General features: G+C 70.5%; 53 protein-coding genes and 1 pseudogene (1 of these 54 running past the window's edge). 28 read left to right on the top strand and 26 right to left on the bottom strand.

From position 1 onward, the window contains the following. Positions 1 to 790 precede the first annotated feature (790 nt). Positions 791 to 1,537, bottom strand: coding sequence for a class I SAM-dependent methyltransferase (locus tag HDA39_RS05040; RefSeq protein ID WP_184794067.1), 747 nt, complete (start codon positions 1,535 to 1,537; stop codon positions 791 to 793). 506 nt (positions 1,538 to 2,043) lie between these two features. On the opposite strand from HDA39_RS05040, the gene HDA39_RS05035 reads away from it, so the two are divergent. Next, positions 2,044 to 7,836, top strand: a complete 5,793-nt coding sequence (locus HDA39_RS05035) for a hypothetical protein (RefSeq protein ID WP_184794066.1) — start codon at positions 2,044 to 2,046, stop codon at positions 7,834 to 7,836. Positions 7,837 to 8,260: 424 nt separating this feature from the next. Here HDA39_RS05035 and HDA39_RS05030 read toward each other — a convergent pair whose 3' ends face one another. Both HDA39_RS05030 and HDA39_RS05025 read right to left on the bottom strand, forming a co-directional pair. Further along, a complete protein-coding gene (locus HDA39_RS05030; RefSeq protein ID WP_184794065.1) occupies positions 8,261 to 8,734 on the bottom strand; it encodes an SAV_6107 family HEPN domain-containing protein in 474 nt (157 codons plus the stop codon). Between the two features lie 119 nt (positions 8,735 to 8,853). Then, positions 8,854 to 9,213: a DUF6504 family protein gene (locus HDA39_RS05025; RefSeq protein ID WP_184794064.1), complete on the bottom strand. Its 360-nt coding sequence runs from the start codon at positions 9,211 to 9,213 to the stop codon at positions 8,854 to 8,856. Between the two features lie 358 nt (positions 9,214 to 9,571). Here HDA39_RS05025 and HDA39_RS05020 point away from each other — a divergent pair, with 358 nt between their 5' ends. The 3 genes from HDA39_RS05020 to HDA39_RS05010 are packed head-to-tail and all read left to right on the top strand — an operon-like array spanning position 9,572 to position 11,701. Beyond that, entirely contained in the window at positions 9,572 to 10,159 is a 588-nt protein-coding gene (locus HDA39_RS05020) for a DM13 domain-containing protein (RefSeq protein WP_184794063.1), read from the top strand. 36 nt (positions 10,160 to 10,195) lie between these two features. Beyond that, a complete protein-coding gene (locus HDA39_RS05015; protein WP_184794062.1) occupies positions 10,196 to 11,221 on the top strand; it encodes a DUF4037 domain-containing protein in 1,026 nt (341 codons plus the stop codon). Between the two features lie 9 nt (positions 11,222 to 11,230). Beyond that, positions 11,231 to 11,701 carry a YbaK/EbsC family protein gene (locus HDA39_RS05010; RefSeq protein ID WP_184794061.1) on the top strand — a complete coding sequence of 157 codons (471 nt, stop codon included), beginning with the start codon at positions 11,231 to 11,233 and terminating at the stop codon, positions 11,699 to 11,701. A gap of 35 nt (positions 11,702 to 11,736) precedes the next feature. Here HDA39_RS05010 and HDA39_RS05005 read toward each other — a convergent pair whose 3' ends face one another. Both HDA39_RS05005 and HDA39_RS05000 read right to left on the bottom strand, forming a co-directional pair. Beyond that, positions 11,737 to 12,474 (bottom strand): nucleotidyltransferase domain-containing protein, encoded by a 738-nt coding sequence (locus HDA39_RS05005; protein WP_202892877.1) that lies wholly within the window; start codon positions 12,472 to 12,474, stop codon positions 11,737 to 11,739. 26 nt (positions 12,475 to 12,500) lie between these two features. After that, complete coding sequence (locus HDA39_RS05000; protein ID WP_184794060.1) at positions 12,501 to 14,414, bottom strand: N-acetylmuramoyl-L-alanine amidase; 1,914 nt, start codon at positions 14,412 to 14,414, stop codon at positions 12,501 to 12,503. Between the two features lie 147 nt (positions 14,415 to 14,561). Here HDA39_RS05000 and HDA39_RS04995 point away from each other — a divergent pair, with 147 nt between their 5' ends. From HDA39_RS04995 to HDA39_RS04985, 3 genes are all read left to right on the top strand, one after another. Next, positions 14,562 to 15,173: a DUF4126 domain-containing protein gene (locus tag HDA39_RS04995; RefSeq protein ID WP_184794059.1), complete on the top strand. Its 612-nt coding sequence runs from the start codon at positions 14,562 to 14,564 to the stop codon at positions 15,171 to 15,173. Beyond that, complete coding sequence (locus HDA39_RS04990) at positions 15,173 to 16,480, top strand: phytoene desaturase family protein (RefSeq protein WP_184794058.1); 1,308 nt, start codon at positions 15,173 to 15,175, stop codon at positions 16,478 to 16,480. The genes HDA39_RS04995 and HDA39_RS04990 overlap by 1 nt, the downstream gene beginning before the upstream one ends. A gap of 108 nt (positions 16,481 to 16,588) precedes the next feature. Then, positions 16,589 to 18,808, top strand: a complete 2,220-nt coding sequence (locus tag HDA39_RS04985; protein WP_184794057.1) for a UvrD-helicase domain-containing protein — start codon at positions 16,589 to 16,591, stop codon at positions 18,806 to 18,808. Between the two features lie 120 nt (positions 18,809 to 18,928). Here HDA39_RS04985 and HDA39_RS04980 read toward each other — a convergent pair whose 3' ends face one another. Together HDA39_RS04980 and metF are read right to left on the bottom strand one after the other, a co-directional pair. After that, entirely contained in the window at positions 18,929 to 19,459 is a 531-nt protein-coding gene (locus HDA39_RS04980; RefSeq protein WP_184794056.1) for a SixA phosphatase family protein, read from the bottom strand. A 32-nt stretch (positions 19,460 to 19,491) separates the two neighbouring features. Continuing rightward, positions 19,492 to 20,406 carry a methylenetetrahydrofolate reductase [NAD(P)H] gene (gene metF, locus HDA39_RS04975; RefSeq protein ID WP_184794055.1) on the bottom strand — a complete coding sequence of 305 codons (915 nt, stop codon included), beginning with the start codon at positions 20,404 to 20,406 and terminating at the stop codon, positions 19,492 to 19,494. Between the two features lie 56 nt (positions 20,407 to 20,462). Between metF and HDA39_RS04970 the strand changes: the two genes are divergently transcribed. After that, positions 20,463 to 21,533 (top strand): polyprenyl synthetase family protein, encoded by a 1,071-nt coding sequence (locus tag HDA39_RS04970; RefSeq protein WP_184794054.1) that lies wholly within the window; start codon positions 20,463 to 20,465, stop codon positions 21,531 to 21,533. Here the strand turns inward: HDA39_RS04970 and HDA39_RS04965 are convergent. Further along, positions 21,528 to 21,947: a helix-turn-helix domain-containing protein gene (locus HDA39_RS04965; protein ID WP_184794053.1), complete on the bottom strand. Its 420-nt coding sequence runs from the start codon at positions 21,945 to 21,947 to the stop codon at positions 21,528 to 21,530. The two genes, HDA39_RS04970 and HDA39_RS04965, sit on opposite strands and share 6 nt — an antisense overlap. Positions 21,948 to 22,008: 61 nt before the next feature. On the opposite strand from HDA39_RS04965, the gene HDA39_RS04960 reads away from it, so the two are divergent. Genes HDA39_RS04960 through HDA39_RS04950 form a run of 3 tightly spaced genes read left to right on the top strand, consistent with a single transcriptional unit; the run spans position 22,009 to position 23,879 of the window. Beyond that, complete coding sequence (locus HDA39_RS04960; RefSeq protein WP_184794052.1) at positions 22,009 to 22,821, top strand: alpha/beta fold hydrolase; 813 nt, start codon at positions 22,009 to 22,011, stop codon at positions 22,819 to 22,821. Further along, positions 22,818 to 23,156: a DUF4180 domain-containing protein gene (locus HDA39_RS04955; protein ID WP_184794051.1), complete on the top strand. Its 339-nt coding sequence runs from the start codon at positions 22,818 to 22,820 to the stop codon at positions 23,154 to 23,156. Before HDA39_RS04960 ends, HDA39_RS04955 begins: the two co-directional genes overlap by 4 nt. Before the next feature lie 9 nt (positions 23,157 to 23,165). Beyond that, on the top strand, positions 23,166 to 23,879 hold the full coding sequence (locus tag HDA39_RS04950; protein WP_184794050.1) for a YqjF family protein: 714 nt from the start codon (positions 23,166 to 23,168) through the stop codon (positions 23,877 to 23,879). Here the strand turns inward: HDA39_RS04950 and HDA39_RS04945 are convergent. Genes HDA39_RS04945 through thiE form a run of 3 tightly spaced genes read right to left on the bottom strand, consistent with a single transcriptional unit; the run spans position 23,857 to position 25,375 of the window. After that, a complete protein-coding gene (locus HDA39_RS04945; protein ID WP_184794049.1) occupies positions 23,857 to 24,285 on the bottom strand; it encodes a barstar family protein in 429 nt (142 codons plus the stop codon). The genes HDA39_RS04950 and HDA39_RS04945 overlap by 23 nt on opposite strands. Then, entirely contained in the window at positions 24,282 to 24,719 is a 438-nt protein-coding gene (locus tag HDA39_RS04940; protein WP_184794048.1) for a guanyl-specific ribonuclease, read from the bottom strand. The genes HDA39_RS04945 and HDA39_RS04940 overlap by 4 nt, the downstream gene beginning before the upstream one ends. Beyond that, the gene (thiE, locus tag HDA39_RS04935; protein WP_184794047.1) at positions 24,719 to 25,375 is read right to left on the bottom strand and encodes a thiamine phosphate synthase; all 657 of its coding nucleotides are present in this window, start codon (positions 25,373 to 25,375) and stop codon (positions 24,719 to 24,721) included. The genes HDA39_RS04940 and thiE overlap by 1 nt, the downstream gene beginning before the upstream one ends. 42 nt (positions 25,376 to 25,417) lie before the next feature. Here thiE and thiO point away from each other — a divergent pair, with 42 nt between their 5' ends. The 5 genes from thiO to pknB all read left to right on the top strand — a co-directional run bounded on the left by thiO (position 25,418) and on the right by pknB (position 31,122). Further along, positions 25,418 to 26,605 (top strand): glycine oxidase ThiO, encoded by a 1,188-nt coding sequence (gene thiO / locus HDA39_RS04930; RefSeq protein ID WP_184794046.1) that lies wholly within the window; start codon positions 25,418 to 25,420, stop codon positions 26,603 to 26,605. Then, positions 26,602 to 26,814, top strand: a complete 213-nt coding sequence (thiS, locus tag HDA39_RS04925; RefSeq protein WP_337925633.1) for a sulfur carrier protein ThiS — start codon at positions 26,602 to 26,604, stop codon at positions 26,812 to 26,814. Before thiO ends, thiS begins: the two co-directional genes overlap by 4 nt. 9 nt (positions 26,815 to 26,823) lie before the next feature. Next, positions 26,824 to 27,600 (top strand): thiazole synthase, encoded by a 777-nt coding sequence (locus HDA39_RS04920; protein ID WP_184794045.1) that lies wholly within the window; start codon positions 26,824 to 26,826, stop codon positions 27,598 to 27,600. A 217-nt stretch (positions 27,601 to 27,817) separates the two neighbouring features. Continuing rightward, complete coding sequence (locus tag HDA39_RS04915) at positions 27,818 to 28,831, top strand: LysM peptidoglycan-binding domain-containing protein (protein ID WP_238355978.1); 1,014 nt, start codon at positions 27,818 to 27,820, stop codon at positions 28,829 to 28,831. A gap of 290 nt (positions 28,832 to 29,121) precedes the next feature. Further along, positions 29,122 to 31,122 carry a Stk1 family PASTA domain-containing Ser/Thr kinase gene (pknB, locus tag HDA39_RS04910; protein ID WP_184794043.1) on the top strand — a complete coding sequence of 667 codons (2,001 nt, stop codon included), beginning with the start codon at positions 29,122 to 29,124 and terminating at the stop codon, positions 31,120 to 31,122. Between the two features lie 173 nt (positions 31,123 to 31,295). Here pknB and HDA39_RS04905 read toward each other — a convergent pair whose 3' ends face one another. From HDA39_RS04905 to HDA39_RS04880, 6 genes are all read right to left on the bottom strand, one after another. Further along, positions 31,296 to 32,180: an RNA polymerase sigma-70 factor gene (locus HDA39_RS04905; protein ID WP_184794042.1), complete on the bottom strand. Its 885-nt coding sequence runs from the start codon at positions 32,178 to 32,180 to the stop codon at positions 31,296 to 31,298. Between the two features lie 13 nt (positions 32,181 to 32,193). Then, on the bottom strand, positions 32,194 to 33,615 hold the full coding sequence (locus HDA39_RS04900; protein WP_184794041.1) for an NAD(P)/FAD-dependent oxidoreductase: 1,422 nt from the start codon (positions 33,613 to 33,615) through the stop codon (positions 32,194 to 32,196). A 678-nt stretch (positions 33,616 to 34,293) separates the two neighbouring features. Continuing rightward, positions 34,294 to 34,491 carry an alpha/beta hydrolase gene (locus HDA39_RS04895; protein WP_184794040.1) on the bottom strand — a complete coding sequence of 66 codons (198 nt, stop codon included), beginning with the start codon at positions 34,489 to 34,491 and terminating at the stop codon, positions 34,294 to 34,296. A gap of 41 nt (positions 34,492 to 34,532) precedes the next feature. After that, positions 34,533 to 35,276: an alpha/beta fold hydrolase gene (locus tag HDA39_RS04890; RefSeq protein WP_202892874.1), complete on the bottom strand. Its 744-nt coding sequence runs from the start codon at positions 35,274 to 35,276 to the stop codon at positions 34,533 to 34,535. After that, positions 35,276 to 36,094, bottom strand: coding sequence for a VOC family protein (locus HDA39_RS04885; protein ID WP_184794039.1), 819 nt, complete (start codon positions 36,092 to 36,094; stop codon positions 35,276 to 35,278). The genes HDA39_RS04890 and HDA39_RS04885 overlap by 1 nt, the downstream gene beginning before the upstream one ends. Next, positions 36,091 to 36,426: an ArsR/SmtB family transcription factor gene (locus tag HDA39_RS04880; protein WP_184794038.1), complete on the bottom strand. Its 336-nt coding sequence runs from the start codon at positions 36,424 to 36,426 to the stop codon at positions 36,091 to 36,093. The genes HDA39_RS04885 and HDA39_RS04880 overlap by 4 nt, the downstream gene beginning before the upstream one ends. Positions 36,427 to 36,918: 492 nt before the next feature. Between HDA39_RS04880 and HDA39_RS04875 the strand changes: the two genes are divergently transcribed. Together HDA39_RS04875 and HDA39_RS04870 are read left to right on the top strand one after the other, a co-directional pair. Then, positions 36,919 to 37,800, top strand: coding sequence for an EamA family transporter (locus HDA39_RS04875; RefSeq protein ID WP_184794037.1), 882 nt, complete (start codon positions 36,919 to 36,921; stop codon positions 37,798 to 37,800). A gap of 27 nt (positions 37,801 to 37,827) precedes the next feature. After that, positions 37,828 to 39,030 (top strand): glycoside hydrolase family 15 protein, encoded by a 1,203-nt coding sequence (locus HDA39_RS04870; protein WP_184794036.1) that lies wholly within the window; start codon positions 37,828 to 37,830, stop codon positions 39,028 to 39,030. Positions 39,031 to 39,097: 67 nt separating this feature from the next. On the opposite strand, the gene HDA39_RS04865 is transcribed toward HDA39_RS04870, so the two are convergent. Beyond that, complete coding sequence (locus tag HDA39_RS04865; protein ID WP_184794035.1) at positions 39,098 to 40,168, bottom strand: glycoside hydrolase family 172 protein; 1,071 nt, start codon at positions 40,166 to 40,168, stop codon at positions 39,098 to 39,100. Positions 40,169 to 40,318: 150 nt separating this feature from the next. Here HDA39_RS04865 and HDA39_RS04860 point away from each other — a divergent pair, with 150 nt between their 5' ends. Further along, a complete protein-coding gene (locus HDA39_RS04860) occupies positions 40,319 to 40,813 on the top strand; it encodes an SRPBCC domain-containing protein (RefSeq protein WP_184794034.1) in 495 nt (164 codons plus the stop codon). A 114-nt stretch (positions 40,814 to 40,927) separates the two neighbouring features. Here HDA39_RS04860 and HDA39_RS42115 read toward each other — a convergent pair whose 3' ends face one another. Next, positions 40,928 to 41,902: a hypothetical protein gene (locus HDA39_RS42115; protein ID WP_238357367.1), complete on the bottom strand. Its 975-nt coding sequence runs from the start codon at positions 41,900 to 41,902 to the stop codon at positions 40,928 to 40,930. Positions 41,903 to 42,040: 138 nt separating this feature from the next. On the opposite strand from HDA39_RS42115, the gene HDA39_RS04850 reads away from it, so the two are divergent. Next, positions 42,041 to 45,181, top strand: a complete 3,141-nt coding sequence (locus HDA39_RS04850) for a DPP IV N-terminal domain-containing protein (RefSeq protein WP_184794033.1) — start codon at positions 42,041 to 42,043, stop codon at positions 45,179 to 45,181. Between the two features lie 159 nt (positions 45,182 to 45,340). Here HDA39_RS04850 and HDA39_RS04845 read toward each other — a convergent pair whose 3' ends face one another. Next, positions 45,341 to 46,318, bottom strand: coding sequence for a ribose-phosphate diphosphokinase (locus HDA39_RS04845; protein ID WP_184794032.1), 978 nt, complete (start codon positions 46,316 to 46,318; stop codon positions 45,341 to 45,343). Between the two features lie 158 nt (positions 46,319 to 46,476). Between HDA39_RS04845 and HDA39_RS04840 the strand changes: the two genes are divergently transcribed. Both HDA39_RS04840 and HDA39_RS04835 read left to right on the top strand, forming a co-directional pair. Continuing rightward, complete coding sequence (locus HDA39_RS04840; protein ID WP_184794031.1) at positions 46,477 to 47,055, top strand: sigma-70 family RNA polymerase sigma factor; 579 nt, start codon at positions 46,477 to 46,479, stop codon at positions 47,053 to 47,055. Then, complete coding sequence (locus tag HDA39_RS04835) at positions 47,052 to 47,708, top strand: hypothetical protein (RefSeq protein WP_184794030.1); 657 nt, start codon at positions 47,052 to 47,054, stop codon at positions 47,706 to 47,708. The genes HDA39_RS04840 and HDA39_RS04835 overlap by 4 nt, the downstream gene beginning before the upstream one ends. Before the next feature lie 4 nt (positions 47,709 to 47,712). Here HDA39_RS04835 and HDA39_RS04830 read toward each other — a convergent pair whose 3' ends face one another. The 5 genes and pseudogenes from HDA39_RS04830 to HDA39_RS04815 form a co-directional block, all read right to left on the bottom strand. After that, positions 47,713 to 48,735, bottom strand: coding sequence for a threonine aldolase family protein (locus HDA39_RS04830; RefSeq protein ID WP_184794029.1), 1,023 nt, complete (start codon positions 48,733 to 48,735; stop codon positions 47,713 to 47,715). Beyond that, a complete protein-coding gene (locus tag HDA39_RS04825) occupies positions 48,732 to 50,105 on the bottom strand; it encodes a class II 3-deoxy-7-phosphoheptulonate synthase (protein WP_184794028.1) in 1,374 nt (457 codons plus the stop codon). The genes HDA39_RS04830 and HDA39_RS04825 overlap by 4 nt, the downstream gene beginning before the upstream one ends. Before the next feature lie 43 nt (positions 50,106 to 50,148). Further along, positions 50,149 to 50,304, bottom strand: a complete 156-nt coding sequence (locus HDA39_RS43045) for a DUF2237 family protein (RefSeq protein ID WP_337925632.1) — start codon at positions 50,302 to 50,304, stop codon at positions 50,149 to 50,151. Between the two features lie 79 nt (positions 50,305 to 50,383). Further along, positions 50,384 to 50,551, bottom strand: a pseudogene (locus tag HDA39_RS43040) (DUF2237 family protein); the annotation flags it as partial. Positions 50,552 to 50,578: 27 nt separating this feature from the next. Continuing rightward, positions 50,579 to 51,340 (bottom strand): lysophospholipid acyltransferase family protein, encoded by a 762-nt coding sequence (locus HDA39_RS04815; protein ID WP_202893429.1) that lies wholly within the window; start codon positions 51,338 to 51,340, stop codon positions 50,579 to 50,581. A 277-nt stretch (positions 51,341 to 51,617) separates the two neighbouring features. Between HDA39_RS04815 and HDA39_RS43035 the strand changes: the two genes are divergently transcribed. The 6 genes from HDA39_RS43035 (at position 51,618) to HDA39_RS04785 (ending at position 56,246) form a co-directional block, all read left to right on the top strand. Continuing rightward, a complete protein-coding gene (locus tag HDA39_RS43035; RefSeq protein ID WP_337925631.1) occupies positions 51,618 to 52,382 on the top strand; it encodes an alpha/beta hydrolase in 765 nt (254 codons plus the stop codon). Further along, positions 52,375 to 53,139 carry a hypothetical protein gene (locus HDA39_RS04805; protein ID WP_184794026.1) on the top strand — a complete coding sequence of 255 codons (765 nt, stop codon included), beginning with the start codon at positions 52,375 to 52,377 and terminating at the stop codon, positions 53,137 to 53,139. The genes HDA39_RS43035 and HDA39_RS04805 overlap by 8 nt, the downstream gene beginning before the upstream one ends. A 52-nt stretch (positions 53,140 to 53,191) precedes the next feature. Further along, positions 53,192 to 54,433, top strand: a complete 1,242-nt coding sequence (locus HDA39_RS04800) for an ornithine cyclodeaminase, nickel-pincer nucleotide-dependent (RefSeq protein WP_184794025.1) — start codon at positions 53,192 to 53,194, stop codon at positions 54,431 to 54,433. 70 nt (positions 54,434 to 54,503) lie between these two features. Next, positions 54,504 to 54,908, top strand: coding sequence for a YybH family protein (locus tag HDA39_RS04795; protein ID WP_184794024.1), 405 nt, complete (start codon positions 54,504 to 54,506; stop codon positions 54,906 to 54,908). 33 nt (positions 54,909 to 54,941) lie between these two features. Continuing rightward, positions 54,942 to 55,322, top strand: coding sequence for a VOC family protein (locus HDA39_RS04790; protein ID WP_184794023.1), 381 nt, complete (start codon positions 54,942 to 54,944; stop codon positions 55,320 to 55,322). Between the two features lie 174 nt (positions 55,323 to 55,496). After that, positions 55,497 to 56,246 (top strand): enoyl-CoA hydratase-related protein, encoded by a 750-nt coding sequence (locus tag HDA39_RS04785; RefSeq protein ID WP_337925630.1) that lies wholly within the window; start codon positions 55,497 to 55,499, stop codon positions 56,244 to 56,246. Here the strand turns inward: HDA39_RS04785 and HDA39_RS04780 are convergent, their stop codons facing one another. Beyond that, a protein-coding gene (locus HDA39_RS04780) for an SDR family oxidoreductase (protein ID WP_184794021.1) crosses the window boundary here: on the bottom strand, positions 56,247 to 56,268 show its end. It continues 737 nt past the right edge of the window; only the last 22 of its 759 coding nucleotides appear in the window; its start codon lies beyond the right edge, outside the window; its stop codon occupies positions 56,247 to 56,249. It lies immediately after the preceding gene.

The raw sequence follows: 56,268 nt of genomic DNA, 5'->3' as shown, positions 1-56,268 counted from the left end.
CGACCGGGGATCCACTGCAGGCGCGGGCGTAGACAGCGCGAGGCGGCGGGGGCGAGTTGACTGGGGGTGCATCACCCGTGGTCGCGGCCGGCCGCTTGGCGCGTGCCACCGGAGCGGACCGCGCCGAGCCTTAAACGAGCGCGGACCCGGTTCCTGCTTCGTCGCCGGGGGATCCATCGCAGGCGCGGGTGTAGCCAGCGCGGGGCGGCGGAAGCGAGGTGGATGGGGTGCTTCGCCCTTGGTTGCGCCGGGCCGCAAGCGGACGCCTGCTGCGGACGCCGCGAGATCCGGCATCGGCCGCCGTCTCGGGGTGGATTGGCTGCTCGCCAGCGATCCGGCACGGGGGCCGCAGCGGCCGTGGCTGGCGCGGGGTGGCCACGACGGCAGGGTGGCTGGCGCGGGGTGATCACGGCGGCACGTGGCTGGCGCGGGGTGATCACGGCGGCACGTGGCTGGCGCGGGGTGGCCGCGGCCGCACGTGGCGCTGGCGCACTCAGCTCCGCTGACCCCCGAGCGGAGGGCGTAGCAGCACGTGGCTGGCGCGCTCAGCTCCGCTGACCCCCGAGCGGAGGGCGTGGCAGCACGTGGCTGGCGCGCTCAGCTCCGCTGACCCCCGAGGGGCGACCGCGGCGGCACGTGGTTGGCGCTCAGCTTCGCTGAGCCTCGAGGGGAGGGCCCGCAGCTGGACGCCGACATCCCCTCACCCGATGGGCTCGCAATCACCGCCAGCCGACCCAGACCCCGGGCGGAACACCTTGCTGCCCGCAGCCGGGACCTGCGGCAGCAGCGGTCAGCGGGTGGCGAGGATGTGGAGCTGGGGCGAGAGCGCCCGGAAAGCCGGGTGCTGGCTGGCGGCTCGGTCCAAATCGGCGAGGGCTTCGGCGGCGCCGGCTTCGGAGTCGACGATGGCGGCGGGGACCAGGTCGGTGAAGGTGCGGACGCCGTGGACGGTGTGGACCATGAAACCCGCCTCGGCGAGTTGGGCGACGATGGCTGCTTCGTCGAAGCGGCGGGGCATCGGGTCGGCGGGGCCCCAGCGGCCGTCGGGGTCCTGGAGGGCGGTGCGGGCTTCGGTGAGGTGTCCGGCGAGGGCTCGTGCCAGGACGACGGCGTTGCGCTGGGCAACCAACAGGCTGAGGACGCCGCCGTCTCGCAGTACGGAGGCCATGGCCTGCAGCGCCTGGACCGGGTCGTCGACGACCTCGAGTACGCCGTGGCAGAGCACCGCGTCGGCCGTTGCCTTGCCCGCGATCTGCGGCAAGTCGGTTGCGTCGCCCTGGACGCCGTGGACGAGCTTGCTCACGCCCTCGTCGGAAGCGCGGCGCTCGAGCGAGGCCAGCGCGTCCGGACTCGGGTCGACCACGGTCACCCGGTGCCCCTCGACCGCCAGCGGCACCGCGAACCCGCCGGTGCCACCGCCCAGATCCACGATGTCGAGCCCAGCGGTCGGGTCGGTCCGGGTCCGCCCGGCCAACGCAACCCGCAGCGCCTCGGCCACCAGCGCCGTCCGCAACGAACGCCGACGTCGGTCGACCATCAAGGCTCCTCCTCGCACACCCCGGCAGACACCCGTCCACCCTGCGCTCCCTACCCTACTTCCCGTTCCCTCCTACCCCACGCACCGGCTTTCTCGCTGTCGGCCGAGGCCCGGAACATACTGCAGTTTGTCAGTTGAGACAGCCGACTTTCGACCTCCAGTCCTTGCTACCGTCAGCGACCAGCGCCTCGCGACGACAACCGTCGAACCAGGCTTGACGGAAGGGAACCGGGCGTGACCACTGCGGCGATCTCCTGCGGGCCGTTCACCGGCGTGACCTCGAGGGCCGCCCACCGGGACACGGGATCGGTCTGAGGCCGCGGACCGTGTCTGCGTCACGGCGCTCCCCCGGACGTCACCGCCGGCTGGTCGGTGAGCGGCACCGCTCGGCCGACGGCAGTGAACGCTCGTCGGGCGGAGCACACCGCTGGGCGGGCGGTGGCCGGCATCGCCTGCCCAGCCACGAGCGCGCTCAGTCGGCCGGCTTTCTCGGACGGATCCTGTCAGTGCTGGGCCGTCGGGGCACTCGGCGTCACCGACTGGCCAAGGCCCAGTACGACGAATTCCGCCACCTGAGCCGGGAGTGGCACGAGACTCTGGCGGGCCGCGGCACTCGCACGCTGCAGTCTGTCGAGAACGAACTGGCGGATCTCGCGACAGCCATCCGCCGCGGCGGTCAACCCCCACCACCCCTCCCTTGGGGCGAAGCAGGCGAGTGGGCAAGCCGCCAGGTCGGCGACCTAGAAGCGGCCGCCGTACGGCAGGAGCACCGAGCCGAGAACCGGACCGCGAGCGCGGCCGCAGCCGCGGAAGCGGCCGCCGACCTACTCAGGACGGCTGACGAGCAGGAAGCGGGTCAGGACGATGCCGCGGGTGAGCGGGCACGGAAGCTGCGTCTGAAGGCGGCGAGCAAGCTCGCGTCGGCCGAACGGTACAGCCTGATCGCGGCCGCTTGTGCGGCAGCCGCGCAGCAGGCGAGAGAAACCGCCCGCCTTCATCAAGTAGTGGCCGACAGCAACCAATCCGGCGCCGAAGTCGACGCGATGGCTCGGGCAGCCCGTGAGCAGATTGAGGTTTACAAAGCCGCGGCGGCCGCCACGCTGCCGTCCAGAACCGTCCAGCACAACGCGCTTCCGTCGGGCCGGCTGCCGCACCTGACAGTCCTGTGCAGGGACCTGAACGAGGCGCTGGCCGAACGCAAGGCACCGTTCCGCTTCACGCCGGATGACCTGCACGGTTCGCTGCGTGCGGAGACCCGGCGGCTACTGTCCCCGGACGGCGTTGTCCTGACCGTCGGCAACGACCCGCGCGCTGACGTCGACGACCTGATCCAGATCGAGCTCACCCTCGATCCCGGTGAACTGCAGGAGGTCCTCGACAGCCCCGTCGACTTCGACGAGGCCTGGGTCGGGCAGATGACTCAGGCCGCGGCCGGCCTCACGACGACCGCGACCGACGCGACCGGGGTGACCGCGGGGATGAGTCTCAAGGACCTCGCGGCCGCGCTCCCGGACAGCAGCAGGCTCAGGGCGCTGTCGGCGCTGGCGTCCCCCGGCGCAGAGATCGCCACCAACTGCACCCGCAGTACCAGCGGTGGTGCGACGGAGTTCATGTTCACGGGTGCGGTCGAGGTCCTCCGCGGCCAGATCCTGCACTACCGCTCGACCGAGCCGCGCTGGGCGTGGCGTATTCGTTCGTCCGCGCGCGGCCCATGGTCCCCGAAGCACCTCGTCGACGCCGGCGATCCGACCTCGCTCGATCTCGGGTACGGCGAAACCCTCACGGTCGGTCCGCCCGCGGAGACCGTCTCGCTGCAGTCACTGGGTCTGTCGGCCGAACGTCGTACGTCGTTGCCCGAGAACGTCGCCACCCGGGCCGACGGACTGCTCGAGCTGTGCGACCAGGCCGTCGACGGCCTTCGTGAACGGCTCGGCGGGCTCGACCGCGTCGGCTACGACAGGCTGCGGGGCCTGCTGGTCGAGGACGCGATGACCAGGCTGGACGAGACCACCGAGCCGGGCGGACTCTGGCGACTCATCACCAGCGGCGGCCGGCCGGTGGCCTACGCCCAGTTGGAGACGTTCGCGGAGCGGGAGTCCGCGGACCTGCTGAGCGACAGCTCACCCGACCACAAGATCGACTTCTGGCGCGTCGGCACCTCCGGCGCCGTGGGCGGCCGGACGGCCGGCAGGTCCAGGACGGTCAGCGGTACGTTGGCCGTCGCCGGAGGCCCGCTGTCCGACGTCGGTACGACGGCAGCCGACCTGGCACCGGGACTGCGGGCTGGTCGCGCCACGAGCACCGACGACGGCATGAGCACCACCGACCAAGGCACTCGCTGGAGCGGTCATCGCCTCGGGCCCACGCTCGCCATGAAACTCCGGATGCGGCACAAGGTCACGATCCATCGACTGGACCGCGCGGAGGCGTTCACCGTCGACGGCGAAGGCGACGTCTGCTTGCGGATGGTCGAGCGGGAAGCGTTCCGCTACGGCCTGCCGGTGCCGTCGGATGCGGTGGTACGCGATGCCGAGGGCATCCCACGGCGAGGAACCGACGGCCGGTTGCTGCTCCGCGGCGATCCGCAGGAGACCGACGAGGAGCTTCGGCTTCCGGCCTGGCTCGGCAACGAGCCAGGGCAACTGCGGGGCGCGGGCCCGGCGATCATCGGTGAGTTCGAGGGCGCCGACATCGCGCTGCGCGAGTTCCTCGCCGCCCACTCCGACGGCTCCCTGGTCCCACCACTCGATGTCGACGGCCAACCGCTGCCGGGCGAGCTGACCGGCCGGGACCCCGCTCTGCTCCTCAGCCTGTCGGAGAACCTGGAACGAACCCGTCGGCAACTCGCGAAGCCGCGGCTCGAGATCGGCTACGACCAGCTCACGCAGGAAGGCGCACTGTTCCACCTGAGCAAGCACCGCGCCGGGCTGCCGCCGAGTCTGCACAACTACCGGATCACGGTCGAGCAGCACTTCGACCGGGCCAAACTGATCGGGCTCACCGACAGCGACACTGTCGTCAACCTCGACATGGGCGTGAACTCGGTCGCCCGGTCCGGCAGCGACGCGAAAAGCCTGCCGTGGTCGGCCAAGCTCGGTCTGAGTAACGGGCCGGCACTGCCAACGGTCGGCGTCAACCACGGGCGGGCCTCGCTCGGCCGGTTCTCCAGCTGGACCCTGGCCAACTCCGCCTACCGGATGTCGATGTCCGAGTCCGGCGCGCGGGTCGCGGTGTTCGACGTACCGCACACGCTCAAGATCGTCGAGGTCACCTCGACCGGCGACTCCGAGCCACTGGCCGTGGCCGAAGGACGCGCCGCCGTTCGCCTGGACAGTGAGTTCTGCGACCGCGGTGTCCGGCCGACCCCATCGATCACCGGCCTGGTCGATCCCACTCTGTTGCAGACGGCAACGATCCAGCAGGTCGACGCCCGGGATCCGGTCGGCCGGCTGATCGAGGCCGTCCCGGAGCTGGCTCGCGCCGACAGCGCTGCCCTGCACCACGTCAGCGGGTTCCTGGCCACCCGGAACCTGGTCGCCCGGCCGGAGCTGCTCGCCACCACGTTCCGTACCGGGCTGATCGTCAACCCGGCGCCTTCCGATCTGCTCGGGGCCGTCGTACACCGCGGTCTCGCTCCGCGCCCTTCGAGCCTGAGCATCAGCAACCGGATCCAGAACCTCCGGTACGTCGGCAGCGGCCACCCCGTCATCGCCGACCTCAACACCACGATGGACAGCGTGACGAGTACGGCGGGCGTCAGCACCGGCCGGACGAGCGGAGTCAGCGGCGGCGCTGCCCAGGTCGACGAGGACGGCTCATCGATCGGTGGCACGCTCGCCGCGACGAAGACCGTCAGCCGATCCTCGGCGAGCACCGAGTCCGGCACGGCCGGGGTCGAGCGGACCCTGTTCCGGGCCGGGCAGCACTACCAGTTCTGGGGTGACCTGGTCCTTCAGGCCGAGCTTCGGGCCGGCGGCGCCGACGTCCGTGAGGTGGAGCTGGACAGCGGCGCGATCGTGCTCACCCTTCCGGAGGCCGACGCCCTGCGCTCCTACGGGCAGGGGGACCTGGATCTGCCGCTGGCGAAGGCGTCCGACGCGGTCGAGCGACTGCTGGACGGGAACCTCGCACTCCCCCGGCGTACGGCGACCGCGCTGATCCGGCGCTACCTGAAGGAGAAGGCCGGGGTGACCGACGGTCTCGCGGTCACCCACACCGCCGAGCGATTGGCGGACAAGCTGCGGTCCGCAGCCGGTCTGCGGCCGGCCCCGGACGACACCCTCGCCGCCGTACTCGTCAAGGCTGAGGACCTCACCCGGCAACGCGTCGAGGTCGCATTGCCGCGGCATTACCGGACCACGATGGGCGCTGCGGCAGTGGACCGGATTTCGGTGCAGGACCTGGAGGGCAACGACACCGATCTGCTGCGCGAGGTGTACGCCACGATCGAGCGGCACGATCCGGCCGCGCTGGAGAATCCGGTGCTCACCAGCGGCCTCAACGGCGACTTCGCCGACCGGCGCGGCCGCGGGCACCTGGAGAGCATGCTCGACCCGGGCGGCCTGGTCCGCGAGTACCCGATCGAGAGGTCCGGAGTACGGCAGAATCTCCGCGTGCGTGTCCGGTTCGCCTTCGACGGACCGGTCACCGTCGAGGGTGGTGCCCCGGCGGATCAGCACGAGAACGTGTGGAACCTCGTCCAGCTGTGGGCGTTCCGCGAACGCAGCCGCAACGCCTCCGCGACCACGTCGTACGGCGGTACGGCGGGCGGCGCGGGGTCCGACGGGATCAGCGCCTCGGCCGGTGTCGGCACTGGCGTCGGCGCGACCACGACCGCGGCCGGGTCCGACGTAAAAGCACGCATCAGCGAGGGGTTCTGGCTGGACACCACGCGGGTCGAGCGGGATTTCCGGCTGATCGTCGAGGTGGAGGACTCGCTGCTGCCCGGCGGAGATCTCGTCGGCACCGTGCCGCCTCCGACCCGGCGGGAGTCGACTGGACGCCTGGGGCTGTTCGTTCCCTCGTCGGTGGTCGGTCCGGTCCAGGCCGAGGAACCCGCCGAGGTGTTCGACCACCGGCCGGTGACGCTGCCGCCCAACTACCTGACGGAGGGTACCCAGCCGTACCGGACCGGCGACGCGCCGGTGAACACGCTGTTCGAGGCGGTCTACCGTCGGCTCGGTCAGCCGGATCTGCTCTCCAGCGCCGGCGTCCGCAGGCACAGGACCACGCTCGAAACCGTGCTCGGGGCTTCCGGCCGGAGCGTCGCGTTCCGGCAGATGGCCGACGCGGCGGGCCACGAGCTCGTCCCGCTGCCGGTGCCAGGACATCCGCGGCGTACCGTCGTGGTCCGCGTCCGGGCGGAGGTCTCCGGGCTGGAACTCGTCTCGGATCCCGACGACAGGAGCAGGATCCAGCTCGGCGAGAACACCCGCGAGATCCACACCAGTCAGCTGGCCGCTCAGAGCAACAGATTGCTGCCCACCACCAAGACCGTCGGCGGAACGACCGCGGACGGCGGGGTGACCGCATCCGTGAGCTGGGGTGAGCAGGTTGCCGAAAAGGACAGTAGTACGACCGGTGCTCGGCACGAGGTCGGCGTGTACGAGTCCGGTGAGGCGGTCACGGTCAAGGTGATGGTCGATTACCACCTGGAGTTCGAACGGCGCAGGGTCGATCGCCACGGCAGATCCAAGGTGACTCGCTCCGACTCGCACCATCGCGCTGCCGCCGGTGAGGCGTACCTGACGATGTTCCGGCGCGACTACGACGCGATGCTCGCCCGGATGGAGGCCGGAGAACCCGCGTTGGCCGGCTGGGATCCTTCGCAGGCGCCCCGGTCACCGAAGGCGCCCACTGTCCGGGTCAGCGTCGTCGCCGACGAGCAGCATCCGTACCGGCCGTTGGTCGATGCGCTAGAGCAGGCGCGTCTCACGGGCGCCGTGGTGCGGCTCACTGTGCGCGCGCAGGACGGGACGCAGCAGGTGTACAGGGCCAATCCGGACGGGACCATGAGCAGCCGTGGTGACCAGAAGTTCGCTGCCGCGTTCGCGAAGTTGCATCCCCGGTTGGCCCTGCTGGCCGAGGGGCGGGTGAACCTGCGCGACGTCCACGCGACGAGCAACCGCCCGGATCGCTTCACCGGCGCGGTCGTCGAAGCCCTCCACCACAAGGGCATCCCGGCCGCCGCGCTGACCGAGGTGGACCCGGCCGCCGGCCGCGCGCCGGGCGTGGGGGCGATGGCGCAGGACACTCGGCAGCGCAAGACCACCGGCAACCCAGGCCTGGGCATCGGATAAGCCGGACGCCGCACGGCGTCGCCCGAACGCGGGACGAGGTCCAGCTGTAGCTCGGCTGCCCCTGCCCTGACCGCGGCGACGCAGGGGCGCGGTCGGCGACACAAGGGACGGGTCGGCGACGCGAGGCGGGCAGCGGCACTGTGGTCGGACGCCCCGATGACTGCGCCTTGGCAACGGCGCGGACGCCGGACCGCGACGCAGCTCGGGCAGCGGCACCAGGGCGAGGACATCTCGGCAGCGAGGCGGATGCGCGGGTGGCGACGCGGATAGGCGGTCGGCGGCGGGGCGGCCGGCGGCGGGCGCACTGAAGGACCCCGGTGGATTGGCGGGCCGGGGTCCTTCAGGTGGGTGGGCGGGTGATGAGGCCGCCCGGTTGGCCGGCTTGCGGTGAGAACGGGGGACTCGCCGCAAGCCAGGTGTGGGGTCAGCTGGCCTGCATCCAGGGCTGGGCCAGGACCGATTGGGGGTCGGAGTACTCGGGCAGGGTCTGCTGGGTGGTCAGGTGCAGGCTTTCTTCCACCAGGCCGTAGAAGGTCTCGACCTCGCGGATCAGGTCGTCGGCCTCGCGGATGCTGACGGCTCGCTCCAGGCCGGCCTCGGCGGCGGCGCGCTGGGAGGCGCCGGCGGCGAAGAAGCTGGCCCATTCGGAGAACTCGGGCGCTACCTCGGCGAGCAGGACCCAGGCGTTGCGCTGCACGCGGCGGCGCGGGCCCGAGCGGACCGGGCGGGCCCGGACGGCGAGGACCGCGGCGGCCAGGCGCAGGGCGGCCACGTGGGCGGTCGAGTACCGGATCAGGTGGTCGCTCGTCTCGCGGGCCTCGGCCAGGGCGGCGCGGGCGCGGGACAGGTCGCGGGTCGCCGATCCGGCGGCGGCCGGGGAAACCGGTGAAACGGTCATCGGTTACTCACCCTTTCCACAGATCAGTGGCTGGAGCCCGGACTCCTCCACGGAGTCCGTGAGCGGCTGGTCTTCTCGCGGGGACTGCAGGCTGGTCGTACGCAGCAGACGGGACAGGGTCACTGGTCGGTCACCCGCTCCAGCTGCCAGCGGCCCGAGTCCGGGTCGTGGGCCAGGTCGAACATCTCGCGGCGGGCGTGCCGGCCGCAGCCGGCTTCCACCCGGTAGACCGCACGGCGCGGGCCCCAGTCGGCGTCCAGGACACCGACGGCGGCGGACGATCCGGCCGCGACGGCGGTCGCCGTGGCGCCGACCCCGGAGCCGATCACCCCGCGCTCCCACCAGGCGGCGGTCTCGGTCCAGTGCGCCTGGACCGCGCACACCATCCAGAGGCGGCCGCGCCACAGGAACTGCTCCGGAGACTCGATGCCGTCCACGACGCCGGTCCGCACCTCGACGGCTTCGTCGAACTCCCACATGCTCCATCGCCTCCTGTACGCCAACTTCCCCTGGGTAGCGGCCCGGTGGGTGGGCGCCGGGTGGGGGTCGAGGTCCACCTCGGCGCCCGGCCCACCGGGTCCGCCGGTCACCGATGCGGCCGCAACTCCGCACCGGAGCCGAGCAGTTGTGCCGATCGCCCCGCTCCGGACTCCCGACGAACCCGGGTCCGAGGCAATCGAACATCTGTTCGAACACTCACAGCGTAGCCTCGCCCGCCGACAGACGTCAACGGGCCGTAAGCCCCGGCGCGCCCCGGACCGCGCCGCGTCCGGCCAGACTGGTGCCACCCCTCCGGAGACACCACCCCGGACCGATCGAACGAGAGCGAGCGACCCGATGGCCTCCCACCGCAAACTGATCGGCGTGGTCGCGGGCGCGGCTGTCGTCGCGGTCGCCGCCGTGGCGCTACCGCTCTTCCAGCCGTGGCGGCTCGTCACCGACACGGTCGTCGACGAGGCCCTCCCAGGCGCCGTACCGACCGTTGCTCCGTCTCTCATGACCACATCCTCCAAGGCGCCACCGACAATTTCCGGTGAGCCGTCGAGCACGCTCGTTCCGAGCAAGGACGCGGGCCCGGCGGTGCTCAGCAAGGGCACGTTCGTCACGCACGAGCACGACACCTCCGGAGCGGTGTCGATCGTGCGGCTGGCTGACGGCTCACGGATCCTTCGGCTGCAGGACCTGGACACCTCCGACGGTCCCGATCTCGAGGTCTGGCTGAGCGACGCGAAGGTTGTCGAGGGCAAGGCCGGCTGGCACGTGTTCGACGACGGCAAGGCCAGGAGCCTCGGGCAACTGAAGGGCAACAAGGGCAGCCAGAACTACGTGATCCCCAGCGAGGTCGACCTCGGGGACTTCAGCAGCGTCTCGATCTGGTGCAACCGGTTCAACGTCTCGTTCGGTGCGGCCGAGCTGAAAACCTGATGCAGGCAAGGCGTTTCGGCCCTAGGGTCGGGACGCATGACGACCTTCCGTTCGGCGCGTGACCTGAGCCAGGACTTTCACGCCGACGTCATCCGTCCACTGCTCGGCAGTACGCCGTACGCCGCCGGCCTGCTCGGCTGGGGCTCCGACGTCCTCGGCTACGACACCGAGCGGTCGACCGACCACGGCTGGGGGCCGCGGCTCCAGGTGTTCGTGGAGGAAGGCGACGTCCAGCAGGTCAAGGAGCTGGTCGAGCAGGGCCTGCCGGACGAGTACGGCGGGCACCCGGTGCGCTTCGGGTGGGACACCCAGCAGCCGATCCACCACATCACCGTGACGACGCTGTCCGACTGGCTCCAGGACCTGCTCGGCTTCGACGCCACTACCGACCTCAGTACGGCGAACTGGCTGATCACCCCGCAGCAGAAGTTCCTCGGCGTCGTCGCCGGGCCCGTGTACGCCGACGACGGCCGGCTGCAGCGGATCCGCGCCGACCTGCAGTGGTACCCGGACGACGTCTGGCTGTGGATGCTGGCCTGCCAGTGGTCCCGGATCGCGCAGGAGGAGCCGTTCGTGCAGCGCACCTACGAGGTGGGCGACGAGCTCGGCTCCCGGGTGCTCACTGCCCGCCTGGCTCGCGACGTGATGCGGCTGGCGCTACTGATGGAGCGCACCTACGCGCCGTACTCGAAGTGGTTCGGTACGGCGTTCAACCGGCTCGGGCCCGCGGACGGGCTCGACGAGCTGCTGATGGAGGCCACCCGGGCCGAGGCGCAGAAGCACCGCGAGCAGGCGCTCGTCTCGGCGTACGAGCTGGTGGCGGCCCGGCACAACAAGCTCGGGATCACCGACGAGGTCGACCCGACGGCCCGGCAGTTCCACGAGCGGCCGGCGATGGTGCTCGGGGCGGAGCGGTTCGTCGACGCCTGTCTGGCGCAGGTGCACGACGCAGGCCTCAAGGACCTGCCGTTGATCGGTTCGATCGACCAGATCTCCGACAGCACCGATCTGCTGAGCAACCCGGCCGCGTACCGGCGATTGTCGACGATCTACGAGAAGTAAGGTCGACGCGTGAGCACTCATCCCAACGTCCAGCGGGTCGCGGACGCCCTGGCGGCGGCCGGCGCGACCGGCGAGATCCGGATCCTCGACGAGGCCGTGCCGACGGCGGCGGCTGCCGCTGAGGAACTCGGCTGCGAGGTCGGCGCGATCGCCAACAGTCTGATCTTCGACGGCGACGGTACGCCGGTCCTCATCCTCACGTCGGGCGCGCACCGCGTCGACACCGCGAAGCTGGCCGCCGAGCTCGGCCTGACCAAGCTCAAGCGGGCCACGCCGGAGTTCGTGAAGCAGCACACCGGCCAGGCCATCGGCGGCGTCGCGCCCGTCGGACACCCGGCTCCCGTCCGCACCCTCGTCGACACCGCGCTCGACCAGTACGCCGAGGTCTGGGCCGCCGGCGGCATCCCGCACTCGATCTTCCCCACCACGTACGCCGAACTCCTCCACCTCACCAACGGCACCCCGGTCGTCGTCAACTAGCGGTGCCCGACTCACCAACCGGTGTCGGGGCGGAGCTAGCCGGCGACGGCGGGGATCTTGGCGCGCAGGTAGGTGCGGGTCAGCTCGGCCCGGTGCCTGCGCCAGCTGAGGGATCGGTCCACGGCGCCGCCGTAGCGGCGTTGGTGGATGTCGTGAACGACCGCGGCCGGTGCGCCGAGCGTGGGCAGGTGGGCGAGAGCGGCCTGCTTGGTGATCAGGGCACCGGTGCGGAGAGTGGTCTCGGCGCGGGCGAGCGTGACCATCGCGAGGTCGATCCAGATGTCGCGGAGCCACGGGGTGCGCTTGGCGGTGACCGGGTACCAGAAGGTCAGCAGGTCGGCGCGGACGAAGTCCGCCAGCTCGGCGTCGGTGGTTGCTGGGAGCAACGACGAGGGTGGTGGGCCGAACAGCGAGAGGTCGCTGAGGGCGAGCTCGCGGCGGGTCACCGGCGTGACCGGGCGGGTGAGGTAGTGCTCCTGGGCGAAGGTCGGGTGGCGGACCGCGGGATCGGCCAACCCGTCGACGGGTACGTACGTGCAGTGGAGCCGGCGGCCCAGAGGTGAGGTGAGCGGGCGGTGGATCGCCTTGATGGCGGCGGGATCGACCAGGCCCGGCAGGACGCAGACCAGGTCGAGGTCGCTGCGCGACGGGACGAAGTCGCCGAGCGCGAGCGAGCCGTGGATCCAGATCGCCTGCGCCGGCAACGCCGCCGTGGACGCGACGAAGCCGTCCAGCAGTTGCTGAACGGCTTCGTCGCTCACGTGGTCGGTCACACCGCCAGTCTCACAGAGTCAGGCGGTCAGAACGCCGGACGCAGATCCACGTCGGCGGCCCGGACGTACGCCATCCGGTGCCCGAACCAGATCTGGTAGTAGCGGTCCTTGCCGAGCACCTGCACGTGGTCCGTCGGCGGCTGCCCGTCGAAGGTGGTCGCCCGGTAGTAGTCGGTCTCGATGGTCGCGTCGCCGACCGGGTACGCCTGGCCCGCGCCGATCGAGTACTGCAGCGGCGTCACCGCCTGGTACGGAATACCCGCCGGGTACGCCGCCTGCTCCGGGTACGCCCGCCCGTAGACCGGGACAGTCACCTTGCCGGCCTTCGGCTTGACGACCAGCCCAGGCTTGGCGAACGCGTCCGGCGCGGACGCCGGGCTCTTGAACCAGGCCAGCGCGCCCAGGTACCAGACGGCCACCCAGTCCCCCGACCGCTGCGCCACGACGTACTGCGAGCCGGCCGCCGCCCGCGCACCGATGTCGGAGACCTGCGTCGTCGACGCCGACGAGCCCGGCCGCAGCCCGAGGTCCTTGACCAGCGGCGCCGCGTCGTCCGGTGCCTGGCGCAGGTAGACGAAGTTCGTCCCCTGCGGCGCGCACGCCGTACCGGCGGTGACGCAGTCGGTCACGACCTGCACGTTCGACGCGAAGCCAGGCTTGATCGTCACGATCGAACCGGTACGAACCGGGAAGATCTTGTGCCCGTAGATCGGCGCGCCGAGCAGGTCGAAGTAGTGCTCCCAGTCCCAATACGGTCCCGGGTCCCAGTGCATCCCCGCGACGGTCGACGGGATCGTGCCGGGCACCTGGTCGTGCCCGATGATGTGCGCCCGGTCGAGCGGGATGTTGTTCTTCTTGGCCAGGTACTTCACCAGCCGCGCCGAGTTCCGGTAGAGCGCCTCGGTGTACCAGGTCGCGCCCTGGGCGGCGAAGCCCTCGTGCTCGATCCCGATGCTGTGCATGTTCACGTACCAGTTGCCGGCGTGCCACGCGACGTCGTCGGCCTTCACGTGCTGCCAGGTATGCCCGTCCGACGAGCGCATCGTGTACTGCCAGCTCACGTACGTCGGGTCCTGCACCAGGTTCAGCGTGCCCTGCCAGCCGCCCTCGGTGTCGTGGATGACGATGTAGTCGACCTTGCCGGTCTTCGGCCGGTTCGCCAGGTCGTGGTTGCCGTAGTCGGTCGCCGCGTCGCCGGTCTTCTGGTACGGCGCCGGCAGCGACTCGCAGGCCAGTCCGGACGGGCACTCGACCCCTGCCGAGTCCTTCGCCCCGGCGGCCAGCTTCAGGCGGGAGAGCTGGTCGCGCTCCGGCGTCGCCGCGACGGCGGGCATGCTGACCTGCTGCCCTGTGTTGGTCGTCCGGGCGGCGCCTCGGGCGAGAATCGTGTAGACGTCGTCAGCGAACGCCGACGCTCCGACCTTGTTGGTCGCCCCGGAGTAGGACGCGACAGCGGCGTACCAAGAGGCCGGCGAGGTAGCGGCACCCACCGGCAGCCCCAGCGACTTCTGGTACGACGCCAGCACCGCAGCACCGCCCGCCACGTTGGCCGCGGCGTCGTTGCGCAGTGCGACCGGGTCCAGCCCGGTCAGGTCGGACGCCTCGTACAGAGTGCGCAGCGAGTCGCCCTTGGCGAGCTTCTGCCCGGCCGAGCGTTCCACCAGCGCACTGGGGTCGCCAGCGGTCAGGTGCATCGGCCCGAAGCCGCCCGACGTGCTCGACTTGCCCTGATGGTCGTCCCAGCGGGTCTCCGCGTAGGACACGGCCAGCAGGACGGACTCCGGTACGCCGTACTGCTGCGCGGCGGACTGGAACGCGGCCGCCAGGCCCGGTGCCGGCGTGGACGCCTCGGCCGGCGGCCCGCTCGACGACACGCCGATCGCGGCTATGGGCAGCGCCAACGCGGCCAGGGCGGCGAGAATCTTCGGACGACGACGCATGTTCGTTCTCCCTGATCTGGAGTGTGTGGCGGTCACGCAGACCGGCAACCTGTTCACTCTGGGTCGAGGCGGAGCGGATGTCAACGGTTAACCAAAACTCGCGGCACGAGGTTCGTTACTGACCGCGATCGAGTTCGGAGCAACAGTATGGAAGCGCTGCCGTTGGCCTTCACGTCGGGCTGGGCGAGCGGGATCAACGCCTACGCCTGCGTGCTCGTCCTCGGGCTGCTCGGCCGCTTCGCCGACGTGGACGACGTACCGACCGCTCTGACCTCCAACGGCGTCCTGATCGCCGCCGGCGCGCTCTTCCTGGTCGAGTTCGTCGCCGACAAGATTCCGTACGTCGACTCCGCCTGGGACACCGTCTCGACGCTGATCCGGCCCACGGTCGGCGCGATCATCGCGGCGCTGATGGCCGGTCAGGCGAGCAACCTGGAGCAGGCGTTCATCGCCACCACGGGCGGCGTCGTCGCGCTGGTCTCGCACCTGGTGAAGTCGAGCCTGCGGCTGGCGATCAACACCTCGCCCGAGCCCGTCACCAACATCGCCGCCTCTTCCGGCGAGGACGTCGCCGTGCTCGGCGTGGTCTCGCTGGCCGCCTTCCACCCGACCGCCGCGCTGATCGTCGCGGCGGTACTGCTGGTGCTCGGCCTGATCGGCGTCTACCTCGCACTGCGCGCAATCCGGCGCGGCCTCGTCAGGTTCCGGGCCTGGCGGGAACGACGAAGCAATCCAGCGACTGGGAGCACGACCCTCTGATGTCCCGCGTGATCGTCATCGGGGCCGGCCTCGCCGGTCTCGCCACTGCCGTCCGTCTGGCCAAGCTCGGCCACCAGGTCACCGTCTGCGAAGCCGAGGACCGTCTCGGCGGCGCACTCGGCCGGGTCGAGGCCGACGGCTTCAGCTGGGACGCAGGAGCAGCTAGTACGACGCTGCCGGCCGCCCTGCGCGACCTGTTCCGCAAGTCCGGCCGCCCGATCGAGAGCCTGGTCCAGCTCGACCCGGTCACCACACCGCGCCGGCACCTGTTCGGCGACGGCTCGGTGCTGGACCTCCCGATCGGCGACCGCGCGGCCCAGCTGGAGACCTGGACCGACCTGGCCGGTGAGAAGACCGCCAAGGCCTGGACCGGTCTGGTCGACTCCTACGGCGAGACCTGGCAGATCCTCCGCAAGACCTCGCTCGAGCCGCCGCTGCTGGACCGGCTGCCGCTGCCTGCCCTCCGCGGGCTGAAGCCGTGGCAGTCGCTGGACCGCGTCGCCGAGCGCCACCTGGACGACGACCGGGCGCGCGCCGTACTGCGGTACTTCGCGACGCAGCACGGGTCGGAGGCCCGGTCCACTCCCGGGTACGTCGGGGTCTGGTCGTACCTGGAGCGCACGTTCGGCCGCTGGACCGTGGCCGGTGGCTTCGCCGCCGTGGGCGACGCACTGGCGCAGCGGGCGGTCGAGCGCAAGATCGACGTCCGGACCGGCGCCGAGGTCGCCGCAGTGACCAGCAAGGACGGCGTGGTGACAGGCGTCCGGCTGGCTGACGGGACTGAGCTGCTGGCCGAGGTAGTGGTCAGCGACATCGACCCGCGCGTCCTCTACACCCAGCTGGTCAGCGACCCGGCAGCCAAGAAGGTGCGCAAGCAGGTCGAGAAGACCCACCAGGCGCAGGCGGCGTACGTCGTACACCTCGGTCTGCGCGGCCCGGTGCCGGACCTGCCGTTCGAGACGGTCCTGCACGGTACGCCGACAGTCACGGTCCGCACGGGCGGTACTGCGCCCGCCGGGCACACCGCCTGGTCCGTGCTGGTCCATGGCTACCCCACCGACGACGTGGTCGACCTGCTGGTCGCCCGCGGGCTGCACATCCGCGACAAGGTGATCAGCCGCCAGACGTCGGCCTCCTGGTGGACCGGTGTGGCCTGGGAGGGCTACAGGACAGCGGGCCGCCGGGCGGGCAACATCTCGCCCGTCAAGGGCCTGTACTGCGTGGGCGCGGGCGCCCATCCGGGCGGTGGCGTACCGGCCACGACGCTCGGTGCCGCGATCGTCGCGGACGCCGTCGGCAAGGCGTAAGCCGTCAACCTGAGACCTCCTCTGGGGTCGCCGTCATCGGCGCACTACGATTGAGCGTTCATGTGTTCCGTGTCGGGGGAAACTGCCCCGGCAGTAGAGAGGACCCCGGTGGACCAAACCCCCACGTCACCCGATCCCGAGTCGGTCGAGAGGGCAGAACTGGAGTTCGAGCAACAGCACGTCGACCGGGTCTACGACCGGGTCGAGGCCGCGTCGGCGTCCGCGTCCCGGATCGCGGTCGAGGGTCATCAACGCGCCCAGGCGCAGAACGTCGGTCGCGTCCGCGAGGAGGAGCAGACCGGGCTGTACGAGCGGGACGTCCTGGTGTTCGCCGCGGCCCGGCGGATCGCCGAGCTGGACGCGGAGCACGAGGGCCTGGTGTTCGGCCGGCTCGACTCCGACGGTGGCGACGAGCAGCCGCCGGCCGAGCACGCGGCCGACCTGGAGAGCCTGTACGTCGGCCGGATCGGCGTCCGCGACGCCGAGTACGAGCCGCTCGTGATCGACTGGCGGGCCCCCGCGGCCGAGCCGTTCTACCGCGCGACCTCGACCGACCGCCTCGGCGTCGTCCGGCGTCGCGTCCTGCGCAACAAGGGCGCCAGGATCATCGGCATCGAGGACGACCTGCTCGGCCCCGAGCGGGCGCCCGAGGATCTGCCGGTGATGGGTGAGGGCGCGCTGATGGCGTCGCTGTCGCGGGCCCGTGGGCACACGATGCGCGACATCGTGGCGACCATCCAGGCCGAGCAGGACCAGGCGATCCGGGCTCCGGCCCGCGGCGTCACCGTCATCGGCGGCGGTCCGGGGACGGGCAAGACGGTCGTCGCGCTGCACCGCGCGGCGTACCTGCTGTACTCCGACCGGCGCCGCTTCGAGCGTGGCGGCGTTCTGGTGGTCGGGCCGTCGGCCGCCTTCATGGCCTACATCGAGCGCGTGCTGCCGAGCCTCGGCGAGAACACGGTCTCCCTGCGCGCGGTCGGCGAGCTCGTCGACGGCGTCCGGGCGACGGCGATCGACGACGCCGAGGTGGCCGCGATCAAGGGATCGCTGCGGATGCAGGGCCTGCTGTCGCGCGCCGCGCGCGACCGCGTCCCGAACGCACCAACCACGCTGCGCGTCTTCATCGGCGGTGGCACGGTCGAGCTGGACGCGAACCAGTTGGACAACGTCCGCCGCAACGCCTTGCGCCGTACGCCGCGCAACCGCGCCGCGGCCGAGGCTCGCAAGGGACTCGTGGCCGCGTTGTGGACCCGCTTCCCCGAGGACCTGCGCAACGGCGTGTACGCCGATCGCGAGTCGTTCGGCGACCAGGTCACCGACCTTCCGGCGTACCGGACCTTCTTCGCGGCCTGGTGGCCGGTGCTGACGCCGCAGACCGTGCTGCGCTGGCTCGGTGACCCGCGACGCCTCACCCGCTGGGCGCGGCACGACCTGACCCCGGTCGAGATCGAGACGCTCGCGGCCGGGATCCGCGGCACGGACGACATCACCGTCGCTGACGTCGCGCTGCTCGACGAGCTGACCCACCTGCTCGGCCGGGCGCCGATCCCCGAGGCGGGCAAGGACGAGGAGTTCGACTGGCTCGAAGGCCTGTCGGACGGCGTCAACGAGGTGCTCACCACGTCGGAGCGCCGGGCCCGCGCTGCTGCCGCGGCCGAGGCTGACGAGCCCGAGGAGTACGCGCACGTCCTCGTCGACGAGGCCCAGGACCTGTCCCCGATGCAGTGGCGGATGGTGACGCGGCGCGGTCCGCAGGCGAGCTGGACGATCGTCGGCGACCCGGCGCAGAGTTCCTGGCCGGACCCGGACGAGGCCCGGACCGCGATGGAGACGATGCTGTCGCACCTGCGGCGGCACACGTTCCGGCTGTCCACCAACTACCGGAACTCGGCCGAGATCTACGCGTTCGCCGGTGAGGTGATCCGGCAACAGATCCCGGACGCCGACCTGCCGGACGCCGTACGGCGTACTGGTGTCGAGCCGGAGCACCGGATCTTCGACGCCGGCAAGGTCGCCGAAGCCTCGGCCGACGCGGCCGCCGAACTGCTCGACCTGGTCGAGGGCACGGTCGGCGTCATCGTCCCACCGAAGCTCCGCGCGGCCGTCGACGCGGTCCTTGCCGAACTCAACGATCCCCGGATCGCCACGCTCACCCCGCTCGAGTCCAAGGGCCTCGAGTACGACGCGGTCGTCGTCGTCGAGCCGGACCGAATCGTCAGCGACACCCTGGGCGGCGTCCGTGCGCTGTACGTCGTCCTGACCCGCGCCACCCAACGGATGATCACCGTCAACAGCACCACCCACTGGCTGCCGACCCGCGCCTCCTGACCGGAAGGTCGAAGCGTCCGAAGAAGTCGCATGCGTCCGAAGAAGCGAGCCCTATAGCCTCGGGTCCTTCGGACGCATGCGACTTCTTCGGACGCAACACACCATACTTCGGTTCTTCTGTTAGCCCCGTGGGATGACGTAGGAGACCAGGTCGCAGTCGTCGGCGGTGAGGTCGGACCAGCGGGACGTGTGGTGGAGGACGGTGAGTCCGCTGGTCGGGTACTTCTTGGTCAGCTCCACCCGGTCCGGGCTGGTGCCGTCGAGGGCCAGTTGGTCGGCCAGCCACGGGATGCCGGGCGCGTGCCCGATCAGGATCACCGTGCGCGCGTCGGGCGAGGCTTCCTGTACGACGTCCAGCAGGCCGTCGGTGTCGGCGTTGTAGATCCGCCGGTCGAACCACAGCTCCGTGGTCGTCGCGCCGGCCTGGGCGGCGTACTCCCAGGTCTCCGTCGTCCGGATCGACGGCGAGCACAGGACCAGGTCGGCTTCGATGCCCTGGGCAACCAAATAGCGTCCGGCCGCGGCGGCGTCGGCGCGGCCGCGCTCGGCCAGCGGCCGGTCGAGGTCGGCCATCGACTCCGGCGGCACCGCCTTCGCGTGCCGCAGCAGCACCAGCGTGCGATCGATCAGCAGGTCACTCGGGTCAGCCATCTGCAAACCCTAGCTGCCGCGAAGCCCCTGGGTCAGACCGTGGTGCCTTGGAGATTCAGGTAGACCTGGCGGGTCGCCGTCGAGCGGTTGAGGGTGATGAAGTGGATGCCCGGCGCACCACCGGTCAGCAGTTCGTCGCACAGCTCGCTGGCGATCTCGATGCCGACAGCTCGTACGGCGGCCGGGTCGCCCTCGACGGCGTGCAGGCGGTCCGTGACGGTGGCCGGGAGCGCCATGCCGGTGAGCTCGGCCATCCGGTGGATCTGCTTGATGTTCGTGACCGGCATGATGCCGGGCAGGATCGGGATGTCGCAGCCCAGCGCCGAAGCACGCTCGACCAGCTGGAAGTAGTCGTCCGCGCCGAAGAACATCTGGGTGATCGCGTAGTCCGCGCCCGCCTTCGCCTTCTCGGCCAGCACGCGGGCGTCGAAGTCGAGGTCGGCGGCCTCGGGGTGCTTGTCGGGGAACGCCGCGACGCCGACACAGAAGTCGCCCAGCGTCCGGACCAGCTCGACCAACTCGATCGCGTGGTTCAGCCCCTCGGGATGCGCCACCCACGGCTGCCGCGGACCACCCGGCGGGTCGCCGCGCAGCGCGAGCACGTTGCGGATCCCGGCGCCGGCGTACGCGCCGATGACCGAGCGCAGCTCGTCGCGCGAGTGCGCGACCGCCGTCAGATGACCCAGCGGCGTCAGCGAGGTGTCCTGCGCGACCCGCTCGGTGACGCGGATCGTGCCGTCGCGCGTCGTACCGCCCGCGCCGTACGTGATCGAGACGAACGACGGGCGCAGCTTCTCGATCTCGCGGATCGAGCGCCAGAGCACCTCTTCGGCCTCCGGCGTCTTCGGCGGGAAGAACTCGAACGAGAAGGACCGGTCGCCCGTCGCGAGCAGTTCGCGGATCGTCGGCGTGCTGCCGGGAAGCGTCGAGGGGAAACCGTTGGCCATCCCGCAAGCCTACCGGGGCGTGGGCCCGCCAGGGGCGACCGGCTAACCTCCGAGACGTGCATGCCGACGCAGACATCCCGACCGAGATCCAGCGCACGCTGACCGAGTTCCTGGACGTCCAGGAACAACGGCTGGCCGAACTCGGCCCCGAGCTGGCCGAGCAGGTCCAGGCCGCGCGGGACGCGACCAGCGGCGGCAAACGGCTGCGGCCGTCGTTCTGCTACTGGGGTTTTCGGGCGGCCGGTGGCGATCCGGAGCGGCCGATCCTGACCGCCGCGGCGAGCCTGGAGATGCTGCACGTCAGCGCCCTGGTGCACGACGACGTGATGGATTCGTCCGACACCCGCCGCGGAGCACCGGCCGCGCACAAGCGGTTCGAGGCGCTGCAGCGGGCCCGGTCGGAGGCGAGCGGTTCCGGTGGCGACCCGGTCAGCTTCGGGATCGGCGCGGCGATCCTGCTCGGCGACCTGTGCTTGATCTGGGCCGACGAGATGCTGCACACCTCGGGCTTCGACGCGGCCGCGCTGGCGCGCGCCTCGAAGTTCTTCGACGCGGTGCGGGTCGAGGTGACGGCGGGTCAGTACCTCGACCTCGTCGCGCAGGCGAGTGGCACTTCGGACCTGGACCTGGCGCTGCGGGTCCTGCGCTACAAGGCGGCGACGTACACAGTCGAGCGGCCGCTGCACATCGGCGCCGCGCTCGGCGGCGCGGACCAGCACCTGATCGACGCGCTGTCGGCGTACGGGCTGCCGCTGGGTGAGGCGTTCCAGCTGCGGGACGACCTGCTGGGCGTGTTCGGCGACCCGGCGGTGACCGGGAAGCCGGCCGGCGACGACCTGCGCGAGGGGAAGCGGACGGTGCTGGTCGCGCACGCGGTCGACCACGCCTCACCGGCGCAGCTGGCGGAGTTCGAGCGGCTGTTCGGGCGGGCCGAGCTGGACGACGACGAGATCCAGCTGCTGCGCGAGATCCTGCAGGACAGCCGGTCGGTGCAGGCCTGCGAGGACCTGATCAGCGAGCGGACGGCGGAGGCGATGGAAGCCCTCGACCGCTCACCGGTCCAGGACGAGACCTCCCGCAAGGCTTTGGCCGATCTGGCGATCGCGGCGACGTCACGGCACCTATGAGGTGACGATGACGTCGATCAGCCGCAGTACGTCGGCAGTGATGTCCAGGTCCCCCAGGATGATGATCTTCAGGACCCCACGCGTCTCGTCGTAGGCGAGCTCGACCCGCAGCCGGCCCATGCCCTCCTGGTTGATGGAGGCGGTCACGTACGTCGTGATCCGGTCGGCGCCGGTCCGGTCGACGCCGTCGATCTGGACGATGCTCGACACCTCGGCGTGCCTGGTCGCGGACACCGCGCCGGGCGCGACCACCGACGTACCGGTGAACGCCTCCAGGTCCTCCCGGGTGATCCGGTACTGCTTCCCGATCCGGGTCGCCTTCAGCCGGCCGTCGCGCACGTAGCTCCGGATCGTCCGGACGTGCAGGCCCAACTGCTCGGCGACCTGCTCGACCGAGTACAACTCCTGGCGCATCTGGCTTCCTTAGAATTCCCTATAGAGACCGCGATAAGGACTTATAGGGTAGTTTAGGTACATGACCTACCGCTCCTCCACCGGCCAGTCCATCGTGCACGCCCAGTATCGCGAGTTGCTCGCGGACTGGCCGGTGCCGAGCGAGCAGCGGCTGATCGACACCCGGCAAGGCCCGACCTTCGTGGTGTCGAGCGGCCCGGCCGGCGCGCCGCCCCTGATCCTCCTGCACGGCTCAGCCGGTACGACGCTCGACTGGTCGAACGACGTCCCGGCCTGGAGCAAGACCTTCCGCGTGCACGCGATCGACACGATCAGCGAGCCCGGGCTGAGTGCATCGCCGCGCCCCGAGCTGGGCTCACCGGCGTACGCCGAATGGCTGGACGACGTCCTCGACGGGCTCGGCGTCGAGCGGTTCTCGGTCGTGGGGTTCTCGCTGGGCGCCTGGTTCGCCCTGGACTACGCGACCCGCCGGCCGGGCCGGGTCCAGCGGTTGGCACTGTTGTCGCCGGCCGGGCTCAGCCGGATGAAGGTGCTCCCGATCCTGCCGGCCCTCCTGCTGCGGCCGTTCGGCGAGTGGGGTCACCGGCGGTCGGTCGCGACGATCATCGGCCCGCTTCCCGAGGGACTCGACTGGGACAACCTGGGCTTCGCGCTGCTGGTGCAGAAGCACTTCGCGGCGCGCACCGGCGCGATGCCGACCTTCACCGACGAGCAGCTGGAGAACCTGGACCTGCTGGCGATCGTCGGCAGCAAGGACCGGATGTTCGACGCGGCCGGTACGGCGCGACGGCTGCCCGGGCGGTCCGTGACGATCGAGGGCGCCGGGCATCTGCTGCCGCCGCAGACCGAGCGGGTGCTGGAGTTCCTGCGATGAGCGTGTTCGTGAACTCGCAGGCGTTGCGGTCGGTGCAGGACGCGATCGACCTGATCGGCGACGCGTCGTACTGGCACCAGGCGTCGTGGGTGGCCGTGCGGGTCGAGGATCTGCCGGCGGAGTTCTTCGTGCTGAGCAGCGGGGTGGCCGGGGAGATCGTGCAGAAGTTCGCGCAGTACGGGATGGGGCTGGCGGTGGTCGGCGACGTTTCGTCGTACGAGGTGAGCAGTACGCCGTTCCGCGACTGGGTGCGGGAGAGCAACCGCGGGTGGCAGCTGTGGTTCGTCGCCGACGTGGAGGCACTGGAGCAGAAGCGGCGTGAGACCGGGCGCTAGTTTGAAGGCATGGTCGAACCTGTCACCGCGGAAGCGCCGCCGCTCCCCCGGCCACGCATCCTGCGACAGTCCTGGCTCGACCTGACGTTCATCCACTGGGCGGTCGATCCGGCGTCGATCGCGCACTTCTACCCACCCGGCACGCGACCCGACACCTTCGAGGGCCGGGCGTACGTCGGCCTGATCCCGTTCCGGATGGTCGGCAACGGCTTCGCCCGCGGGCCCGCACTGCTGCCCGACTTCCTCGAGACCAACATCCGTCTCTACTCGGTGGACGACCACGGCCGCCGCGGCGTCTTCTTCCTCAGCCTCGACGCCAACCGGCGCGACGTGGTCGCCGCCGCCCGCACGATCTTCGGCCTGCCCTACCGCCACACCCACATGCGGTACGAGACCACCGCGATCACCCACACGTACACGACCCAACAACCTTCAAGTCGGATCACCGTTCAGGTGGGCGCACCAATCGAGTCCACCGGGCTCGAATTCTTCCTCACCGCCCGTTGGGGTCTGCACGTCCGCCGCGCAGGCCGGACCTGGTACCTACCGAACGAGCACCCCACCTGGCAGCTGCGGTCGGCGGAGATCCTGGACCTGCAAGCCGGCAGCCTGCTGCAGTCGGTCGGCCTTCCTGACCTGAGCATCCGCCCACCCGACCACGTCGCCCACAGCCCCGGCGTACGGTCCTACTTCGGCCTGCCTAGACGACCGGCAGGTCGCTGATCAGATCCGGCGCGTCCTCGGCCTCGCGCAGGAGCACACGAAGCTGACCCGACTCCTTGGTGTCCTCGGAGAAGATCTGCAGCGCCACATCAACCGTGTCGTGATCGTGGTCGAGCAGCTCGCGCCAGCCGTCCCACAGCACGAGCTCCGGCTCACCGGTCGAGCGGTCACTCAGGGAATCGGCGAGAGCGTCCCAGTTGCGGCCGAACCAGCGCGGAAGGTCGAAGGCCGTCGCGCAGACGTCCAGGAAACCCGCCTTGTCGAGCACCCCCGTCGTGTCGAGCGGGACGAACCCCCACCCGGCCGCCGTGACCCGCGGGCCGACCTGCTCGAGACTCAACGAAGAGCGCCAGCGATAGACCCCCGGCCGCAGTCCGGCGTCCAGCAACGCGCGCAACTCAGTCATCCGTCGGTCCCCCCGTCCGCCGCGATCCGGCGGAACGACTTGTAGTGATCGTCGGTGTAATAACGCTCGCCGCCTTTCCCGGTCACGATCCGCCGCGCGCCGCGGTCCTTCTCGCCTGGCGTCTTCACCGTGTACTCGCGGTAGTACCCGCGATTCTGCTTCGGCAGGATCTTCTCGAAGTTCCCGAAGGTCACACCGTCGCGGCTGTACGGGTACGGCCCGCCTTCGCCGATCAGCGTCAGCGTCTGCTGCGCCTCCTTCGGCAGATCGTCGACCGCGACGAAGACCAGCCCACTGTCCGGATCCTTCGACGGCTCGCCGGACGCCTTGCCGTCGGAGGCTCCGCACCCGAGCAACGACGCCGCCAGCGTGATCACCAGCATCGCGATCACCACGGCGGCGACGATCCGCGCGACCTTCGGGTTGTTCATCATCAGGCGCTCCGCAGCCGCCGGACGAACTCGCCGGCCGCCTCGGCCGGGTCGTCGGCCTCGGTGATCGCCCGAACGACGACCACCCGGCTCGCGCCCGCTTCGATCACCTCGTCGAGCCGCTCCAGGTCGATGCCGCCGATCGCGAACCACGGCTTGACCTGCTGCCGGCTGGCGGCGTACGAGACCAGTTCGAGCCCGGCCGCGGTCCGGCCCGGCTTGGTCGGGGTCTCCCAGGTCGGGCCGACGCAGAAGTAGTCCGAACCGGTCTCGGCAACCGCGGCGTTGACCTGGCTGAACGTGTGCGTCGAGCGGCCGACGATCACGTCCGGGCCGGTGATCGCGCGAGCGTGCGGCACCGGCAGGTCGCGCTGACCGAGATGCAGGACGTCGGCGCCCGCGGCGTACGCGATATCGGCGCGGTCGTTCACGGCCAGCAGCTTGCCGTGCCGCTTGCAGGCGTCGGCGAAGATCTCCAGCGCGGCGAGCTCGTCGGCGGCCTCCATCTCCTTCTGCCGGAGCTGGACGATGTCGACGCCCCCGCCCAGCGCGGCGTCGAGGAACTGGTCGAGGTCGCCCTGCTGCGGCCTGGCGTCGGTACACAGGTACAGCCGGGCGGCGTCGAGTCGGTCGCGGAGTGGCGCGGTGTCGTCAATCACAGGGCTAAGCGTGCCATGTGTATACCGTCGTACTGTTAGCTCATGACGGAGTCGAGGTCCGGGGTCGTGGTGATCGGCGGCGGACTGATCGGTTTGTCCACCGCCTGGCGACTGGCTGCAGACGGTATCCAGGTGACGGTATGTGACCCGACACCCGGCATTCGGACATCTTCGGTCGCAGCCGGCATGCTCGCCCCGGTCACCGAGGTCGAGTACGGCGAGGACGACCTGCTCGCACTCAACCTGGCCGGGAACGCCGCCTGGCCGTCGTTCGCGGAGGAGCTGGAGGCCCTGACCGGTCTCCCGGCCGGACTGCACCGGACCGGCACGCTCTCGGTCGCGTACGACGCCGACGACGCGGCCGCGATCCGTCGCCTCGCGGAGTACCAGCGCCGCCTCGGTCTCGAGGTGGAGGAACTCACCGGCCGCGAGACCCGCAAGCGCGAGCCTCTGCTCGCCGCGGGCGTCACCGCCGGGGTCTGGGTCCCGGGCGACCACTCTGTCAACAATCGACAGACCGTCGCCGCGCTGCTGCGGGCGGTCGAGTTGTCCGGCGTGACCCTCATCAAACAATCAGTCAGCCGGATCTTGATCGACGGCAGCAAAGCCGTCGGCGTCGAGCTGGACAACGGTGACACCATCCACGCCGAGCACATCATCGCCGCCGCAGGCCCCTGGACCGCCCAGCTCAACGGCATCCCCGACGAGCTACGCCCACCGGTCCGGCCACTCAAGGGCGAGATCCTCCGCCTGCGCGTCCCCAAGGCGTACCGGCCCGCGCTGCAGCACACCGTACGAGCGACGGCCCGCGGCTTCTCGGTCTACCTCGTCCCCCGCCCCGACGGCGAACTGGTGGTCGGCGCGACGACGTCCGAGCTCGGCTACGACACCAGAGTCCTGGCGGGCGGCGTGTTCACACTCCTGCGCGACGCCCGGATGGTCCTGCCGATCACGGACGAGCTGGAACTGGTGGAAACCGTCGCCGGGTTGAGGCCCGCGACTCCGGACAACGCCCCTGTGCTGGGCGCGTCCGGGCTCGACGGACTGTTGTGGGCGACCGGCCACTACCGCAACGGCGTACTGCTGACGCCGATCACCGCGCAGGTGATCGCCGAGACCGTGCGGACCGGCGTACTGCCGAAGCTGGCGGAGCCGTTCCTCGCCGACCGCTTCTCACGGGGTGACCGGGCGCACGGCAGCGCCGGCGCAGTACCTAAGGTGATGGGGTGAGTGAGGTCATGAACGTGCTGGTGAACGGCTCCGCCGAGCAGATCGACGCCGGGGCGACCGTCGCCGACGTGGTGGACCGGTGGGCCCGCAGCCCGATCGGAGTCGCGGTGGCGGTCAACGAAGCGGTGGTCACCAAGACCAACTGGTCCGGGACGACGTTGACCGAAGGCGACCGGGTGGAGATCGTCACCGCGGTTCAAGGCGGTTGAGGAGGAACCATGAGCGACGACAGCTTGGTGATTGCGGGTCGTGAGTACACGTCCCGCTTGGTGATGGGCACCGGCGGAGCGCCCAGCCTCGAGGTGCTGGAAGAGGCGTTGATCGCTTCCGGCACGCAGTTGACCACCGTCGCACTGCGGCGGCTCGACCCGAGCCAGCAGGGGTCCGTCCTCGACGTACTGCGCAAGCACGACATCGCCGTACTGCCCAACACCGCGGGCTGTTTCACCGCGGGTGAGGCCGTGCTCACCGCGCGTCTCGCGCGCGAAGCGCTGGAGACCGATCTCGTGAAGCTGGAGGTCGTTGCCGACGACCACACGTTGCTGCCGGACCCGGTCGAACTGCTGGACGCCGCGGAAACCCTTGCGGCGGACGGGTTCCAGGTCCTTGCCTACACCAACGACGACCCGATCCTGGCCCGCCGGCTGGAGCAGGTCGGCTGCGCCGCGGTGATGCCGCTCGGTGCACCGATCGGCACCGGTCTCGGGATCCGCAACCCGCACAACATCAGCATGATCGTCGAGGCCGCCAACGTTCCGATCGTCCTGGACGCGGGCATCGGTACGGCGTCCGACGCCGCGCTCGCGATGGAGCTCGGTTGTGACGCAGTGTTACTGGCGACGGCTGTCACCCGCGCCGAGCGGCCGGCCCTGATGGCTGCCGCGATGCGCGACGCGGTGACCGCCGGACGGAACGCGTTGCTGGCCGGACGGATCCCCCGCCGCTACCACGCGGCCCAGGCCTCGTCGCCGTTGGACGGCCGCGCCGCGCTGTAGTTCGCCGTTCCGAGGTCGATGCCTTCGGCACCAGTTGCCGGTGGCACCGTCCTGGGCGTAAACCCCAACGGGCGCGTCGGTTGTGAACCACATCCATGTAGTTCAGGCGTCAACTGTAAACATTGCGTAACAGCCGTAACCCGTGCCCCGTCCGTCCCTGTTGTCACATCAGTACCACCACTTACGGTCAAGGGACGTTGACACGGGGAGATGGATGATGACGAACACGAGCGCAACGGCGCCGGAGCCCGAGAACGACGTCCAGCCCGAACCGCGTAACCGGCGGCGTACCGTCGTCAAGGTGCTCACCGGGATCGCGGTCCCGCTGATCGCGGCCGGCGTGATCACCGCCGGGTCGCCCGGCCTCGGCCAGTACAAGGTCAAGCAGGGCGACACGCTGAGTCACATCGCGGCCCGGCACGGGACGACCGTCAAGACGCTGGTCGCCCTGAACGAGCTGCCCGGCAACGGCAACGCGATCTACGCCGGTGAGGTCCTGCAGCTGCCCGGCCAGCCCAAGAAGCAGGGGCCGGCGGCAACGCCGGCGGGCCGCGGCCGGATCAAGTACGTCGTGAAGCCCGGCGACACGATCGGCGGCATCGCGCGGCGGTACCACGTCAGCCAGGCGTACCTGCTGTCGGTGAACGCGCTGAAGCGCAGCGACAAGATCTTCGTCGGCAAGGCGATCCTGGTCCCGGTTCCGGTGCCGAAGGCAACAGCGTCGAAGAAGAAGCGCAACGACACCTTCGCCGGCCGCAAGTACGCCGACCACGTGGTCGACGCCGCGGACAAGAACCGCGCGACGCTGAGGAAGCGCAAGCTGCCCAACCGCGCCCAGATCCGGTCGACGATCATCAGCACCTCGAAGCGGTACGGCGTCGACCCGGAGCTCGCGCTGGCGATCTCCTGGCAGGAGTCGGGCTGGAAGCAGCGGGTCGTCTCGCCGGCCAACGCGATCGGCGCGATGCAGGTGATCCCGTCGACCGGGCGGTACTCCTCCGGCGTCGTCGGCCGCAAGCTCGACCTGCTCAAGCCCAAGGACAACATCACCGCGGGCGTCGTCCTGCTGGAGATGCTCACCGGCGCGGCCAAGCTCGACATCGCCGTCGCCGGCTACTACCAGGGTCTCGGCGGCGTCCGGCGTAACGGTATGTACGCCGACACGAAGCAATACGTGAAGAGCGTCCTGCAGATCAAGGCCCGCCTCGAGAGCGGCTGGAACCCGGCCTGACCCAGGCAGCGGAGTGACGGCTCCGGACGGTGCCGAACGACGGTCCCGGCGCGGCGGTAAAGCCTCGCCGGGACCACTTATTTACACTCTCAAGTGCCCCATGTCGGTGATTGTCTGAGTGATTGCGGTGGTCAGGTGCGTGCATCGTGGTGCTGGACGGGCTTCCTCGATGCGAAGCATCGTGGATGCTCGGCCAGTGCCGCGAGGTGCGTGCCTGGGCGCCGCAAGCGCCAGAGAATCACCGACATGGGGCACTAGGCAGACAGGCATCGAGAGGCGGCTCACCGCACGTGACGGACGACGTAGACACCCAGGTCGGCGACCGCCTGGTCGGGCGGGTGCTCGACGGGCGGTACCGGGTCGGTGCGCGCGTGGCCAAGGGCGGGATGGCGACCGTCTACGAGGCCCTCGACATGCGGCTGGACCGGGTCGTCGCGCTCAAGGTGATGCACCTCGGGATGGGCGACGACGCCGAGTTCGGCCGCCGGTTCGTCGCCGAGGCGCGGGCCGCCGCGAAGCTCTCGCACCCGAACGTCGTCGCCGTCTTCGACCAGGGCGAGGACGACGGGACGCTGTTCCTCGCGATGGAGTACGTCCCGGGCCGCACGCTGCGCGACGTCATCCGCGAGCACGGCCCGCTGTCCCCCGCGCGGGCGCTCGACCTGCTGATGCCGGTGCTGTCCGCGCTGTCCGCGGCCCACGACGCCGGCATCGTGCACCGCGACATCAAGCCCGAGAACGTGCTGATCTCGCACGACGGCACGGTCAAGGTCGCCGACTTCGGCCTGGCCCGCGCGGTCACCACGACCGGCCAGACCGCGACGCAGGGCCTGCTGATGGGCACGGTCTCCTACCTCGCGCCCGAGCTCGTCACCGACGGCAGCGCCGACGCCCGCTCGGACGTCTACTCCTCCGGCATCCTGCTGTACGAGCTGCTCACCGGCGCCAAGCCGCACACCGGCGAGACCCCGATCCAGGTCGCGTACGCGCACGTCCACGCCGACGTACCGGCGCCGTCGCTGCTCGAGCCGAGCATTCCGCCGTACGTCGACGCGCTGGTCCAGCGGGCCACGGCCCGCGACCGCGACCTACGTCCGGCCGACGCGCGTGTGCTCAGCCGCCAGGTCCGCCGCGTGCGCAGCGCGCTGGAGGAAGGGCTGCCGGACGACCCCGAGCTGACCGGCGACCTGACCGTGCCGCTGCAGGCCATGCGCCAGGAGACCGAGTGGGACGACGACGGCTACACGCGCGGCAGCGGGTACGTCGAGCACACCCCCGTACGGCGGCTCGAACCCACCAACGGCCGGCGTCACGAGTACCAGCGGCGACCCGAGCCTCGGCACAACGACACGATGATCGTACCGCGCGATCCCGCGCCCTCGTCGCGGGTCGGCCAGGCCGGGCCGCGCAAGGGCCGCGGCCTGATCGCGCTGATCGCCGTACTGGCGCTCGCGATCGGCGTCGGAACGGCGGGCTGGTACTACGGCATCCACCGCTACACCGAGACGCCGCTCCTGCTGAACCTCAGCGCCGCGGACGCGTCGGCCAGGGCCGGCGAGGCCGGGCTGAAGACGACGATCGCCAACCAGGACTTCTCCGAGGACGTGCCGCGCGGCCAGGTGATGGGGACGAGCCCCGCGCCCGGCGACCGGATCCGCAAGGAGGGCGAGGTCGGCCTGACCGTCTCCAAGGGCCCCGAGCGGTACCGCGTTCCGCAGTTGAAGGGGCTCGACCAGGAGGCGGCGAAGCTCGCGCTGGACGCGATCCGTCTCGTCACCGGCAAAGTCACCACGACGTACAACGAGACCGTGGCGGCCGGCAAGGTGATCACCTTCACGCCGAAGCTCAACACGGTGATGAAGCCCGGAAACACCGTCAACCTGTGGGTCAGCCTCGGCAAGCGCCCGATCACCGTGCCCGACCTGACCGGCAAGCCGTTCCAGAGCGCCAACCGGTCACTGCGCAAGGCCGGTTTCGTGGTCGAGCGCACCGACGCCTACGACCCGAAGGTGCCGGCCGGATCGGTGGTGTCGCAGACCCCGAACAACGGCACCCTGTTCGCCAAGGACAAGGTCCAGGTCGTCGTCTCCAAGGGCCCACCGCTGGTCGAGGTCCCCAACGTCCGCCGCAAGGGCCTGGCCGACGCCCAGAAGATCCTCACCGAGGCCGGCTTCAAGGTGAAGGTCGAGCAGGCGCCGTTCCACCTGGGTTTGAACCTGGTCGCCGGCCAGAACCCCGCCGCGGGCAAGCAGGCCCAGCCCGGTACGACGATCATCGTGACGATCGTCTGAGTGGCCGCGCCCCGCCGACGCCCGTTCGGCGTCGGCTCCGACTGCTACTCCCTCACCCCGCCGACGCCCGTTCGGCGTCGGCTCCGACTGCTACTCCCTCACCCCACCGACGCCCGTTCGGCGTCGGCTCCGACTACTACTCCCTCACCCCACCGACGCCCGTTTCGTGCTGTTCAGCGCAGCGTGAGCGTCGTCTCGGCGTCGAGGCGGGACAGCTTCTCGGGGTTGCGCACGTAGTACAGACCGGTGACCAGTGCGTCCTCGATCCGGAACACCATCACGCCGTCCAGCTCGTCGTCGAGCCGGGCCAGCAGGGCCGGGTTGCCGTTGATCACGGTCGGGGTGAGGCTGAGCTTGGCGTCGACCTTGCCCAGACCCCCGGTGACCATCCGAATCACCCGATCGGCGCCGACAATCGGCCGGAGCGCGGCCTGCTTAACGCCGCCACCGTCGCCGATCAGGACGATGTCCGGCGCCATCACGTCGAGCAAACTCTGCAGGTCGCCGGTGTCGATCGCGCGCTGGAACTTCTCCAGCACCAGCCGGGTCTGGCTCGCCGAGACCGCTTCGCGCGGACGCCGGGCGTCGACGTGCTTACGAGCGCGGTGCGCGATCTGACGGACCGCCTCAGGCGTCTTGTCGACAGCCTCCGCGATCTCGTCGTACCCGACGCCGAACACCTCGCGCAGCACGAACACCGCCCGCTCGGTCGGCCCAAGCGTCTCCAGCACGAGCATCAGCGCCATCGACAAGCTTTCGGCCAGCTCGACGTCCTCCGCGACATCAGGTGCCGTCAGCAACGGTTCAGGCAACCACGGGCCGACGTACGCCTCCTTGCGACGCTTCATCGTGCGCAGCCGGTTGAGCGCCTGCCGAGTGGTGATCCGCACCAGGTAGGCGCGCTCGTCACGCACCTGCTCCAGCTCGACACCGACCCAGCGCAACCACGTCTCCTGCAGCACGTCCTCGGCATCGGCCGCCGAGCCGAGCATCTCATACGCGACGGTGAAGAGCAGGTTGCGATGAGCAACAAAACTCTCGGTGGCCGGATCGGTCATCGATCTCTCCCTCTCACGCCTGGCTGACTTCACGCACATCCCCCACGTCCCGCACACCTCCCGCACCGCGCACACCGCGCACACCTTCCGCGCCACCCACACCGCCCAGGTCACGCACACTGCCCACATCGCCAGCGCCGCGCACACCGCCCACGCGGCCCACACCTTCCCCGCCACCCACACCGCGCATGTCACGCACTCCGCCCACATCGCCAGCGCCGCGCACACCGCCGACGTCGCCGACGTCGCCCACGCCGCAGGCGTCACGCACGTCGCGAGCGTCGCGCGCGCCGCGCACCAGCTGCGGGCGCTTGCCGTCCTTCATCCACCACTTCATCACACCGGGCCGGCGCCCCTCGGTCCGGAGCTGCCAGACGGTGCTCTTGCAGATCATCTCCTTGACCAGCGCGCCGAACCGGCCGCGCAGGTGCAGGCTGATCGCAACATCGTTGCGGTGCGCGAACTGGAAGATCCCGATGTCCCGCCCGAGGCTGATGCATTGCCCAGCGAACCCAACGCCGGCGTCCACCGGCTTCTTGCCCGCGATCCGGCTGAGCACAGTCTCGGCGGCCTGCGGGCCGAGCTGAACGGCCGACTGGCAGCCCATCCGGAACGGCAGGTCCGACGGCGCCGCGGAGTCCCCGGCCGCGACGATCCGCTCATTGTCGACACTCGTCAGTGTCTCGTCGGTGAGCAAGCGACCCAGCGCGTCGGTGGTGAGCCCGCTGCGCACGGCCAGATCCGGTACGCCGAACCCGGCGGTCCAGATCGTCAGGTCACTCGGCAGCTCCCGCCCGTCAGCGAGCTGGACGACATCACGTGTCACGGCCGCGACCGTCGTACCGGGACCGTCGACAATGTTCACGCCGAGCTTGTCGAGCCGCGCAGCGACGGTACGGCGGCCGCTCGCATGCAGGTACGGCCCGAGCACCCCACCGCACACCAGCGTCACCTGGTGTCCCGCCTCGGCCAGCTCGGCCGCGGTCTCGATCCCGGCTGGCCCGGCGCCAACCACAGTCACCGCCTCGGCATTGTCGACAATCGACCGCAACCGCTCAGCTTCCTCCAGGGAGTTGAGCGGATACGCGAACTCGAGCCCAGGCACCTGCTCGACATCCGTCCCGCTGCCGACGGCGTACACCAGGTAGTCATAGGAGACAGTCGTCCCCGACACCAGCGTCACCGTGCGCTCGGCCGCGTCGATCCGATCCGCAGCATCGACCACCAGTCGCACCCCGTCGGCCAGCACGTGGTCGTACTCCACCACCGCGTCGTCCGACCCACCGACCAACTGGTGCAGCCGGATCCGCTCGACGAAGGTCGCCCGCGGGTTGATCAACGTCACCGCCACGTCAGCCCGCTTGGTCAACCGGTTGGCCGCCATCACTCCGGCGTACCCGCCACCGATCACCACGGCCTCGATCTTCTTGATCATCGTCTCGTCTCCGTTCCCTGGTGGGTTCGGCCTCAAGACACCAACCGCTCAGCCCCTGTGACATTTCATGACGCAGGTCACGTCCAACACAGACCCAGCCAATTGTTCACAATCGCTCGACCGCGGACTCAGCCACTCGCTCGCGCGCACTCCAGCACAAACCCACCCGGCCGCAACCCACGCATACCCGTCCAGCCCTCGGCACCGTCCAGGCGACCACCGCCGCGCCCGGAGGCAGCTCAGCATGCCCCGGTCACCCACCGCTCCCGTGCAGCCCCACTCAGCCAGTCGCTCGCGCGCTCCAGCGCAGACCCACCCGGCCGTCACCCACACCCGCTCCCGTCCAGCCCCCGGGACCATCCAAAGCGACCACCCCGGCGGGCCGGCTCAGCAGCCACCGGTCACCCACGCACGCTCCCGTGCAGCCCACTCAGCCACACGCTCGCGCGCACTCCAGCACAAACCCACCCGGTCGTCACCCACGCACTCCCGTGCACCCCCCCGGCACCGCCCCGGGCGACCACCGCCGCCCGGGGCGGCTAAGCACCCCCTGGTCACCGACGCACGCTCCCGCACAGCCCCCGGCACTGTCCAGCAACCACCCCCGGCCGGGCAGCCAGCAGCCCCGGTCACCCACGCACGTCCCCGTTGCAGCCACACTCAGCCGCTCGCGCCTGGCTAATGCAGACTCAGCCACTCGTTCACAGTCGCACCGAAACGCCCGGCCGCCGAGCGGTGCAGGTCGTGCCCAGCATCCTCGAACTCGTCGAACCGCGCGCCAGCGATCGCGTCGGCCATCTCCTTCACCAAGTACGGCGGGCAGAACACGTCATCGCTGCCGCCGATCAGCAAAGCCGGACACCGGATGCTCTCCACCCGGGTCCTCTCCACATTCCAACGCAGCCACTCGTGCCCGGCTAATGCAGACTCAGCCACTCGTTCACGGTCGCACCGAAACGCCCGGCCGCCGAGCGGTGCAGGTCGTGCCCAGCGCCCTCGAACTCGTCGAACCGCGCGCCGGCGATCGCGTCGGCCATCTCCTTCACCAGGTACGGCGGGCAGAACACGTCATCGCTGCCGCCGATCAGCAATGCCGGGCACCGGATGCTCTCCACCCGGGCCCTGGCCACATCTCCACCCCTCGCCGCGATCCCCCGCAGCGCTGCAGCCCAGTTGCTCACCATCGCTCGTGCATTGTCGACGCCGTACGCCTCCACCAGATAGGCCGCGAGCGGCAGCAGTTCGGGCACAGGCTCGTCGATCAGGTGCTCCAGCTGGTCGAACGTCGGCCCGTTGGCCGGCTCGACGATGCGACCGGCCGCGCCCCACGTGACGACCGAAAGCACGCGAGGCGGCGACAGCGCCGCCATCAGTAAGGCGACTTCTCCCCCGTCGCTGAAGCCGACCAGGTGAACGGTGGAGATCCCGAGCTCGTCCAGCAAGCCGAAGAAGGCCCGAGCGTCTTCAGCGTAGAAGTCGACCGAGTAGTCCCGCGGCTGCGGCTGAGACCGGCCCGAACCGGGCAGGTCGGCGGCGATGACACGGAAGCCCTCGCTCAGTTCGCCGCGCAACCAGCCGAACTCGGCGATGCTGCCCGCCCACCCGGGCAGGAGGAGAACGGCGTCCCCACGGCCGGAGTCCTGATAGTAGATTGTCGACATCAGGCCATCGTGGGACGGGCCTGGGCGAAGGTCCAGTGATGACCTTCCAGGTCCTGGGCCTCGTACCGGCGGTAGCCGTGCTGGTGGATCTCGGACAGGATCTTGGCGCCCCGCTCGGTACTGCGGGCGAAGTGCGCGTCGAGATTGTCGACGTACACCCACAGGCCGTGGTCGAGCCGCGGTGCGCCGCGATCCTTCAGCTTGAACAGGATCAGCGCGGAGTTGCCGAGGTGCAGCTCCAGCCAGGGAGCGCGTTCGCCTTCGGCAGGGACGCGGTCCCAGGAGTCGAGGCCGAAGACGTCGCTCAGCCAGCGCGCGGCGGCGGCCGGGTCCTCGTAGTACAAGGCCATGCTGATCCGGTCGAGGTCGCGCGTCGTCCGCGGCGCCGAGTCGCGGCGGTCGATCCAGGTCAGCAGCCAGACGATCACGTTCGGCCACATGTAGAAGGCCTGCTTGCCACCCGGCACCAAGACCTGCTCGACGGTGACCCGCGTCCCGGCATCGACCGCCTCGAAGGCGATCGTCGTCTCGGTGTCGTCGACGGAACTGCGGTAGCCCAGCCGCACGCCCGGCTCCCAGACCGTGATCCGGCCGAGCTCGAGCGCGTCCTCGACGGCGGCGTCGGCACCGACCTGGTAGATCTCGAGGATCCGGCCGCCGACTCCGGGTTCGATCCGCATCTCGATCGCCCTGGCGGAGTCGAAGAAGTTGATCGGCCCGCGCACCCACCACAGGTCGATCTCGTCGGTGAAGACCTTGAACGCCGTCTCCGGGTCGGCGGCGACCTCGACGGTCGCGGCCGCGGACTGCTTCGTCATAACGTCCCCTTGTCCTCGACGTGCTTCTTGAACGAACCGAGATTTTCCTGCCAGTGCGCCTGCACCTGATCCAGCCAGGCCTGTACGGCGACCACCGGCTCGGGCCGCAGCCGGAACACCCGGACCCGGGCGTCCTCGGCGACCCGCTCGTCGGTCACCAGGCCGGCCGACAGCAGGATCCGCAGGTGCCGGCTCATCGCCGGTGACGAGACGCCGGTCGCGGTCGCCAACTTGCCGGCCCGCTGCGGTCCCTCACCCAGCAGCCGCACCACCTGCCGCCGGGTCGGGTCCGCCAGTACTTCGAAGAACCGGTCGACCTGATCGTTCACCATGACGCAATAATTCAGCCTAATGTTAACTATTGTCAAGAGCCAACACCACCCGGTGAGCAGGGCAGGCGGGGCAAGGCAGGACCGGGCGGGCGGGACTGGGCGGGCGGAGCGGGCCGGGTCGGACGGAGCGGGCCGGGTCGGGCGGAGCGGGCCGGGCCGGGTCGGGCCGGGCGGGTCGGGCGGAGCGGGCCGGGCGGGTCGGGTCGGGTCGGGTCGGGACAGGACAGGCCGGGCCGGGCGGGTCGGGCGGAGCGGGCCGGGCGGGTCGGGACAGGACAGGCCGGGTCGGGTCGGGCAGGACAGGGCGGGCCCGGCCTGTCGGACGGGACGGGACAGGGCGGGTCGGTCGGGGCGGGTCCGGCGGGGCGGGTGGGGCCGGGCGAGACGGGGCGGGACGGGGCAGGGCCGGTCGGGGCCGGACAGGGCGGGGCTCACTCCAAAGACCACCTCGGCGTTTTGGTCGCCCTGTCAGGTGTCTGGTTAGCTTTGCTCGTGAATCACCCGCGCATCGCCGTGATCGCCCTGCTCGCGGTGGCCGCTGCCTGGGGATCCACGTTCTTCCTGACCAAGGACCTGCTCGACCGGATGGACGTCGCCGACTACCTGGCGCTGCGCTTCCTGATCGCCGCGGTCGCACTGATCGCGGTCCATCCCCCGGCGATCGCCCGGCTCAGCCGGCTCGACCGCGGCCGCGGTGTCGCCCTCGGCATCACGTACGGCATCGCGCAGCTGGTCCAGACCGAGGGCCTGCGGCACACGTCGGCGAGCGTCTCCGGCTTCGTCACCGGCATGTACGTCGTGTTCACGCCGCTGCTGGCCGCGGTCATCCTGCGGCACAAGATCGGCCGCTGGGCCTGGATCGCGGTCGTACTGGCGACGATCGGCCTCGGCGTCCTGTCGCTGCGCGACTTCAGCCTCGGGACCGGCGAACTGCTGACACTGGCATCGGCCGGCCTGTACGCGCTGCACATCATCGGCCTCGGCGCCTGGTCGACACCGTCGAACGCGTTCGGCCTGTCGGCGCTGCAGATGGTCGTGATCACCGTGGTGTGCGCGATCGGCGCGATCCCCGGCGGGTTCACGCTGCCCTCCGGCGGCGGCGACTGGGTCCGTGTCGTCTACATGGCACTGATCGCGGGGGCGCTCGCGCTGATCGTGCAGACCTGGGCGCAGGCGCACCTGACCCCGACGCGCGCGGCGATCGCGATGACGATGGAACCGGTGTTCGCGTCCGCGTTCGCCGTACTGTTCGGGTCGGAGAGCGTGACCGCGCGGATGCTGGTCGGCGGCGCGCTGGTGATGTCGGCGATGTACCTGGTCGAACTCGCTCCACGCCGAAAGATCGAGGCCGAGGTCCAGCACCTCGGCCAGTAGTTGCTCACGAGTCGGAGGAGGCCGGTGATGCGGGACAACAGCGCGCGACGGGTCCGGTGGTTCCCGGCCGCCGTCGTCTCCGCGCTGCTCGCGATCCTTGCCTCCGCCACCATTTCGAACCTGGACCGCAATCCACAGCCGCAACTCGTTGCCGACGGCATCCCTGGCCGACCGTTGCCCCCAGCCACCACCAGTACGCCGTACGCCGACCTGGTGCGGCACGCGCTGGCCGATCTCGACGCGCTGACGCTGCCGAACGGCGCGACGCTGGCCGGCAACAACGGCCCCTGGCGGTTCGTCTGGCCGCGCGACGCGTCGTTCGTCGCCGCGGCGCGCTGCGCGCTCGACCAGTACGCCGAGGCCGACCGCATCCTCGCGTTCCTCGACCGGGTCCGCCCGAAAGCCGGTCGATGGGAAGCGCGCTACTTCGCCGAGACCGGCGGCGTACCGGCCGACGGCCGCGAACCACAGCTGGACGGCTCCGGTTGGGTGCTGTGGGCAACGTGGTTCTGCGGCCGAGACCTCGGCCGGTACTGGCCGATGGTGAAGGAGTCCGCCGATCAGATCGTCGCCGAACTCGGCCCTGACGGTCTCCCGGCGGCGTCTCCCGACTACTGGGAACGCGAGGAGTCCGAGGTCACCCTCGGCACCGTCGCGCCCTTGCTCACCGGTCTGCGCGCCGGACTCGCGATCGCCCGCACACTCGATCACCCGGCCGAGGCCGAGCGCTGGCAGGCCGCGTTCGACCGGTTGTCCAAGGCAACAGATCGGCACTTCGGCCCCGACTACCCGCGGACTCCGGCGCGCGCTGTCAGTGTTCTGGAGCCTGGGATGAAGATCGGCATCGGCGGCGGCGCCGACGCGATCATCACGATCCTCGGCCCGCCGTTCGCTCCCGCCGACGCCGAGCTGGACCAGGCGATCGACCGGACGCGGAACGTCCTCACCCAGCCCAACGGCGGCGTCACTCCCGGCGAGCAGTGGCGTGCCGACGGCGTCGCCTGGACTCCGCAGACCGCGCTGTTCGCCCTCAGCGCCGCCGCCCGCGGCGACCGGACGACGGCCGAGCAACTCCTGACCTGGCTCGACACCCACCGCACAGCGAGCGGAGCCCTGCCGGAGAAGGTCAACCGCGACCTCCAACCGGCCGGCGAGGCGCCGCTCGGCTGGACGTCAGCGCTCGTTGTCCTCACCGTGGCCGCCTTGGAACGCCCGCTCGCCCATCCCTGAGAGCGAGCTTGTGCACGGGCCAGTCACGATCGGGGCGAATCGCGGCTGAGCCGTGCACGAAGATCGTTCAGCAGATCTCCATGACGTCGTGGGTCGGAGCGTCCGGGCGGGCAGTGCTGGTCTTCGTCGAGTAGAAGAACGCGGTCGAGGCGATGTCGTCCTGCAGCGGCAGGTACCGGCCGCCCGAGCGCCAGCCGAGCGCCTGGACGTCGACGCGCAGCGACTCGCGGAAGCGGATCGGGTCGGGCAGGTGGAAGCGGTACATCCCGAACCGCATCTGGCTCGCGTACTGGCCGTCCGGCCGGATCACCTGCGGCATCCCCAGGTACGGCGTACTGAACTCGGCGTACCCACCGCGGTCCGGGCCGAGGTCGAAGTTCCAGGCGCCGCCGAAGTAGTCCTCCGTGCCGGTGCCGCAGATTGTCGGCCATTCCTCGCCGTCGAGGTAGAACTTGACCTCGCCCTCGCCCCACCAGCCCGAACTGTTCACGCCCCAGGCGACGTACGTCCCGACGTAGTGGCCCGGCCCCTCGACGCCGTCGAGCAGCGTGTGCACGGTCTTGTCCGGCAGCGGGTTGCTGCGGCGCCATTGCGTGTGCAGGTACGCCGAGCCGTCCGCGACCTGGCCGAGCCAGTAGTCAATCTGAAAGTAGACAATCACCTTCTCGTCCGAGGTGTTCTCGATCGTCAGGCGCGCCTGCTCGCGGAACGGCATCTCCCAGTAGCAGTTGAAGCCGCCGTTCGGGTTCACCGCGACCGGCAGCGAGTTGACCTGCGCGAAGCGTCCCCAGCCGGAGCAGAAGAAGTCGCCGACCGGGGCCTCGATCGCGGGCGCGTCGTCGCCGTCCCAGTACGAGCGCAGCACGAGTCGCCGCCAGTTGTCGCTGTGCGTCGTCAGCCAGATGTGGGTGATGCTGCCGCTGCCGGCGATGTCGGCGAGCGTCGCGGTCTCGCCCGGGCCGATCTCGATCGACGGCGAGACCTTCCAGCCCTGCCCGAGATCGCGGGCCGCGTTGGCGCCCGTTCCTTCGGTCCGGCGCCCGCCCTGACCGGGCTCGCCGGTCGGGTTCTCCGCACTGATCGAGCGGCTCTGCACGTCCGCGACGGCACTGATTCCGGCCAGGTTCCCAAGAGTCATGCCCGCGAGCCTAGGGTTCCGGCCGCTCGTTGGGGAGGGTTGGAAATCGATTTCTCACGTCGTGGACAGCTTATCTCTGCTCAGGCTTCCGGCCGGAGCGTCGCGTTCCGGCAGCTTGCACTTACATGCCTCTCTGGTTATATTCCAGTCATGGCATCCGACCGCGGGACCGTGCACGCGACCGAGGACGGACGGGTGGCGATCCGCTTCGTCCGGCTGTTCGGGCATCCGCCGGAGAAGGTCTGGCGGGCCCTGACCGACCCGGAGCAGCTGGCCGCCTGGTTTCCCGCGGTGGTGGATCTGGCCGTCGAGGGCGAGCTGTTCTTCGGGGTGACCGAGCGGCAGCGTACGGCGTACGGCCTGGACGACGATCCGGAGCGCAAGCCGAACGGGCGGATGCTGCGGCGGAACCCGCCGTACGTGCTCGAGTACGAGTGGCTGGACGAGATCCTGACCTGGGAGCTCACCGGCACGGCGGACGGGTGCCGGCTGGTCTTCACCAACGTGCTGGCCGACCGCGACGCGGCTGGGCCTGCCTCTGCTGGTTGGGACGCCGGTTTCGAGGTGGTCGCCGCTCAGCTCGACGGCGTACCGATCACGTGGGATCCGTGGGCGCGGGCCGAGGAGCTCGCAAGCGCGTACTGATCAACAGGGGCGGACCTTCGCGGTGAGGCCGCTCCGGAACTCGCGAGCACGTACTGATCAACAGGCGCGCACCTTCGCGGTCAGGCCGCTCCGGAACTCGCGAGCGCGTACCGATCAACAGGCGCGGACCTTCGCGGTGAGGCCGTTCTCGAACGTGAGGCAGGCCCAGGGGCGGCCCTGGTCCTTATGCGCGCGGATGATCAGCGGGTACGCCGTGGAGCCGCGTGCTTCGGGCGACTTGTCGGTAACGAGCGAGCCGACCGCGCCGCCGCGGGCCTCGGCGGCGCGCCTGACGTCCTCGACGGTGACGACACTCTGCGCGCTCTTGTCCGCCGCCTCCTGGGCGTCGTCCGCGACCCGCAGGGCGAAGTCGATCTCCGGCGGAGTCGACCACGTCGTCGACGTGACCGGGAAGACGAACCCGAACATCAGCAGCCCGACCACCGCGATGATCCGCCGCGCCCGGCGGCCGTTCTCGACCGTCAGCACCGCCGCGCAGGCGAGCGCGAGCAGCAGCGTGATCCCCCGAGTGGCCCAGTGCCGATCAAGCCGACTGTCGACAGCCAGAGCCGCGCCCAGGGCGACCACCACACAGGCACCGGCGGCGAGTGCGCCACGGAGCCGCGGCGGCACGACCAGGCCACCACCAGTCGCCGCCGCACCACCGGTCACTGCCTCACCGGCCGGACCACCACCAGTCATCGCCCGACCACCCGCGCCACCACCGGTCGCCGCCTCACAGGCCGGGTCGCCTCCGGTCGCCCCTGCGCCAGCTGGAGCACCACCGATCGCCGCCTCACCGACCGGCCCGCCGTCGGTCACCGCTGCGCCGGCCGGGCCGCGACTGATCGCCCGACCACCACCGGTCACCGCCCCACCACCCGCGCCACCACCGGTCGCCGCCTCACCAGCCAGGCCGCCGCCGGTCGCCGCTACGCCAGCTGGACCACCACCGATCGCCGCCTCACCGGCCGGGCCGCGACCGGTTGCCGCTGCGTCAGCTGCGTCTGCGCCGGGCTGCGCTGCGGACGGGGCTTCGCCGGATCCGGGGGGCGCGGCGGGAGGCGTCGGATCGTCGGGGGAACTCATGCCGCAGACGATAGAGCCCGGCCGTTCGTCGCAACGAATCACCCGTTCGTCGCGCGAACCGTCGTACAGGCTCAACTGGCATGGACACTGCTGGCAGATTCGGTTCCGTCCCATCGCCCCCAGGGATTGGATCCGCCCGTGAACCCCGAAGAAACCCCTGCCTGGAGCATCTCCCGCCGTCGCGCCCTGCAACTCAGCGGCGGCCTGGCCGCGGCCGGCTCACTCCCGATCGCCGAAGCCGCCGCCGTGTCGATTGTCGACACCCCGACGGCCGGCTTGCCGGACACCGCGGCCGCAGACGCCGCCGGCAGCAACCAGGCCACGCTGACCCAAGGCACGAACCTGATGGTCGCGGTCTCCCCGGACGGCCGCCGGCTGGCGTTCGACCTGGTCACCGCGATCTGGGTGACGCCGGCCGGTGGCGGCCGCGCGACGCGCCTCACCGACGACCTGCAGGACGCCACCCGCCCCCGCTGGTCGCCGGACGGGAAGCAGCTCGTCTTCCAGTCCTACCGCGACGGCAACTTCCATTTGTGGACAATCCGACCAGACGGTCACGGACTCCGCCAGCTCACGACCGGCCGGTACGACCACCGCGAGCCGCACTTCACCCCGGACGGCCGGGCGCTCGTGTTCTCCTCCGACCGCGGCGGCAGCGGGACCTACGGCATCCACCGGCTCGACCTGCGCACCGGCGCCATCGTCGCGCTCACCGACGACCCGACCGAGGAAGCCGAACCGGCCGTCTCCCCCGACGGCCGCAAGATCGCGTTCACGACCGACACCACCGCGATCGTCGAGCTGGACCTGACCACCGGCGTACGGCGGACCGTCGTTGCCGCGAAGACCGGCAACACCGTGTTCGGCCCGTCGTACTCGCCGAGCGGTCAGATGGCCTACGTTCGCCTGACCGGCCCGACCTGCGACCTGGTGATCGGCGACGCGACCGTGACCACCGGGAAGGACGTCTTCGCCGTACCGCCGTCGTGGGCCGGCAACGACCTCTACTACACGGCCGACGGTCAGGTGATGAAGCGCTCGGGCGACTCGTCCGTGGCGGTTCCGTTCACGGCGATCGTCCCGGTGACCTCGAAGCGCCCGCGGCCGAAGCGACCCGACATCGAGTCGACGAAACCCCAAGCGGTGAAGGGGATTGCAAGCCCGACCGTCTCTCCCGACGGTCGATGGCTGAGCTTCCGCGCTCTGAACGCGCTCTGGCTGGCCCGGACCGACGGCACCGGGACTCCCCGGAAGGTCGTTGCCGACGGCTACTTCAACTCCGATCCCGACTTCTCGCCCGACGGCCGCAAGTTGCTCTACGCAAGCGACCGCGACGGCACGGCGGACCTCTGGCTGCACGACCTTGCCCAGGGCACCGACACCAAGCTGTCCTCGTTGCCCGGGGCCCAGACCGCGCCGCGGTTCTCCCCCGACGGCCGGCAGATCGCCTACCAGGACCAGGACGGCATCGCCTGGGTACTCGACCTCGCCTCGCAGCAGGTCCGTCAACTGACGCCCACCCTGTTCCAGCCCGGCCGGGTCAGCTGGTCGGCCGACGGTCGGACGATCGTGCTCGCCGCGGTCAAGCCGTTCTCGAAGCGGTTCCGCGAGGGCACGAGCCAGCTCCTGTACGTCGACGTCGCAACCACCGCCTTCGAGTACGTCGAACCGATGCCGTTCCGCTCGCTCGCGACCCGCGGCGACGACGGCCCGGTCTTCTCCCCCGACGGACGCCGGCTCGCCTTCGTCGTGGAGAGCCTGCTGTACGTCGTACCGGTCGATCGTCGCGGCCGCTTCACCGGGAAGCCACGAGCGGTGACCAGCGAGGTCACCGACTCACCGGCGTGGGTCGACAATCGGACGCTGATCTACCTGAACAACGGGCGTTTGCGTCGTACAAATGTTGACAATCCGCGGCCGCGGACGATCCGGCTCGACCTGACCTGGCGGCGGGCGAAGGTGAACCAGCACGTCACGATCCACGCGGGCGCGTTGTGGGACGGCCGCGCGCAGGAGCTGCGTGAGGACGTCGACGTGGTGCTCGACGGGTCGAAGATCGCCGCGGTCCGGCCGCACCGGGGACGCGCGGACATCGACGCGTCCGGGCTGACGGTGATGCCCGGGCTCATCGACGCGCACAACCACTGGCACCTGCGCGGGCGGGCCTGGGGTGCGCGACAGGGCAACCTGTGGCTGTCGTACGGGATCACGAGTACGCGCTCTCCCGGCGATCCTGTGTACCAGATGCAGGAGACGCGGGAAGCGCTCGCGCACGGATCGCTGACCGGTCCGCGGTACTTCGCGACCGGTGAGGCGATCGACGGTTCGCGGGTCTACTACAACTTCATGCGCCCGACCGTATCGCTGAAGCAGCTCGGACTCGAGCTCGACCGGGTCGCGGGTGTCGGGTACGACCTGGTGAAGACGTACGTGCGGCTGCCGATCGAGTACCAGCGCCGGGCGATCGCGGCCGTGCACCAGCTCGGCCTGCAACTGTCGTCGCACTACCTCTACCCGGCTGAGCATCTCGGCATGGACGGGATGGAACACACGGGCGCGACCAACCGGCTCGGGTACTCGCACACCGTCAGCCGGCTCGGTCGCGCGTACGCCGACGTGGTCACGCTGTTCACCCGGGCCGGCCTGTCGGTCACGCCGACGCTGTTCAACTCGACGATGGCGCATGTCGACGATCCGTCGCTGCTCACCGATCGCCGGACGACGACGCTGTTCCCGGCGTGGGAGTACGCCGCGCTGCAGACCGAGGTGAACACCGCGGCGGGCCCGGCCGGAGCGACCACGCGCGAACTGTTGCGGGGCAACGTCGACATGGTGCTGCGCATCCATCGCGGCGGCGGACTGGTCATCGCCGGCACGGACGCGCCGCTCGACAACGTCGCGGTGTCGCTGCACGCGAACCTGCGCTCGATGGTCGCGGGCGGCTTCACGCCGTACGAAGCCCTGACGACGGCAACGCGGAACCCGGCGCGCTGGCTGAACCTGGAGGACAAGCTCGCCGTCGTGCAGCCGGGCGCACAGGCGGACCTGTCGTTCGTCCGGGGCAATCCCCTGGCAGACATTCGACACGCGGCCGCCGTCCAGCAGGTGATGGTCGCCGGACGGTTGCACATTGTTGACGATCTACTGGAGCCGTTCGCGACGACCGCGAAAGTCAGCGCCGGGCCGCAACCGCTGCGGCGCGACCAGGCCCACGCCCACGACAGCGAGTACTGGTGGCACGAGCCGGAGTGGCTGCACCGAGCCTGCTGCGAAAGCTAGAAGGGGCCGATGCGAAGGCTAGAAGGGAGCTTGGGCTACTGCGAAGGCAGAAGGGAGCTTGGGCTACTGCGAAGGCAGAAGGGAGCCCGGGCTGCTGCGAAGGCAGAAGGGAGCCCGGGCTGCTGCGAAGGCAGAAGGGAGCCCGGGCTGCCGCGGAAGCTAGAAAGGGAGCTTGGGCTGCGGCGGTGCATGCGTCGGGTCGACCCCGTCGAACAGACTGCTCACCGATTCGCCGTCGTGGATGCGCTGGATCGCGGCGGCGAAGAGCTTGGAGACCGAGCTGACCTGCAGCTCGGGGAAGCCGTCCGGGCGTGGCACCGTGTCGGTGCTGATCACCTCGGTGATCGACGGGTGCGAGCGCAGGCGTTCGACCGCCTTGCCGGCGAACAGGCCGTGCGTGCAGGCGACCGCGGCCTGGGTGCAGCCGAGGTCCTTCAGGCGGTCGAGCAGTTCGATGATCGAGCCGCCGGTGGCGATCTCGTCGTCCAGCACGATCGCCTTCTTGCCGGCCACGTCGCCGACGATCGCGTCGATCACGACGCGGTCGTCGGCCAGCCGCTGCTTGCTGCCCGCCGCCACCGGCAGCCCGAGCAGCCGCGCGAACTGGGTCGCGGTCTTCGCGTTGCCGAGGTCCGGGCTGACCACGACCGTGTCGGTCAGGTCGGTGCCGCGGAAGTGGTCGGCCAGTACGCCGATCGCGGTCAGGTGGTCGACCGGGACCGAGAAGAACCCGTGCACCTGCGGCGCGTGCAGCGCCATCGTCAGCACCCGGTCCGCACCGGCCGCGACCAGCAGGTCGGCGACCAGCCGGCCGCCGATCGAGATCCGCGACGCGTCCTTCTTGTCCGACCGCGCGTACGCGTAGTGCGGCATCACGGCGGTGATCTGCGCCGCCGAGGCACCGCGGGCCGCGTCGATCATCAGCAGCAGCTCCATCAGGTGCTCCTGCGTCGGCGGCACCAGCGGCTGGACGATGTAGACGTCACGCTGGCGGCAGTTCACCTGCAACTGGACCTGCAGGCAGTCATTGCTGAAGCGGTGGATCTCGACCGGCGAGAGCTCGACGCCGAGATCGGCGCAGATCTGCTCGGCAAGGCCGGAATGAGCATTACCGCTGAACACGACGATCTCTCGCACGGCTCTCCCCGAACGCTGTGACCCGACGTTGCACCACCCTACCTTGAGGCCCTTCCCGGGCCTGCCACCCGAGGCGAATACCGGACAGCCCCGAGGTGGACCCAAAGGCGACTGATCGTTGAGGTGTAAGCGAACGCGCGGTGCGGAGATATGAGGGTGTGGAGCAGATCAGCGGCGGGGAGCAGCGGGCGTTCGAGGAGTTGTACCGGGCGCACTACGTGGCCGTGCTGGCGTACGCCGTCCGCCGGTCCGCCGGAGTGGAGGCGGCGCGCGACGTGGTCTCGGAGGTGTTCGAGGTCGCGTGGCGGCGGCGGGACGACATTCCGGCGCGGTACGAGTTGCCGTGGTTGTACCGGGTCGCGGCTCACCGGCTGGGCCATCGGTACCGCAGCGACCGGCGGGAGCTTCTGGCGCTGCGGCGACTGGCGACCGAGGCCTCGACCGACGCTGTGACGCCCGGGACGGCGGAACAGGTCGAGTCGGCGCAGGCGCTGGCCGATGTGACCGTGGCGTTGGGCGGACTCAGCGTGCAGGACCAGCAGGTCCTGCTGCTGAACGCCTGGGAAGGCCTGACCGGCAGCGAACTCGCCGTCGCGCTCGGCTGCTCCACCACCGCGGCCGGAGTCCGGCTGCACCGCGCCCGGCGGCGGCTGAGGTCCGCCGCCGGGATCCGCGAGCCCTCCCCGCCGGCGCCTGCCGTCGACGGGGTCGTTCAAAGCACAGGAGACCGACGATGAAGCGCACCGCGAGACTGGACACCGTCCGCGCTCACGACCCCGCGACCCGAGTACCACTCACCCTGGACCCCCGTGCAGAAGCCGACCTGCAGCGCATCGTCGGCGGCCCAGTCGACTCCCTCGACGAGGCCTGGCAGCCCGCTCCGGTACGGCGGTCGCGCCGGCGGCCGGCCGTGGCCTTCGCGGCCGGAGGCGCGCTGGTGGCCGGCTTCGCGGTCGCCGTACCGCTGATGGGTGGTGGGGAGACCACCTCACCGGCGTACGCGGTGACGAAGGCCGACGACGGCGCCATCACGGTCACGATCTACCGGGAGGAGGATGCCGAAGGGCTGGAACGCCGGCTGGCCGAGGCCGGGGTGCGGGCCGAGGTTGCCTACCTCCGACCTGGCTGGCGGTGCGAACGGACCCCGCAGGGCATCGGTCCCGAAGGCGAAACCCACTTCGCGATCACCGCGCCCGTCAACGGTCAGCCAAGGAACGGGATCTCGTACACGTTCAAGTCGGCCGAGTACAAGGACTACACCCTGATGATCGGGCGTCCCGTTCTGCCGCCGGACACCGCCGAGAAGCGGCAGTACGGACCGCTTGGCATGAGCTTCCTGAAGACCGGCACCTTCGGGCCGTGTGTGCAGAAGGCGATCGGCAACCGCTGACGGTTCAGCGCAGCAGGCGCGCGATCGTCTCCGCAGCCTGGCGGCAGTCGTCGGCCGAGGCGTCCAAGTGGGTGACCACGCGCAGCTGCGTCGCGCCCACTCCCCCGACGAGGACGCCGGCCTGCTCGGCGCCGGCGACGACCTCGGCGACCGTGTGGCCGGTGGCGGCCAGGTCGGCGACGACGATGTTGGTCTCGACCTGGTCGGGCTTGACCGAGCCCGGCGCCGCGTCGGCGAGGATCTCGGCGATCCGGCGGGCGTTGGCGTGGTCCTCGGCGAGGCGCTCGACGTTGTGGTCGATGGCGTACAGACCGGCGGCGGCGAGCACGCCCGCTTGGCGCCAGCCGGCGCCGAGGCGCTTGCGCCAGACGCGCGCTTCCCGGATCAGCTCGGCCGAGCCGGCGACCACCGATCCGACCGGTGCACCGAGACCCTTCGACAAGCAGACGCTGACGGCCGCGGCGCGCGATCCGTACGCCGACAGCGGCACCCCCGTCGCGACCGACGCGTTCCACAGGCGGGCGCCGTCCAGGTGCAACGGCAACCGTGCCTCGTCGAGCAGGTCCGCCAGCGCGTCGTACGAGTGCTGGATCCAGCCGCCGCCGAAGTTGTGCGTGTTCTCCACCGACACCGCGGCCGTCTGGACGAAGTACGGGCCGAGATCCGGCGCGATCAGCTCGCGGATCTGGCCGAGGTCGATCCGGCCGTCCGGCGTGCTCCACGTCCGCGTGGTCACGCCGCTGACGGTCGCGTGCGCACCGAGCTCGGCGCGTGCGATGTGCGCCCGGGCCTCGCACAGCACCTCGGACCCCGGCGGGACCAGCGCGCGGACGCCGAGGATGTTCGCCAGCGAGCCGGTGACGACGAACAGCGCCGCCTCGTGCCCGAGCAACCCCGCGACCCGCTCCTCGAGCGCGGTGATCGTCGGGTCCTCGCCGTACACGTCGTCCCCGACCGGCGCGCTCGTCATCGCCGCCAGCATCCCCGCCGACGGCCGCGTCACGGTGTCGGACCGAAGATCGATCAAGACTGTGCTCCGCGCAGCCGTTCCGCGACCAGGAAGGCGAGCTCCAGCGACTGGTGCCGGTTCAGCCGGGGGTCGCACGCGGTCTCGTAGCGGTTGACCAGGTCCTCCGCGACCAGCTCCTCGCCGCCGCCGAGACACTCGGTCACGTCGTCGCCGGTCAGCTCGACGTGCAGACCGCCCGGCCACGTCCCGACCTGCTCGTGGGCGTCGAAGAAGCCCTGGACCTCGTTGACCACGTCGTCGAAGTTGCGGGTCTTGTAGCCGTTCGGCGTCTCGTAGGTGTTGCCGTGCATCGGGTCACAGACCCACGCGACCGGCGAGCCGTGGTCGCGGACCGCCTCCAGCAGCGGCGGCAGCGCCTCGCGGATCTTGCCCGCGCCCATCCGGGTGATGAACGTCAGCCGACCCTCGATGCCCTTCGGGTTCAGCTTGTCGATCAGGGCGCGGATGTACTCCGGCGTCGTCGTCGGGCCGATCTTCACGCCCAGCGGGTTCGACAGCGTGGCGAGGAACTCCACGTGCGCGCCGTCCAGCTGCCGCGTCCGCTCGCCCACCCAGAGCAGGTGCCCGGACACGTTGTACGGCTGCTCGGTGCGCGAGTCGATCCGGGTCAGCGCGTGCTCGTACTCGAGGATCAGCGCTTCGTGCGACGCGTAGAAGTCGACGGTCTTGAACTCGTCAGCGGTCGCACCGCAGGCACGCATGAACGCCAGCGCCCGCTCGATCTCGGAGGCCAGCTGCTCGTAGCGGCGCCCGACCGGCGAGGAGCGGACGAAGTCGGTGTTCCAGGCGTGCACCTGGTGCAGGTCGGCGTACCCACCGGTGGTGAACGCGCGGGTCAGGTTCAGCGTCGCGGCGGCCGCGTTGTAGACCTCGCGCAGGCGCCGCGGGTCGGGGATGCGGGACTCGGGCGTGAAGTCGATGCCGTTCACCGCGTCACCCCGGTACGACGGCAGCGTGACGCCGTCGCGGGTCTCGTCGCCGGAGCTGCGCGGCTTGGCGTACTGGCCGGCGATCCGGCCGACCTTCACCACCGGCACGCTCGCGGCGTACTGCAGGACGACGGACATCTGCAGCAGCACCCGGAGCTTGGCCCGGATGTTCTCCGCGGTCACGCCGTCGAACGTCTCGGCGCAGTCTCCGCCCTGGAGCAGGAACGCCTCACCGCGCGCGACCGCCCCGACCTTGCCGGTCAGGTCGTCGCACTCACCGGCGAAGACCAGCGGCGGCAGCTTGCGCAGCTGGCCGATCACCTGCTCCAGCGCCACCGGGTCCGGCCACTCGGGCTGCTGGAGCGGCTTGAGGTCCCGCAGCTCGTCCAGGCTGGGGACACCCGGCACCACGCCTTCGTTCAACGTCGCGAATTGCATACGCCAACCATATTCGAGGCCCCCGAACCGCTGCGCAGCCGTCTCACTCCAGCGAGCTGAGATCAGGTGGTACGTCGACCGCGTGCTGCCGCAGCACCGCGAGCGGGATGGTGTCCAGCGCCCGCCGGTGCGTGGCAGCCAGTACGACGGGAGCCGCGACGCCGTCGTGGTACGCCTGCAACCACCGCGCGGCGACCACACACCACCGGTCCCCCCGGCTTCAGCCCGGCGAACCCGTACTCCGGCCGCGGCGTACTCAGGTCGTTGCCGACCGACGCCTGATGCGCGAGGAACTCCGCCGTCACCACCGCGCAGACGGTGTGACTGCCCAGGTCCTCGGGCCCGGTGCTGCAGCAGCCGTCGCGGAAGAACCCGGTCACCGGGTCCAGGCCGCACTCCTCCAGGTCACCACCGAGCACGTTCCGGTCAGTCTCCACGCCGGACATCCTCGCTCAGGTCGTGCTGGTCGCCGGTCAGGACGCCTTGGTGTCGTCCAGCCGCGGCTTGAGGTGGTCGTCGATCTTCTCGCCGGCCTTGAGCAGTTCCTTGGCCTTCTCGGCGTACATGTCGACGTACTCCTGGCCGGACAGCTCCATCATCGCGTACATGATCTCGTCGGTGACCGAGCGCAGCACGAACCGGTCGCGCTCCATCCCCTCGTACCGGGAGAAGTCGAGCGGCTTGCCGATCGCGACGCCGGGGCGGACCAGGCGCGGCAGGCGGCGGCCGGGCTCCTTGACGAACCACTTCGGCACCATCGTGCCGGGCGGGTTGACCTTCTCGGTGTCGATCATCGCGACCGGGATGACCGGGACGCCGGCCACGATCGCCATCCGGGCGACGCCGGTCTTGCCCTTGTACAGCCGGCCGTCGGGCGAGCGGGTGCCCTCGGGGTAGATCCCGAACAGCTCACCCTTGCCGAGGATCTCCAGGCCGGTGTTCAGCGCGGCCAGCGAGGCGCGCCCGCCGGAGCGGTCGATCGGGATCTGGCCGATCGACCGGAAGAAGGTCGCCACCAGCTTGCCCTTGAGGCCCGGGCCGGTGAAGTACTCCGACTTGGCCGGGAAGACGATCTGCCGCGGTACGGCGACCGGCAGGAAGATCGAGTCCGAGAACGCGAGGTGGTTGCTGACCAGCAGCGCCGGACCGGTCTCCGGGATGTTGTCCAGGCCACTGACCTTGGGCCGGAACAGCAACCTCGCGAGCGGCGCGACGAGGAACCGCCGGATGAACATGTACAGCACGTGCCACCTCCACCACTCGGCCAGCTCCAGTGTCCCGCATCGGCAGGCACCGCGCACCCTGCCGGGGAGGACCTTACGTTCCAGCTTCCTCCTCAAGCAATGTCACCGCCAGGGAATCGGGGGGTTGCGCTCCGTGTCGATCTGTGGTTGCACACTGTGTGGTGTCGTCGATCACGTCACCGAACCGACACCCTGGCCGGGGTGGGCGACGGGCCCGGCGGCTGCGACCATTACGACTCAGGCAACACGCGAACTTCTAGGAGCACCTGTGCCCGTGCAAGCCCACGCGGAGGAGTTCCGCAGCCCCGGTTCCGGCCCGGACGCCGCGACCGGGATCCTGCTCAGTCACGGCTTCACCGGGTCCCCGAAGTCGATGCGCCCGTTCGCGGAGCACCTGGCCGGCGAGGGGTTCGGCGTCGCCGTACCGCGGCTGCCCGGGCACGGCACGCACTGGCGCGAGGCGAACACCACGACCTGGCAGGACTGGTACGCCGTGCTCGACAACGAGTTCGAGCGGCTGCGCAAGGAGCACGAGCGGGTCTTCCTGGCCGGGCTGTCGATGGGTGGGTGCCTCGTCCTGCGACTGGCCGAGCAGCACGGCGCGGACGTCGCCGGGCTCGTGCTGGTGAACCCGTCGGTGCAGACCGACGACAAGCGCCTGGCGGCGCTGCCGGTGCTGCAGCGGTTCCTGCCGTCGTTCCCGGGGATCTCGAACGACATCAAGAAGCCGGGCGTCGACGAGGGCGCGTACGACCGGATGCCGTTGCGCGCGCTGCACTCGCTGTCGCAGCTGTGGAAGGTCACGCGGGACGATCTGGCGAAGGTGACGCAGCCGGTGCTGCTGTTCCGCAGTACTGTCGATCACGTCGTCGAACCGAGCTCCGGACGGACCGTGCTGTCCCGGATCTCGTCCCGCGACGTCACCGAGACCCTGCTCGAGGACAGTTATCACGTGGCCACTTTGGACAACGACGCACCACGCATCTTCGCCGACGCGACCGCCTTCGTCCGCCGGATCGGCACCGATGCGTGACAACGGCCTGACCGCCGCGACCTACACGTCGCTGGGCGGCATCGACCCTCTCGTCACGACCGCGGTCCTGAAGGCGTTGGCCGACACGGGCATCGCCGCGTACTGCTCGCCACCACCGGCGATGCCGGACGCCCCCACGCCCACCGACGAGTCGCCGGCACCGAAGGCGAGTACGCCGGGCGACGAGGACGCGCCTTCCGTGCCGGCGGCCGCGAAGGCTCAGGTCCCGGCCGGGTTCGAGGAGATCTTTGTCGACTCCGACGCCGTCGACAAGGCGCGTGGCGTGATCGACCGCAGCACCGAGGACGCCGAGTGGGCCTCGCTCGTCGAGCAGTTCAACGCGCCGTCGGCCCCCGGGCACGACGTACCGCCGGTCCCGCGCTGGCCCGCCAGCGAGGACGTCGACGACAACTCGTACGAGCCGCTGATCGACGTACCGGCCGGTCTGGTCGTCGGTGACACCGACGAGGACCCGCCCAAGGAACCGCCGCCGCGCCGCACCGACGACCCGCACGACCACTACGTCCCGCCGGAGCCGGCTCGCGGCCCCCGGCTCGACTGGATCACCCGCGCCGCCTGGCTCGGCCTGATCGGCGGTCCGCTGCTGCTCATCCTCGCCGCGGTCCTCGACTTCGGCACCGGCCGGATCACGCTGCTCGGCGTCGTCGGCTTCATGGCCGGCTTCCTCACCCTGGTGATCCGGATGAACGACCGCCTCCCGCCCGAGGACACCCCGGACGACGGCGCCGTCGTCTAGAGTGGCGGATCGTCGGACAATCCGACACCCCCGCTGACGGAGGAGGCATCCCGTGCAGGTCACCGAGACGGTCGAGATCACCGGCCACCTGATGGACTCCGGGCTGTTGTCCCGGGTCCTCGACGACATCCGCGGCTACGGCGGCGAGTACACGCTGGACAAGTTCGACCTCGGCTACGACAAGGACGACCCGTCGACGGTCCGGATGACGGTCGGCGCCGAGGACGAGGAGTCCCTGCAGCGGTTGCTGATGCGGATCCAGACCAAGGGCGCGAACCTGGTCAACCCCGGCACCGCCGAGATCACCGCGGTCGACCAGGACGGCGTCTTCCCCGACGGCTTCTACTCGACCACCAACCTGCCGACCAGCGTCCGCCTCGACGGCCACTGGATCCAGGTCACCAACCCGGAGATGGACTGCGGCCTGCTGGTCGAGAACGGCCCAGGATCGAGCACGGTCCGGACCATCCCGATGTCCGAGGTGAAGGCCGGGATGCGGGTCGTCACCAGCGCGCAGGGCGTCAAGGTCGCGCCGCCGATCGTCGCCAGCAGCGAGGAGGCGTTCGGCTTCATGGAGTCCGACGTCTCCAGCGAGAAGCCGCAGCGGGTGCTGGTCAAGCAGGTCGCCGACGGCATGCGCGAGGCGAAGGCCAACGGCCAGAAGGTGCTCTGGGTCGGCGGCCCCGGCATCGTGCACACCGGCGCGGCCCCGGCGATGGTCGCGATCGTCGAGGCCGGGTACGTCGACGTCCTGTTCGCCGGCAACGCGCTGGCCACCCACGACATCGAGTCCTCGCTGTACGGGACGTCGCTCGGTGTCGACCTGGCCCGCGGCCGCGGCGTCGAGCACGGCCACGAGCACCACATCCGCGCGATCAACACCATCCGCAAGTCCGGCTCGATCGCGGCCGCCGTCGAGCAGGGCGTGCTCACCTCCGGCGTGATGCACGCGATGGTGAAGAAGGGCGGCACGTACGTGCTGGTCGGGTCGGTCCGCGACGACGGCCCGCTGCCCGACGTCTACACCGACGTCCTGGCCGGGCAGCGCGCGATGCGTGCCGAGCTGGACGGCGTCGGCTACTGCCTGATGGCCGCGACCATGCTGCACTCCGTTGCGACGGGCAACATCCTGCCGGCCGCGATCCCGCTCACCTGCGTGGACATCAACCCGGCCACGGTGACCAAGCTGGCCGACCGCGGATCGTCGCAGGCCCGCGGCATCGTCACCGACGTCGGGCTGTTCATCGAGCACCTGGCGCGCGAGCTGTCGCCGGCGTACGCGGACGTGAAGTAGACCGCCGCGGGCCTATCGTGGGAGCGCGCCCTCGTCCGGCGCGCTCCGACGATCCCGGGAGAGACGGGTTATGAGTTTCGAGGCGTTCCTGCGCCGGTTCGAGGACGCCAACACCGCCTTCGTCAACGGTGACGTCTCGCTCTGGCTGCCGCTGGTGTCGCGCAGCGAGCAGACGTCGATCTTCGGCGGCTTCGGCGGTCAGGAGGTCGGCTGGTCGCAGATCGGTCCGCGGTACGCGTGGGCCTCGGCGCAGTTCGCGCCGAGCGGCGCGAAGGTCGAGTTCGAGTACCTGGACAAGCACGCCGGCTCCGACACGGCGTACACGGTCGCGATCGAGCGGTGCACGGTCCGGTACGTCGACCGGCCGGGTGAGCACGAGCATGTCCTGCGCACGACGATGATCTTCCGTCGCGAGGACGACGAGTGGTTCATCGTGCACCGGCACGGCGACCCGCTCACCGCGCCACCGGCCTAGACCGTACGCCGCGAGCGCGGCAGGGTGTGATTCATGACACTCCGCACGAAGTCCCACTGGTTCGGTGTCGTTCTCGACGCACCGGACGCGCGCGAGCTCGGCCAGTTCTACCAGCGCCTCCTCGGCTGGCAGATCTTCGGCAACGAACCGAACTGGGTCACCCTCGCGCCGTCCAAGGACGCCGGCTACAACTTGGCCTTCCAGACCGAGCCCAACTACCAACGCCCGGTCTGGCCCCCCGCCGAAGGGCAGCCCCAGATGTCGATGCACCTCGACCTGGAGGTCGACGACCTCGACGAGGCCGTCGCCCACGCCGTCGCCTCGGGCGCCGAGCTCGCGGACTTCCAGCCCCAGGACGACGTCCGGGTGATGCTCGACCCGGCCGGTCACCCGTTCTGCCTGTACGTCGACTAGCTCCCGCCCCACTGATCCCTCGTACGACGACTGCTCCCTTGTGCGACGACTGCTCCGGTACATCGCGCCAGTCGTCCCACAGGAGACCAGCGGAGCCCCGCCGGGCCTACGGTCGGGGCGCGGTGTGGGGATGGTTACGGCGCACCGGCAGCTTGGCAGGGCAGGATGGGCCGCATGAGCGAACTGGTGCATCTCGGGTCGGCCGACGGCGTTGCGACGATCACGCTGGACTCGCCGCACAACAAGAACGCGCTGTCGCAGCAGCTGACCGGGGAACTGCTGGAGCGGCTGGCGACGGCCGGTGCGGACGACGCGGTCCGGGTGATCGTGATCCGGTCGGCGCTCGATGTGTTCTGCTCCGGCGCCGACCTGACCGAGGCGACGACGGTCGGCATGGGCGTCGGCGCGCAGCGGATGGTCGACGTCCAGCGGGCGATCGTCGCCAACCCGAAGCCGGTGGTTGCCCGGGTGGCCGGCCCGGTGCGGGCGGGTGGGATCGGGATCGTGGCGGCGGCGGACATCAGCGTGGCGGCGGCCAGTTCGACGTTCGCGCTGACCGAGGTGCGGCTGGGGCTGGCGGCGGCGACGATCTCGCTGACGGTGCTCCCCCGGTTGACCGATCGCGCCGCCTCGCTGACGTTCCTGACCGGCGACGGCTTCGACGGGACCGAGGCCGCGCGGCTCGGGCTGGTCTCGCGGGCGGTGCCGGACGAGGAACTGGACGACGCGGTTGACGGCGTACTGACGTCGCTGCTGAAGGGCGTGCCACAAGGCTTGCGGGAGACGAAGAAGCTGCTCACCCGCGAGCTGCTCGCCGATATCGATGCCCGGGGCAAGGATCTTGCCGAGCTGTCGGCGAGTCTGTTCGGGTCGGAGCCGGCGCGCGAGGCGATGCTCGCGTTCCTCAACCGCCGGAAGAAGTAGCTACGGCTTGAAACCACCGTTG

The sequence above is a fragment of the Kribbella italica genome, assembly GCF_014205135.1.
Classification (GTDB): domain Bacteria; phylum Actinomycetota; class Actinomycetes; order Propionibacteriales; family Kribbellaceae; genus Kribbella; species Kribbella italica.
This window is presented reverse-complemented; position numbering and strand designations above follow the sequence as displayed.

What these genes read in the sequence shown, in the direction of transcription:
- HDA39_RS05040 (WP_184794067.1), bottom strand. Translation starts at nt 1,537, where the DNA reads ATGGTCGACCGACGTCGGCGTTCGTTGCGGACGGCGCTGGTGGCCGAG.
- HDA39_RS05030 (WP_184794065.1), bottom strand. Translation starts at nt 8,734, where the DNA reads ATGACCGTTTCACCGGTTTCCCCGGCCGCCGCCGGATCGGCGACCCGC.
- HDA39_RS05025 (WP_184794064.1), bottom strand. Translation starts at nt 9,213, where the DNA reads ATGTGGGAGTTCGACGAAGCCGTCGAGGTGCGGACCGGCGTCGTGGAC.
- HDA39_RS05020 (WP_184794063.1), top strand. Translation starts at nt 9,572, where the DNA reads ATGGCCTCCCACCGCAAACTGATCGGCGTGGTCGCGGGCGCGGCTGTC.
- HDA39_RS05015 (WP_184794062.1), top strand. Translation starts at nt 10,196, where the DNA reads ATGACGACCTTCCGTTCGGCGCGTGACCTGAGCCAGGACTTTCACGCC.
- HDA39_RS05000 (WP_184794060.1), bottom strand. Translation starts at nt 14,414, where the DNA reads ATGCGTCGTCGTCCGAAGATTCTCGCCGCCCTGGCCGCGTTGGCGCTG.
- HDA39_RS04995 (WP_184794059.1), top strand. Translation starts at nt 14,562, where the DNA reads ATGGAAGCGCTGCCGTTGGCCTTCACGTCGGGCTGGGCGAGCGGGATC.
- HDA39_RS04990 (WP_184794058.1), top strand. Translation starts at nt 15,173, where the DNA reads ATGTCCCGCGTGATCGTCATCGGGGCCGGCCTCGCCGGTCTCGCCACT.
- HDA39_RS04980 (WP_184794056.1), bottom strand. Translation starts at nt 19,459, where the DNA reads ATGGCTGACCCGAGTGACCTGCTGATCGATCGCACGCTGGTGCTGCTG.
- metF (WP_184794055.1), bottom strand. Translation starts at nt 20,406, where the DNA reads ATGGCCAACGGTTTCCCCTCGACGCTTCCCGGCAGCACGCCGACGATC.
- HDA39_RS04965 (WP_184794053.1), bottom strand. Translation starts at nt 21,947, where the DNA reads ATGCGCCAGGAGTTGTACTCGGTCGAGCAGGTCGCCGAGCAGTTGGGC.
- HDA39_RS04960 (WP_184794052.1), top strand. Translation starts at nt 22,009, where the DNA reads ATGACCTACCGCTCCTCCACCGGCCAGTCCATCGTGCACGCCCAGTAT.
- HDA39_RS04955 (WP_184794051.1), top strand. Translation starts at nt 22,818, where the DNA reads ATGAGCGTGTTCGTGAACTCGCAGGCGTTGCGGTCGGTGCAGGACGCG.
- HDA39_RS04950 (WP_184794050.1), top strand. Translation starts at nt 23,166, where the DNA reads ATGGTCGAACCTGTCACCGCGGAAGCGCCGCCGCTCCCCCGGCCACGC.
- HDA39_RS04945 (WP_184794049.1), bottom strand. Translation starts at nt 24,285, where the DNA reads ATGACTGAGTTGCGCGCGTTGCTGGACGCCGGACTGCGGCCGGGGGTC.
- HDA39_RS04940 (WP_184794048.1), bottom strand. Translation starts at nt 24,719, where the DNA reads ATGATGAACAACCCGAAGGTCGCGCGGATCGTCGCCGCCGTGGTGATC.
- thiO (WP_184794046.1), top strand. Translation starts at nt 25,418, where the DNA reads ATGACGGAGTCGAGGTCCGGGGTCGTGGTGATCGGCGGCGGACTGATC.
- HDA39_RS04920 (WP_184794045.1), top strand. Translation starts at nt 26,824, where the DNA reads ATGAGCGACGACAGCTTGGTGATTGCGGGTCGTGAGTACACGTCCCGC.
- HDA39_RS04915 (WP_238355978.1), top strand. Translation starts at nt 27,818, where the DNA reads ATGACGAACACGAGCGCAACGGCGCCGGAGCCCGAGAACGACGTCCAG.
- HDA39_RS04905 (WP_184794042.1), bottom strand. Translation starts at nt 32,180, where the DNA reads ATGACCGATCCGGCCACCGAGAGTTTTGTTGCTCATCGCAACCTGCTC.
- HDA39_RS04900 (WP_184794041.1), bottom strand. Translation starts at nt 33,615, where the DNA reads ATGATCAAGAAGATCGAGGCCGTGGTGATCGGTGGCGGGTACGCCGGA.
- HDA39_RS04890 (WP_202892874.1), bottom strand. Translation starts at nt 35,276, where the DNA reads ATGTCGACAATCTACTATCAGGACTCCGGCCGTGGGGACGCCGTTCTC.
- HDA39_RS04885 (WP_184794039.1), bottom strand. Translation starts at nt 36,094, where the DNA reads ATGACGAAGCAGTCCGCGGCCGCGACCGTCGAGGTCGCCGCCGACCCG.
- HDA39_RS04880 (WP_184794038.1), bottom strand. Translation starts at nt 36,426, where the DNA reads ATGGTGAACGATCAGGTCGACCGGTTCTTCGAAGTACTGGCGGACCCG.
- HDA39_RS04870 (WP_184794036.1), top strand. Translation starts at nt 37,828, where the DNA reads ATGCGGGACAACAGCGCGCGACGGGTCCGGTGGTTCCCGGCCGCCGTC.
- HDA39_RS04865 (WP_184794035.1), bottom strand. Translation starts at nt 40,168, where the DNA reads ATGACTCTTGGGAACCTGGCCGGAATCAGTGCCGTCGCGGACGTGCAG.
- HDA39_RS04860 (WP_184794034.1), top strand. Translation starts at nt 40,319, where the DNA reads ATGGCATCCGACCGCGGGACCGTGCACGCGACCGAGGACGGACGGGTG.
- HDA39_RS42115 (WP_238357367.1), bottom strand. Translation starts at nt 41,902, where the DNA reads ATGAGTTCCCCCGACGATCCGACGCCTCCCGCCGCGCCCCCCGGATCC.
- HDA39_RS04835 (WP_184794030.1), top strand. Translation starts at nt 47,052, where the DNA reads ATGAAGCGCACCGCGAGACTGGACACCGTCCGCGCTCACGACCCCGCG.
- HDA39_RS04825 (WP_184794028.1), bottom strand. Translation starts at nt 50,105, where the DNA reads ATGCAATTCGCGACGTTGAACGAAGGCGTGGTGCCGGGTGTCCCCAGC.
- HDA39_RS04815 (WP_202893429.1), bottom strand. Translation starts at nt 51,340, where the DNA reads ATGTTCATCCGGCGGTTCCTCGTCGCGCCGCTCGCGAGGTTGCTGTTC.
- HDA39_RS04805 (WP_184794026.1), top strand. Translation starts at nt 52,375, where the DNA reads ATGCGTGACAACGGCCTGACCGCCGCGACCTACACGTCGCTGGGCGGC.
- HDA39_RS04795 (WP_184794024.1), top strand. Translation starts at nt 54,504, where the DNA reads ATGAGTTTCGAGGCGTTCCTGCGCCGGTTCGAGGACGCCAACACCGCC.
- HDA39_RS04790 (WP_184794023.1), top strand. Translation starts at nt 54,942, where the DNA reads ATGACACTCCGCACGAAGTCCCACTGGTTCGGTGTCGTTCTCGACGCA.
- HDA39_RS04785 (WP_337925630.1), top strand. Translation starts at nt 55,497, where the DNA reads ATGAGCGAACTGGTGCATCTCGGGTCGGCCGACGGCGTTGCGACGATC.